52 protein-coding genes and 1 tRNA gene (2 of these 53 only partly in view) are annotated in these 57671 nt (G+C 65.3%); 18 read left to right on the top strand and 35 right to left on the bottom strand.

The features are described from left to right. A protein-coding gene (locus tag EEB18_RS15965) for an autotransporter domain-containing protein (RefSeq protein ID WP_187141790.1) crosses the window boundary here: on the bottom strand, positions 1 to 528 show its start. 4329 nt of this gene lie to the left of the window's left edge; the window shows 528 of its 4857 coding nt (coding positions 1-528); the start codon lies at positions 526 to 528; the stop codon falls past the left edge of the window. Positions 529 to 923: 395 nt separating this feature from the next. On the opposite strand from EEB18_RS15965, the gene EEB18_RS15960 reads away from it, so the two are divergent. Beyond that, on the top strand, positions 924 to 1067 hold the full coding sequence (locus EEB18_RS15960; RefSeq protein ID WP_187669015.1) for a hypothetical protein: 144 nt from the start codon (positions 924 to 926) through the stop codon (positions 1065 to 1067). Positions 1068 to 1126: 59 nt separating this feature from the next. Then, positions 1127 to 1303, top strand: coding sequence for a hypothetical protein (locus EEB18_RS15955; protein WP_187141789.1), 177 nt, complete (start codon positions 1127 to 1129; stop codon positions 1301 to 1303). Positions 1304 to 1359: 56 nt separating this feature from the next. Here the strand turns inward: EEB18_RS15955 and EEB18_RS15950 are convergent, their stop codons facing one another. Further along, on the bottom strand, positions 1360 to 2160 hold the full coding sequence (locus EEB18_RS15950) for a LytTR family DNA-binding domain-containing protein (RefSeq protein ID WP_187141788.1): 801 nt from the start codon (positions 2158 to 2160) through the stop codon (positions 1360 to 1362). 72 nt (positions 2161 to 2232) lie between these two features. Between EEB18_RS15950 and EEB18_RS15945 the strand changes: the two genes are divergently transcribed. Continuing rightward, on the top strand, positions 2233 to 2691 hold the full coding sequence (locus tag EEB18_RS15945) for a hypothetical protein (RefSeq protein WP_187141787.1): 459 nt from the start codon (positions 2233 to 2235) through the stop codon (positions 2689 to 2691). A 202-nt stretch (positions 2692 to 2893) separates the two neighbouring features. Here EEB18_RS15945 and EEB18_RS15940 read toward each other — a convergent pair whose 3' ends face one another. The 6 genes from EEB18_RS15940 to EEB18_RS15915 all read right to left on the bottom strand — a co-directional run bounded on the left by EEB18_RS15940 (position 2894) and on the right by EEB18_RS15915 (position 10217). Beyond that, positions 2894 to 3628, bottom strand: coding sequence for a phosphatase PAP2 family protein (locus EEB18_RS15940; protein WP_235535624.1), 735 nt, complete (start codon positions 3626 to 3628; stop codon positions 2894 to 2896). Between the two features lie 65 nt (positions 3629 to 3693). Further along, positions 3694 to 6075, bottom strand: a complete 2382-nt coding sequence (locus tag EEB18_RS15935) for a TonB-dependent receptor domain-containing protein (protein ID WP_187141786.1) — start codon at positions 6073 to 6075, stop codon at positions 3694 to 3696. Between the two features lie 4 nt (positions 6076 to 6079). After that, positions 6080 to 7030, bottom strand: coding sequence for a FecR family protein (locus EEB18_RS15930; RefSeq protein ID WP_187141785.1), 951 nt, complete (start codon positions 7028 to 7030; stop codon positions 6080 to 6082). Beyond that, entirely contained in the window at positions 7017 to 7595 is a 579-nt protein-coding gene (locus tag EEB18_RS15925) for an RNA polymerase sigma factor (RefSeq protein ID WP_187141820.1), read from the bottom strand. The genes EEB18_RS15930 and EEB18_RS15925 overlap by 14 nt, the downstream gene beginning before the upstream one ends. A gap of 113 nt (positions 7596 to 7708) precedes the next feature. After that, positions 7709 to 9034 carry a lipopolysaccharide biosynthesis protein gene (locus EEB18_RS15920; RefSeq protein WP_187141784.1) on the bottom strand — a complete coding sequence of 442 codons (1326 nt, stop codon included), beginning with the start codon at positions 9032 to 9034 and terminating at the stop codon, positions 7709 to 7711. Next, on the bottom strand, positions 9015 to 10217 hold the full coding sequence (locus EEB18_RS15915) for a hypothetical protein (RefSeq protein WP_187141783.1): 1203 nt from the start codon (positions 10215 to 10217) through the stop codon (positions 9015 to 9017). The genes EEB18_RS15920 and EEB18_RS15915 overlap by 20 nt, the downstream gene beginning before the upstream one ends. 88 nt (positions 10218 to 10305) lie before the next feature. On the opposite strand from EEB18_RS15915, the gene EEB18_RS15910 reads away from it, so the two are divergent. After that, a complete protein-coding gene (locus tag EEB18_RS15910) occupies positions 10306 to 11037 on the top strand; it encodes an HAD family hydrolase (protein WP_187141782.1) in 732 nt (243 codons plus the stop codon). 159 nt (positions 11038 to 11196) lie between these two features. Here the strand turns inward: EEB18_RS15910 and EEB18_RS15905 are convergent, their stop codons facing one another. The 7 genes from EEB18_RS15905 to EEB18_RS15875 form a co-directional block, all read right to left on the bottom strand. After that, complete coding sequence (locus EEB18_RS15905) at positions 11197 to 12396, bottom strand: LptF/LptG family permease (protein WP_187141781.1); 1200 nt, start codon at positions 12394 to 12396, stop codon at positions 11197 to 11199. Further along, the gene (locus EEB18_RS15900; protein WP_187141780.1) at positions 12396 to 13568 is read right to left on the bottom strand and encodes a glycosyltransferase; all 1173 of its coding nucleotides are present in this window, start codon (positions 13566 to 13568) and stop codon (positions 12396 to 12398) included. Before EEB18_RS15900 ends, EEB18_RS15905 begins: the two co-directional genes overlap by 1 nt. Beyond that, complete coding sequence (locus EEB18_RS15895; RefSeq protein WP_262407957.1) at positions 13565 to 14086, bottom strand: DUF2141 domain-containing protein; 522 nt, start codon at positions 14084 to 14086, stop codon at positions 13565 to 13567. Before EEB18_RS15895 ends, EEB18_RS15900 begins: the two co-directional genes overlap by 4 nt. Next, positions 14083 to 15003, bottom strand: a complete 921-nt coding sequence (locus EEB18_RS15890) for a hypothetical protein (protein ID WP_056346432.1) — start codon at positions 15001 to 15003, stop codon at positions 14083 to 14085. The genes EEB18_RS15895 and EEB18_RS15890 overlap by 4 nt, the downstream gene beginning before the upstream one ends. Before the next feature lie 67 nt (positions 15004 to 15070). Beyond that, on the bottom strand, positions 15071 to 15823 hold the full coding sequence (locus EEB18_RS15885) for a DUF2334 domain-containing protein (RefSeq protein ID WP_187141779.1): 753 nt from the start codon (positions 15821 to 15823) through the stop codon (positions 15071 to 15073). Beyond that, positions 15820 to 16926: a glycosyltransferase gene (locus EEB18_RS15880; protein ID WP_187141778.1), complete on the bottom strand. Its 1107-nt coding sequence runs from the start codon at positions 16924 to 16926 to the stop codon at positions 15820 to 15822. The genes EEB18_RS15885 and EEB18_RS15880 overlap by 4 nt, the downstream gene beginning before the upstream one ends. 2 nt (positions 16927 to 16928) lie before the next feature. Next, positions 16929 to 17765: a hypothetical protein gene (locus tag EEB18_RS15875; RefSeq protein WP_187669014.1), complete on the bottom strand. Its 837-nt coding sequence runs from the start codon at positions 17763 to 17765 to the stop codon at positions 16929 to 16931. 77 nt (positions 17766 to 17842) lie between these two features. Between EEB18_RS15875 and EEB18_RS15870 the strand changes: the two genes are divergently transcribed. Beyond that, a complete protein-coding gene (locus EEB18_RS15870) occupies positions 17843 to 18925 on the top strand; it encodes an endonuclease/exonuclease/phosphatase family protein (RefSeq protein ID WP_187141776.1) in 1083 nt (360 codons plus the stop codon). Positions 18926 to 18938: 13 nt separating this feature from the next. Here EEB18_RS15870 and EEB18_RS15865 read toward each other — a convergent pair whose 3' ends face one another. The 6 genes from EEB18_RS15865 to EEB18_RS15840 all read right to left on the bottom strand — a co-directional run bounded on the left by EEB18_RS15865 (position 18939) and on the right by EEB18_RS15840 (position 27882). Continuing rightward, complete coding sequence (locus EEB18_RS15865; RefSeq protein ID WP_187141775.1) at positions 18939 to 21980, bottom strand: efflux RND transporter permease subunit; 3042 nt, start codon at positions 21978 to 21980, stop codon at positions 18939 to 18941. Further along, positions 21977 to 23020: an efflux RND transporter periplasmic adaptor subunit gene (locus EEB18_RS15860; RefSeq protein ID WP_187141774.1), complete on the bottom strand. Its 1044-nt coding sequence runs from the start codon at positions 23018 to 23020 to the stop codon at positions 21977 to 21979. The genes EEB18_RS15865 and EEB18_RS15860 overlap by 4 nt, the downstream gene beginning before the upstream one ends. Continuing rightward, the gene (locus EEB18_RS15855; protein WP_187141773.1) at positions 23017 to 24378 is read right to left on the bottom strand and encodes a TolC family protein; all 1362 of its coding nucleotides are present in this window, start codon (positions 24376 to 24378) and stop codon (positions 23017 to 23019) included. Before EEB18_RS15855 ends, EEB18_RS15860 begins: the two co-directional genes overlap by 4 nt. A gap of 164 nt (positions 24379 to 24542) precedes the next feature. After that, positions 24543 to 24755, bottom strand: a complete 213-nt coding sequence (locus EEB18_RS15850) for an EamA family transporter (RefSeq protein ID WP_056346422.1) — start codon at positions 24753 to 24755, stop codon at positions 24543 to 24545. Positions 24756 to 25058: 303 nt separating this feature from the next. Continuing rightward, positions 25059 to 26849 (bottom strand): adenylate/guanylate cyclase domain-containing protein, encoded by a 1791-nt coding sequence (locus EEB18_RS15845; RefSeq protein ID WP_187141772.1) that lies wholly within the window; start codon positions 26847 to 26849, stop codon positions 25059 to 25061. A gap of 730 nt (positions 26850 to 27579) precedes the next feature. Next, on the bottom strand, positions 27580 to 27882 hold the full coding sequence (locus tag EEB18_RS15840) for a hypothetical protein (protein WP_187141771.1): 303 nt from the start codon (positions 27880 to 27882) through the stop codon (positions 27580 to 27582). 268 nt (positions 27883 to 28150) lie between these two features. Between EEB18_RS15840 and EEB18_RS15835 the strand changes: the two genes are divergently transcribed. Genes EEB18_RS15835 through EEB18_RS15815 form a run of 5 tightly spaced genes read left to right on the top strand, consistent with a single transcriptional unit; the run spans position 28151 to position 34019 of the window. Continuing rightward, positions 28151 to 28864, top strand: coding sequence for an AcvB/VirJ family lysyl-phosphatidylglycerol hydrolase (locus EEB18_RS15835; protein ID WP_187140859.1), 714 nt, complete (start codon positions 28151 to 28153; stop codon positions 28862 to 28864). A gap of 1 nt (position 28865) precedes the next feature. Then, entirely contained in the window at positions 28866 to 29261 is a 396-nt protein-coding gene (locus EEB18_RS15830) for a DUF2147 domain-containing protein (protein WP_187140860.1), read from the top strand. Positions 29262 to 29278: 17 nt separating this feature from the next. Continuing rightward, entirely contained in the window at positions 29279 to 31888 is a 2610-nt protein-coding gene (gene mprF / locus EEB18_RS15825) for a bifunctional lysylphosphatidylglycerol flippase/synthetase MprF (RefSeq protein WP_187140953.1), read from the top strand. Between the two features lie 59 nt (positions 31889 to 31947). Then, positions 31948 to 32634, top strand: coding sequence for a response regulator transcription factor (locus tag EEB18_RS15820; RefSeq protein WP_187140861.1), 687 nt, complete (start codon positions 31948 to 31950; stop codon positions 32632 to 32634). 5 nt (positions 32635 to 32639) lie between these two features. Beyond that, entirely contained in the window at positions 32640 to 34019 is a 1380-nt protein-coding gene (locus EEB18_RS15815) for a sensor histidine kinase (protein ID WP_187140862.1), read from the top strand. Here the strand turns inward: EEB18_RS15815 and EEB18_RS15810 are convergent. From EEB18_RS15810 to EEB18_RS15785, 6 genes are all read right to left on the bottom strand, one after another. Then, positions 34016 to 34348, bottom strand: coding sequence for a hypothetical protein (locus EEB18_RS15810; protein WP_262407955.1), 333 nt, complete (start codon positions 34346 to 34348; stop codon positions 34016 to 34018). The two genes, EEB18_RS15815 and EEB18_RS15810, sit on opposite strands and share 4 nt — an antisense overlap. Before the next feature lie 171 nt (positions 34349 to 34519). Next, the gene (locus tag EEB18_RS15805) at positions 34520 to 35740 is read right to left on the bottom strand and encodes a serine hydrolase domain-containing protein (protein WP_187140863.1); all 1221 of its coding nucleotides are present in this window, start codon (positions 35738 to 35740) and stop codon (positions 34520 to 34522) included. 37 nt (positions 35741 to 35777) lie between these two features. Next, complete coding sequence (locus tag EEB18_RS15800) at positions 35778 to 37580, bottom strand: flavin-containing monooxygenase (RefSeq protein ID WP_187140864.1); 1803 nt, start codon at positions 37578 to 37580, stop codon at positions 35778 to 35780. Between the two features lie 45 nt (positions 37581 to 37625). Further along, positions 37626 to 38513 carry an alpha/beta hydrolase gene (locus EEB18_RS15795; RefSeq protein ID WP_187140865.1) on the bottom strand — a complete coding sequence of 296 codons (888 nt, stop codon included), beginning with the start codon at positions 38511 to 38513 and terminating at the stop codon, positions 37626 to 37628. Between the two features lie 21 nt (positions 38514 to 38534). Next, entirely contained in the window at positions 38535 to 40154 is a 1620-nt protein-coding gene (locus tag EEB18_RS15790; RefSeq protein WP_187140866.1) for a flavin-containing monooxygenase, read from the bottom strand. A gap of 58 nt (positions 40155 to 40212) precedes the next feature. Next, on the bottom strand, positions 40213 to 42615 hold the full coding sequence (locus tag EEB18_RS15785; protein ID WP_187140867.1) for a TonB-dependent receptor: 2403 nt from the start codon (positions 42613 to 42615) through the stop codon (positions 40213 to 40215). Positions 42616 to 42870: 255 nt separating this feature from the next. On the opposite strand from EEB18_RS15785, the gene EEB18_RS15780 reads away from it, so the two are divergent. Together EEB18_RS15780 and EEB18_RS15775 are read left to right on the top strand one after the other, a co-directional pair. Further along, entirely contained in the window at positions 42871 to 43332 is a 462-nt protein-coding gene (locus tag EEB18_RS15780) for an Lrp/AsnC family transcriptional regulator (protein WP_187140868.1), read from the top strand. After that, entirely contained in the window at positions 43329 to 43847 is a 519-nt protein-coding gene (locus EEB18_RS15775; RefSeq protein WP_187140869.1) for an Lrp/AsnC family transcriptional regulator, read from the top strand. Before EEB18_RS15780 ends, EEB18_RS15775 begins: the two co-directional genes overlap by 4 nt. Before the next feature lie 147 nt (positions 43848 to 43994). Here EEB18_RS15775 and EEB18_RS15770 read toward each other — a convergent pair. Then, positions 43995 to 44069 (bottom strand) — tRNA-Gln (locus EEB18_RS15770). 55 nt (positions 44070 to 44124) lie between these two features. After that, on the bottom strand, positions 44125 to 45210 hold the full coding sequence (locus EEB18_RS15765; RefSeq protein WP_187140870.1) for a branched-chain amino acid aminotransferase: 1086 nt from the start codon (positions 45208 to 45210) through the stop codon (positions 44125 to 44127). 77 nt (positions 45211 to 45287) lie between these two features. Here EEB18_RS15765 and EEB18_RS15760 point away from each other — a divergent pair, with 77 nt between their 5' ends. Then, the gene (locus EEB18_RS15760) at positions 45288 to 45797 is read left to right on the top strand and encodes a MarR family winged helix-turn-helix transcriptional regulator (RefSeq protein ID WP_187140871.1); all 510 of its coding nucleotides are present in this window, start codon (positions 45288 to 45290) and stop codon (positions 45795 to 45797) included. Positions 45798 to 45889: 92 nt separating this feature from the next. Here the strand turns inward: EEB18_RS15760 and proC are convergent, their stop codons facing one another. After that, positions 45890 to 46720 carry a pyrroline-5-carboxylate reductase gene (proC, locus tag EEB18_RS15755; protein ID WP_187140872.1) on the bottom strand — a complete coding sequence of 277 codons (831 nt, stop codon included), beginning with the start codon at positions 46718 to 46720 and terminating at the stop codon, positions 45890 to 45892. Positions 46721 to 46738: 18 nt separating this feature from the next. Further along, a complete protein-coding gene (locus EEB18_RS15750; RefSeq protein WP_187140955.1) occupies positions 46739 to 48406 on the bottom strand; it encodes an alkaline phosphatase family protein in 1668 nt (555 codons plus the stop codon). A 148-nt stretch (positions 48407 to 48554) separates the two neighbouring features. Here EEB18_RS15750 and EEB18_RS15745 point away from each other — a divergent pair, with 148 nt between their 5' ends. The 5 genes from EEB18_RS15745 to EEB18_RS15725 all read left to right on the top strand — a co-directional run bounded on the left by EEB18_RS15745 (position 48555) and on the right by EEB18_RS15725 (position 52927). Further along, entirely contained in the window at positions 48555 to 50582 is a 2028-nt protein-coding gene (locus EEB18_RS15745; protein ID WP_262407954.1) for a protein-disulfide reductase DsbD family protein, read from the top strand. Beyond that, positions 50582 to 51322, top strand: coding sequence for a TlyA family RNA methyltransferase (locus tag EEB18_RS15740; RefSeq protein ID WP_187140874.1), 741 nt, complete (start codon positions 50582 to 50584; stop codon positions 51320 to 51322). The genes EEB18_RS15745 and EEB18_RS15740 overlap by 1 nt, the downstream gene beginning before the upstream one ends. A gap of 61 nt (positions 51323 to 51383) precedes the next feature. Continuing rightward, positions 51384 to 51932 (top strand): TspO/MBR family protein, encoded by a 549-nt coding sequence (locus EEB18_RS15735; RefSeq protein ID WP_187140875.1) that lies wholly within the window; start codon positions 51384 to 51386, stop codon positions 51930 to 51932. A gap of 39 nt (positions 51933 to 51971) precedes the next feature. Further along, on the top strand, positions 51972 to 52286 hold the full coding sequence (locus EEB18_RS15730) for an accessory factor UbiK family protein (RefSeq protein WP_187140876.1): 315 nt from the start codon (positions 51972 to 51974) through the stop codon (positions 52284 to 52286). A gap of 134 nt (positions 52287 to 52420) precedes the next feature. Next, positions 52421 to 52927 carry a YbjN domain-containing protein gene (locus EEB18_RS15725; protein WP_056346382.1) on the top strand — a complete coding sequence of 169 codons (507 nt, stop codon included), beginning with the start codon at positions 52421 to 52423 and terminating at the stop codon, positions 52925 to 52927. Between the two features lie 107 nt (positions 52928 to 53034). Here the strand turns inward: EEB18_RS15725 and EEB18_RS15720 are convergent, their stop codons facing one another. The 4 genes from EEB18_RS15720 to metH all read right to left on the bottom strand — a co-directional run. Next, positions 53035 to 53985 (bottom strand): right-handed parallel beta-helix repeat-containing protein, encoded by a 951-nt coding sequence (locus EEB18_RS15720; protein WP_187140877.1) that lies wholly within the window; start codon positions 53983 to 53985, stop codon positions 53035 to 53037. A 114-nt stretch (positions 53986 to 54099) separates the two neighbouring features. Further along, a complete protein-coding gene (locus EEB18_RS15715) occupies positions 54100 to 54543 on the bottom strand; it encodes a hypothetical protein (protein ID WP_187140878.1) in 444 nt (147 codons plus the stop codon). Positions 54544 to 54597: 54 nt separating this feature from the next. After that, positions 54598 to 55566: a phytanoyl-CoA dioxygenase family protein gene (locus EEB18_RS15710; protein WP_187140879.1), complete on the bottom strand. Its 969-nt coding sequence runs from the start codon at positions 55564 to 55566 to the stop codon at positions 54598 to 54600. A gap of 12 nt (positions 55567 to 55578) precedes the next feature. Further along, positions 55579 to 57671: the 3' portion of a methionine synthase gene (gene metH, locus EEB18_RS15705; protein WP_187140956.1), read on the bottom strand. The gene runs 535 nt beyond the window's last position; only the last 2093 of its 2628 coding nucleotides appear in the window; its start codon lies beyond the right edge, outside the window; its stop codon occupies positions 55579 to 55581.

Raw genomic sequence — 57671 nt, 5'->3', positions numbered from 1 at the left:
CCTGGTCCGGTCGGACGTGCGGATTCCGGCGAAGCCGCCGCGGATTTCGCCGCCCGCGAGGTTCGCGATATCGCCGCCTCCTTCGATCGCCAGTCCGATGGAATTGCCGCTTCCGGGCAAGGTAACGATCGAGCCGCTGTTGCGGACGGTCGCGATGCCGCCGATCGCGATCGCCGCCGCGCCATTGCTTCCGGTCGAAATGGTTCCGCTGTTGGAAAGAACGGCCCCCTCCCGAAATCCGTCGATCCTGACCGAAAATATCTGATTGGAGGTCGACGTGATGGTGCCGCTATTCGTGAAATCGCCGGTGTTCGTACCGGCTGTAACCGCGAGGCCAAGCGATACCGCAATATTGCCGTCATTGGTGAAGCGGTCGACATCGGCGCCGATCGTTACCGTCGATGCCGTATCGCCGGTACAGGCGACGGTTTTCTGCCCGTCGGTGGATGTCGTGCAGGCCGCCTGGGCTGGCTGCACGAGAATAAGGCTTCCGCAAAGCGCCGAGGCGCACAAAAGGGTACGTTTCATGAGTCAAAATCTCCCTGCCCGGCAAAAGCCGGTTCATTGAACCTGGTGGTGAGGATGGTTGTGCGCCCGCCGCTTTCAGCGCGGGCGAATAGGGCTGTATGAGCCGTGGTTATTGATCAGGTGAGGTCAGCGGTTTCGGCCTCCCTGAACTGTTCCGGCATCTCGTCGGCAGCCGCGATCGCGTGCGCCAGTCTTGCCGCTCGCCTGCGCTGCCAGATCCAAAGCGCGGCCGCGGTCGCGGTACAGACGGCAGCCCTCGGCGCGTCGAGCGTTCATGCCGGCGCACTCCTTCCGCAAGGTCGGTCGCCGGAGAATCGAGCGATTGCCAGCCGGCGGGCGGTTCGTCGAGGTCGAAGCTTTTCATGGGCCAATTCTGTTCTCTGCATAGACTTTGCGTGGTTGAGGCGAACACCGACATTGGCGACGCTAATTTCGTGTCGGCCCGTTGGCGGACGGTGATGCCGGTCGGCAACGGGGAAAGTCGTGAACGGCTTCCGCAATTTCGTGATCGGCAGACCGATGCAGTTGGCGATGCGTGAATGGCAGATAGAGACGAAGCGACGCGACCTTGCGCCGGGTCGACAGCAAGGACGATGCCATGATCGCCTTTGGAGTGACGGGGTGGATCGCGATGATCGTCAATCGCGTCGCGCATATGATACTGCCCATCGCGGCAACGATTTTCGTCGTGTGCGGGCTTTGTTGTCTGATCGCGTGGGCGATTGCGCCGCTTTGCGCAAAACTGCTGCGACGCGCGGAACAGCTTTCAACATAAAGCGCTCTGGAGCAGCCGGACCGTTCGCCCCGGCAAATCCCGCCGGATCGCTCGGGCTAGTCCTTCAAAACCGTTCGCGCCGCCGGCAAATATGTCCTGCTGATGGGGACTGCTGTGTCATCCAGAAGCCGGGCGGTCGCTCGTCCGGGCGTTCGTTCCAGTTGGCGAACACCGTCTTTGGCCACCCACCAGCTGCGGTGCACGCGAAGGCCTAGCCGCGGATCAATGATCGCCGCCGCATCCGCCAGCCGCATCAGGACCAACGCCGAGCCGTTGAGTGTGTGCACGCGCACATAATGATCTTCGGCTTCCAGTGCGAGTATGTCGCTGCGCAGGGCGGCCGGAAGCTTCGACAGGAATTCGGGCGGATATTCTGGAGCCGCGGCGGGCTGTCCCGCGGGTGCGACCACCGTAACCGGGTCGTCCGGAGCCATGATGCGGGCGATCAGCAGCTGGACCAGCGCCACATAGGGAAACAAGCCGAGCAGTTGGACGGGACCGAATGTCCTTCCTGGTCTGACCACCCCCATAGCCCATGCCACAAAGAAGGTCATGGGTACCGCCGATACTGCGGCCACCGCGAAGTACCGTGCGAACGTCCGCTTGCGCGGCGAAATGGACGGAAGGATCCGCTCCGCGGCCGCAGCGGTCCCAAAGCCGGCGACGGCGATGACCATCCAGAAAGGATATCGAACCGCTGGCCCGAGCACAGATTGCGATCCGAATGGCCCCGTTACGCCAAGCATCGCGCCGAACGCGACAGCACTCAGCGGCACCCGCCACTTCCTCAACATCCGCCATTCACGCATCGCCAACCGCATCCGCCCACCCGTCACGAAACGGCGGACGCTATTCACGATTTTGCCCCTTGTCGACAGGGATCATGACCCGCCAACCGGTCGGCACGAAATGTCGAAATGGAGAAAGCAATGAAGCGATTTATCACTGGCGCAGCATTGGCATTTGCAGTCGTTCCAGCAGCGGCAAGCGAGCCCGTAAACATGCGCTTTGAGTGCGACGCCGGAGCCGCTACGGCGGGCGGCGAGGCCCCGAACCTCCACGGCAACTGGGATTTCCTGATGGATGCCGGGGGAGAGCCCAGTTTCGGGCTGATGTCGATCGGCTTCGTCGGCGACACCTATGGCGGATCGCTAACCCCGGTCAGGACCGCGCCCGTCGTTGTGCGCACAATCACCTTGACCGGCTACAGCATCCACATGGTTGTCGCGTCCCGCGAAGGCGATGTCCTGTTCGACGGCACGCTCTCGGCCAACGGCAACAGGATGTGCGGAACCGTTACCTATCATGGCGGCCGCACCCTCGCGATGGTAGCTCAGAAGCGGCCTTCAACCTATCAGTCGCAGTCTCAGGCCCAGCGGGCGCGGTAATCGGCCGAACGGGCGAGTGGCAGCAAGCGAGGCCGATCGACAGATTTACGGCTTCGGTCAAGCGCTAGATCACTGAAACTGGCCCGCAACACCCAACCCTCTGCACGCTGCTCGATGGTTCGATGCAAAGTTGTGCAGACGTCCCAAAATTCCGTGGCGTCCACAATCGCTACCGCCGCTCGACCATCGAGATCCTTCTTCTTCACTGATTTCGGCGTCCAGGGAAAGTCGCCAAGTTGATGGCCGCGCGAGCCGTGAGCGGCGCCATCCTCCACATGATGCTCCAGCACATCAGGGCCCATCCGCCACCGAAGGCCCAACCGGCGAGGACGTCGCTCGGCCAATGAACGCCGAGATACAGGCGCGAGATGCCGATCGACACGACGAGCAATCCCGCGGCTCCCGCGACATAGATGCGGCTCGACCGGCTCGGCGCCAATCCGGCGACGAGAATGGCGATGGACAAATAGACGATAGCGGAATTCGCTGCGTGGCCGCTCGGGAAGCTCGCACTGCCATAAGAGGCCCAATGCTCGACGACCGTCGGCCGTGCCCTTCCAAACCACACCTTCAGCAAGCTCATCACAAGCGCTCCCGATACGCATTGGGCGACGAGGAACAATGCGAATTGTCCCCGCTTGAGCGTCATAAGCAAGCCCGCGGAAAAAACGACGACCAGCGTCAAGGTGGTGACGTCGCCCAATGCGGTCAGATCGAGCATCGCCGCGCGCATGCCACTGCTCTCGCCGAATATGGCCCGCACCCAATGCAGCCCGGGGGTATCATAGGCATTGAGTTCACCCTCGGCGATTTCCGACGCCAGCTTGAAGATACCGAGCGCGACGAGCGCCGCGAGCGCCATCGCCGCCGTAAGGAGAATATCCGGCCGACGCGCCAGCAATCGCTCCGAGTTCAGCAGTTTCAGGATCTTCTTCAATTTCGTATCTCTCGCGGCATGGGTCGTTCAAACATCGGCCTGTCCTTTGACATGGGGTGCGCACGTCAGAAGCCGGCTCGAATGCCCAATCGGATCGTGAGCGGTCGCAGCGGCGTGATCTGCTTGCCGTCGGCGACAGTAAAAGGGTTGCCGTAGGAGAAGGTGTTACCGCTGGCGTTGAGCAGGTTCGTGGCGTCGAGCGAGATGGCCCAGCCTTGCGATGCGACGAGCGATGCGGACAGGTCGACCTGGGTCGTTTCGCCATGCTCAAGGATGAGCGGTGCCGTCGTGCCCAGGCTCGACGCGCCGATCAGGCGGACCGTACCGTCGAGCTTGAACGTCAGGCTGGAGGACAATGGCCTCTCCCAGGCCGCCGTAAAACGCGCGCCGGTCCGCGCAATATTCGGCAGCGGCCGTTCGTCGGCTTCTTCGAGTCCTTCGGCGGGGTTGGTCAGCGCGCTGCGATTGACGAACAGCGCTCCGTCGAAGAACAGGTGATCGCTAGCGCGCCAGCGCGCATTGATCTCAGCGCCATAAATCCTCCCGCGTCCGATATTTTCGGTGAAGGGCAGTCCGTCGGATCCGATGAGGTCTGCCTGAATGTCGGTCCAGATCGAATAGAAGGTTGTGACGCCCCCAGAGAAGCGGGGGCTGGCGGTATCGCTTTCGCAGCCAAGCCTGATCCCGAGTTCGGCGGTGTGGATTGAATCCGAATCGAAGCGCTGCGCGGCATTGGTTTGGCCAGCGGTGATGGCGATCCCCCCACTCCGGAATCCGCTCTGATAGCGAAGGAAGGTCAGAAGATCCGAATTGGGTTTCCAGGACAGCGCTGCGGTTGGCAGGAAACGGACCTGCCGCCGCTTCGGTTCGAAATCCTCGCCCGATCCGCCCATCAGTTCGCCGATCGTCTCGGCAAAGACGACACGTGCGCCGAGCGTTCCCGACAGGCGCGGGGCGATGCGCTGTGTCGCCTCACCGAAGACCGCTATTTCGGTCTTCTGGTTGCGCAGCCGAGCCAGCGTTGCGGGCGCGTCGAGCGGGCCGAGGCGGCGATCGATGCGATCGATGTTGCGGACGAGACCGAAACCCGCGACCCAGCTGTTTCCCGACGGTCCGCGGTGCGAGAGGCGCGTCTCGTGCGTCAGCAGGCGAATGGCCTCATGCCCCTCGAAGATCTGGATCTCGGAATTGCCGCCATAGCCTGTCGCATCGAAGACTTCCGACAGATCATGGTCGACGATGCCCGTCGACGAGATGAGCTTGAGGTCGCCCCAGTCCTTCGCGACTTCTACGCCCGCCGCCTTGAAGTCATTGTCGTGCGGCTGGGCGATGTTGGCGGCATGCGTGCGGCGCGGCTGATCGGTTTCGGCATATTGGCCGTCACGCGTGTCGATATTCTGGAGCAGCGCGTTGACGTCGATCGTCCAGTTGTCGCCCGGCTCGATCCGCAGGTTCGCGCGTGCGCCGTCGAGACGCGTCCGGTTGGTGTTCTCGGTACCAAGGGTGCTGTTGTCGATATAGCCCCCTTCGACCTGCTTGTAGCCGACGACCCGGAGCGCCACTCGATCGGTCAGGATCGGGATATTGACCATCCCTCCAAGATCATAGCCCGGTGCAGCACCGCGCGTTACGGATCGACCTGCGGCCGCCGAAGCGTGAAAGACGCCCGCGTCGGCCATTTTCGGGACGATCCGGATAATCCCGCCGAGCGCCCCGGCGCCATAGAGCGTCCCCTGCGGCCCCTCGATCACTTCGATGCGGTCGATGTCATAGAGGCGTAGATCAGGCTCGGGCGCATTATAGGTGAGCCGAAGGTCGCCGAGATAGATGCCGACGGTCGACTGGGTCGGTCCGGAGAAGCTGCTGTCGGCGATCCCGCGCACGAACAATTTGTTGCGGCCCGGCCCCAGATTGGTCGAGGTCAAGGTCGGGATGCGCGCGACGAACGCGGCGGTGCCTTGGCTCTCTCCGAGACCGGGGCTCCCTATCGATTCGATATGCGCGGTGCCTGGATAGCTGTCGAGCGGCTGGCCTTGCTTCGTCGCGGTGACGACGATTTCGACGGGAGGCGGTATCGGCGCTTCGATACGCGGCGCGGCTGGCGGCGGCCTGGGCGTCGGGGCGGGCTTCGGCCGTGCGCGGGGTTTCGGCACCGGAACGATGCGAACCGTCTCGGCATCGACGATCTGATAGGTGAAGCCGGTACCCCGGAGCATCGTCGTGAGCGCCTGTGCGATCGTCATGCGGCCGCGAACCGGCTTGCTGCGCGCGCCCGCCAGACGCTGATCGATGCCGCCGATCGAAATTTGTGTCTCGTTCCCGAGTGCGATGAGCGCATTGTCGAGGCGCTGGGCAGGAATATTGAAGTTGCGGCTTTCCGCTGCCGCCGCCGGGCTAGCGGCAACGATGGCGATGGCCGCAACGGGGAGGATATGGTTCCAGGTCACCGGACTAGCGCGTCAATTGCCATCCTTTGGCACTATGGCGCGCATGGACGCCAAGCAAGGACTCCAGTTGCCGGAAGAGCTTCGCTTCGTCGCGATCGATGCGGATGACGCCTGAAAAGCGCCGGCTTGCGAGGTCCGGCGAGACGGTTACCGGCGTGCCAAGCGAACGCGTGAGATCGAGCGCGATCGTGGCGAGCGACGCATCATGATAGCTCAGCCTCCCCTGCCGCCATCCGCCGACCGAGGCCGGGTCGATGGCCGTCACGACCGCCCTGGACTTGCCGCGCTGGACGCGGAGCTGCCTGCCTGCCGTCACCGTGACCGCCTGAACGCCCGGATCATATTGGACGCTGCCTTCGGACACGCCGACCTCGAGGCCGCTTGCAGACTGGCGCACGTTGAAGATCGTGCCGAGGTCGCGGAGCGTTCCGTCCCCCGTCTCGACGACGAACGGCCGCGCGCTGTCATGCTTGATCGTGAAGATCGCCTCGCCGCTGTCGAGGCGCGCGAAGCGTTCGGCCTTGCGATCGAGGTGAATGGTGGTGCCGCCGTTGAGGGCGATCGTCGATCCGTCGCCAAGGGCGATTTCGCGCGTTTCGCCCGGCTGGGTCGTGATCGCCTCCATCCCCGGCGACCGCAGCAGCATCGGCGACAGGCAGAGCGCAAGGATGAGACTGGCTGCGATCGAGAGAAATGCGGTGCGGCGATACCAGGGGCGGACACCGGGCTCATTATCATTGGTCGCGAGCGGCGCATTCTTCTCGGGAGCCTTGGTCTCGGCCAGTTCGTCCGAAAGACGGTCATCGGCGAGAGCGACGGCATCATAAGCATCGGCGTGCGCCGGATCGGCTTCCATCCATGCCGTGAACTCGGCCCACAGAACGCCGTCGGCTGCCGGGCCCTGCAACCGCACATGCCATGCGATGGCCTCGTCCATGATGCTACCGGTCCCCATCATCAATTCCTTCGGCCACCTGACGTTGCGGCGCGTCGATATCCACATCCAGCTGTTGCTTGAGCTCCAGAACCGCGCGGTATCCCCGTTGCAAATGCTTCTCGACCGCGCTCACGCTGATCCCCATTTGGGCGGCGATCTGCTTTTGCGGCATGCCGTCGATCCGCACCGCCCGGAAGGCGAAGGCGGTCCGCTCGGGCAAGGCGTCGAGCACCGCATCGACCCGCCTGAGCTGGTCGCGCGCCACGAGCATGCGTTCTGCCGATGGCTGGGCATCGCGCGGCGCGGCCATGCTGCCGTCGATATGCCCCTTCGTCCATTCCTGCTCGCGCGCGGTACGACGCTGCGCCGAACGGCGCCGGTCGAGGACCAGATTTTCGGCGGTTCGATAGAGATAGGCCAGCGGCTCGGCGATCAGGCTCGCGTCGATATCGGCGAGCTTCAGCCACAGTTCCTGCAGGATATCCTCGCCGTCGCCATCGCCGCGGAGACGAACGCGCAGATAGCGCGACAAAGCCAGCCGATTGGCCATGAAAATCGCTTCGAGCCCGCCGACTTTGGTCATCAAACGCTGCGCTCTTCCGTCTTCGCCCTTGCGGCAAGGCATAGTGTCTGCCTCATATGGCCCGAATATGAAAGGCGTGAGGCGGCGCGAAGCGGCCAGGGCGAGCGGTGGGCTCATTGCGGACGATCCGTCACCCGCCACAGAGCGAAGCCGAGCAGGCCGGCGGCGACCACCGCCTGCAGCAGGGCGTGATAGCCGGCGCCCACGAGCCCGGCGAAGCGGGTAAACAGAGGCAGCAGCGGCATGAGGCCAAGCCCGGCGATCATATTGGCCGTCACCGACAGGCCGGGTCGCCCGATGGCGATCAGCGCTGCACTTGTCGGTGGTCCCGTCATCGCGACCACGCGGGCAAGCGTCAGCCAGAGCATGACCGAGGCAGCGCCGGCGAAGGCTTGCCCGCCGATCAGCACCGCTATCTCGCGCGAGAAGAAAGCCAGGATGACGAGAAGGGGCAGCGCCGTGGCGAGTGCGATGCCGAGACAGCGACCAAGCGCTTGCCGGATGGCCCGCCCGGCTCCGCCACCGGCGGCGAGCCGCGCCAGTTCGGCATAGGCGGCTTGCCCCAGCATTTGCGCCGGCTGCGAAATGACGATCGTTGCGCGGTGGGCAATCGAATAAAGGCCCGCCGCCGCCGGACCGAGCATCGCCCCGACAATGAGCGGCGTCAGCCGGCCGGTGAGATCGCCGAGCATGATATCGGCGTTGGCGGTGAGCATGAAGCGGCCGAGGCCCTCATGCTCGCGCCGCGCGTCCGCGACAGCGCCCAGCAACGGCTCATCGAGCATATGCCGGCGGGCAAGATAGGCGGCAGCGATCCACAGCGACGCCCCCTCGACGAGCGCGGCAACGAGCCAGGCGACGAGAAAGGCGGTGAGCCCCAGATCGAAGAATATGATGATCAGGGTGCCGAGCAGCCGCATCACCGGGGTGACCAGATTGTGAAGCGCGAGGAGGTCGAAGCGCCGCAATATCTGGAGATAGCCGCCCGGCGTCGCGCGCACTGTCGCGAGAACGGCAAAGCAATAGGGGACCGCGAGCGCCTGCGCGTCCGCCGACCATCCGAGCAGCGGACCGACGAGCGGCACAGCCAGTGCCGCGACAACGACGGCAGCGACGCCCGCCGCCAGCTCGATAGCGCCGGCAAAGCGTAGCAGACGGATGAGCTTGGCATGATCGGTCTCGGCGGGCTGGACCCCGTAGCGAACGATCGCATGCCAGCCCGGAAAGGCGATGAGGCCGCCGATCAGCATCGCGAAATAATTGACGAGCACCAGCACGCCATATTGTTCGGGGCCAAGGATACGCGCGGCGGCGACGACATAGACGAGACTGATCAGGCCGGCGGCGGCCTTGCCGCCAAGCAGGAGCCCGAGATTTTCGTAGATGCGGCGAACGGGCCCCGACGGCGCCTTTGCAGCCTCAGTGAGCAAGGCGGCCATCGGCGGACCTGCCGTCGGGTAAATCGCCGCGGGCAAGGCAAGCGATCGCGCGAGCGGCGCGCGCCGACGATGGCTCGGCGGTGAGGTCGAATGTATGATCGAAGAGCCGGCGCTGCACCGATCGATAGCGGCCCGGATGATCCGCCACGGCCTCCTCCAGACCGCGATCAAGATCGTCGGCTTCCGCGATCACCGGCCCCGACTGCCAGTGCGCAAAATTGGGATCCCGGTCGGGATCGATGCCTTGGCTGTTGAGGAAAAGGCAGGGCCGCGGCGATTTCAGAAACTCATAAATCTGGCTGCTCACGTCGCCGAGGTAGATGTCCGCGCCATTGGTGTAGCTCATGTCGGTAAGCGCCGCGCTGCCGAGATCGATATGGATATTCGGCGCCGACGCGTAGCGGGCGTGCAGCTTTCCCGGCAGCCCGAAACGGAGCTTGTCGATCGTCACCGCCATCCGCCGTTCGAACATCATGATGTGCGGTGCGAAGATCAGATTGTAGCGGTCGGACCCGAGAAAATAGTCGAGCACCGCCCGGCCTTGTGTGTACCAGGATGAGAGATGGGGCGAGACGTGGGGATTGTAGAGCACGATCGGCCGATTGCTGCCACGAAACTTGATCGGTCGCCCCTGCCCCGCCGCGATATCGAACTTGGGATAGCCGGTGATCGTCAGGCGATCCGGACACACCCCCGCTTCCCGGGTCAACCGGTCGCGGATCTTCGGACCCGCCGCCAATATATGGTCGAACAGCGCCGCGGACTTGCCGAAACCGATGGCCCGGTCACCGGCGCCATGATCGGTCAGCACCATGCGGAGCGATGAGAGGCCATAGCGCGTCTTGAGGATGAGCGACGTCCGCTCGGTCACGACAAGCAAATCGAGCGACCGGAAGAAATCGAGATTGTCGCGGTAGACCAGCAATTTGGCAGCCGGGAGAATCGATCCGAGCACCGCGTTGAGGCCCCGCGACGCGGGCGAGCGCAACCCGAGCGCAACAAGGCGGATGCCAACCGGCACGGCACCACCCATCAACCGGATCGCCTCGTGCGCCAGCAGGTCGTTGGTGGTTGCGACAATGATCTCGGCGCCCGTGTCCGCACCCGCGAGCGCCATCGCAACCGGCAAGCTGTGCGCCATCTGATGAATCTGGTCGTGATTGAAGAGAAAGCCGATCCGCATGGGGGGAACGACGCCGCGGCGGCGCGATATCCGCAGCAAGTGCGGAAAATAATTCCGGCGGCGTCCTACCTTGCGGAGGAAATCGCCCATGACATCATCGCGTCCGCTCTCGATCTTCGATCTCGACCGCACTTTGACCATCTACGGCACCTGGTCACCGTTCCTGCTTTTCGCGGCGCGGCGGCGTGCGCCATGGAGACTCGTCTTCGCGCCGCTCGTGGTCGCCTTGATGGCAGCGTACAAGGCACGCTTGCTTTCGCGCAAACAGCTCAAACAGGCGATGCAGCGCCTGATGCTCGGAAGCGCCGTCGATCGCGACGCCGTGACCGACCTTGCGCGGGCTTATGCCGAGCAGAGCCTCGCGCACAATATCCATCCGGATGCCATCGCGAGCATCGCCGCCGAGCGCGCTGCCGGACGGCGCGTCGTCATCGCCTCGGCCGCCCATCTTTTCTATCTCGAGGCCATCGCCGAACGGCTCGGCGTCACCGATGTGGTGGGTACCGCATCGATATGGCGCGGGCGCGACCTCACCCCGCGGATCGCCGGCGCGAATTGCTATGGCGCGGACAAACGGCGCATGCTCGAACATTGGCTTGCGGGACAGGATATCGATCGCGCGGACGTTCATATCCGCTTCTTTTCGGACGACCTCTCGGACTTTCCCACCTTCGAATGGGCCGATGAAGCGGTGGCGGTCAATCCGTCGCGGCGGTTGCTCCATCTGGCACTGCGGCGTGGATGGACGGTCTATGATTGGCGCCAGCCAAAGACAGCGCCCGCAAGACGCCTACGCGAGCGGCGTGCGATAAGCGGCTGACGAACGGCCGTCAGTTCCGGCAGTTGCGTGTCGCGAAGCGCAGCAGGTTCCACCAGGCGGGCGCACATGGCAGCCAATGGAAGGCGTTCACATCGCGCGAGCCGTCATCGGGCCGAGCCGACGAACATGGCAGAGGACGGTCCTGCGGGTCCGCCTCCGTCATCGGCCTGTCGTCAATAGCGGCCTCCGGTCGCTAGGGAGCCGCATCATCAAGCGGTCGAGCCGGAACCAGTGCGACAGATGGCGCGCGGGTTGGCTCGCCGACACCAGCATCGCCTCGATGGCCCCGGGCCCGCGATTGGTCTGGGCGCGGAGCATCGCGAGGGCAAGACAGGCAAAGCCGAGCAGGACCGCGACTTGATAAAGGGGCGCGAGCGCGTGAGCGCCATCCTCGATCGCGACGATCGTCTGGACGAAGCCGACGATCAGCAGGATGCCGAGGCCCAGCCCAAGCGCCGACGTCGATCGCTTGGGCGGAACGCCGAGGGCAAAACCGAAGAGCGGGACAAGAGCGATAAAGGCGGCGGTCACAAAGCGATTGCCGAGCGCCGCGCGTGCCGCCGCGCGTTCGGAGCCCGTCCGGGCGTCAAATGCGGCGCGCCACAGATCACCGGACATGAGCCGGTCGTTCCGATGGCGCGGCGTCACATGGACGGGCTTGGCGGCCATCAACGCTATGGGCATCGCCATCGCTTGAAAAGACGTGGCTTCGAGACGGCCGCTAGGACGCGTCGCGACCACATGGCCATCGAACAGGCGCAGCAAGACGCCCTCGTGTCCGCCGTTGATCACCCGCCCTTCGCGCGCGGCAACCGTCAGGCTGCGGCTCTGCACAAGAAGCCCGCGAAAAACGCCCGTGGCCCGGTCGACGGCATCGACATGAAACATCGTCCCAGGCCTAGGACCCAGAAACTCGCCCGGGGCGATGGAAAGGCCGAGATTGCCGAGCGCGATCGACGTGCCAAGCGCATCGAGCCGCTGCTCGCCGGCCGGTTCTATATAAGCGCGAAGGCCGGCATGAAGCAGCGCTACCGCCAGCCCGAACATCAATGGCACGCGCAGCAAGCGGCCGGGAGAGAGACCGATCGACGCAAATATGTCGAGCTCGCCCTGAAGAGCGAAGCCGCGAAAAACGACCGCGACCGATACGAACACGGCAATCAGCAGGCCGATCCCGAGATATTCGGGGATGAGATAGAGCATCAACTTGATCAGCACGGCCACGGGTTGCTCGACATTGCCGAGCAGGGTCATCAGCCGGCGGCTGTTCTCGAGTGTCAGCAGCAGGACGATGATCACGCTGACCGCGAGAAAGGGTCGTGCGAGCCGCCGCGCGATATAGCGATCGATTGCGGACATCAGGCGGCCCGGCGGAGCGACGCCAACGAACGGTAACGGCCGAACAGCGCGCCGAAATGATCGTCGATGAGGGGGATGTCCGCGGCGCGCCGGGCGGCGGCCGCCGCAAGCGCCGCCGGATCGCGCGCAAGGAGCCGGCCAATCGCACGCGCCGCCGCGCCCGCATCGCCCGCTTCGTAGAGTTCGCCATTGTCGCCGCGGACAAAGTCCGAAGCGCCGCCTTCGTCGGGGACGATCAACGGCAGACCCGATGCCGCGGCCTCCGCCGCGACAAGGCCGAAGGTTTCGGCTTCGCAGCCGTGGATCATCGCGTCGGCGCTGGCCATTACGCGCGCCAGCAACGCACGATCGGCGACCGGCGCCAGGAGATGGACGTGCGGATTGTCCCCGATCTGGCGGACAAGCCGCGCACGATCGCGACCGTCGCCGACGAGAACCAGTCCGATCGGACGATGCTGCGACGCCGCGAGGCAGGCATCGATCACCAGCGGCCAGCGCTTTTCGCCGCTGTGGCGGCCGACCCCGATCAACAGGGTCGCGCTTTCGGGCAGCGCGCAGCGCGCGAGCAGATCGCGCCTGAGGCCGGGATCGCGGTGTATCGGCGAGAAGATATCCGGATCGACCCCCATCGGAATCGTCTCCACGCCGGCCACGCCCCCAGCCTGCAATCGCGCCGAAAGATGACGGTTGGCACTGACGACGCAGTCGAACCGTGCGCCGAGCCGCCGCAAATGGCGCCAGAAGAGGTCGAAGCCCTTGTCGATCGTCTCGCGGCTGCCGAAACGACCGAACCAGCGATAGGCATAGGCCGCCAGCGGATCGGCATGCATGATCAGGGCTCTGGGCGCGTCGCCCTGCCAGTCGGCGACGATATTGGCGGTCCGCCAGGGCGATGACGCCTCGACCATATCGGGGCGCTCGGCATCGAGCCGGGCATGGACGGCGCCCGCGTCTTCGAAATAGCGATAGCGCCGGTCGACGAGCAGCTGCGGGCTCGCAACATAGACGATTGTACCGCCTCCTGCCCGCCGCTCGACATGGTCGTGCGAGCCGGGCGCGATGACCACGATCTCATGCCCCATCGCCGCGCCGATCGCGAGCTTGCGGTCGATATAGGTTTTTACCCCGCCGCCGTGCAGCGTGTAAAAGGCGCAGACGTCGACGATCTTCATTTGCGCTCCAGTGGCTTATATTTCAGCCCGCTCAGATAATTCATGACGACCTCGGTACGTGTCGGCCCCGCGCCCACCGCGACCGACGCGGCCAATGCCTTGGGTTTCGACCAGCCGAGCTTCGGATTGCCGCCGAACCCGAGCCCGTCGGACAATTTGTCCCATTTGAGATTGCGGTTGCGGTCGTGGAGGACCGACAGGCTGTAGCGCCCCGGCCCCGGGACGCGGAGGCAGAGCGTGACCGGACCCGATGCCGGCAGGTTCTGATCGACCCGGCGAAAGGTCTTTTGCGCGTTGATCAGGACCGCGTCGTCGGCGAGGAAATCGCTGTCGTTAGCCGGATAGAGTTCGGCGCGTATGAGGCCCTTGCGATCCTTGAGCCCGGTCACCGAAACGAGCACCGCGGGCGCTGTTTCATGTGTCCGGCAAGCGGCCTCGGCCTTGCCGAGCGATGGGTCGGGTTTGACGGGCGCCGCAGCGACGAGCAGCAGCGCCACGGGTGCAATCGCCGCCTTCACGACCGATGCGCCGTCGCAAGCTCGGCCAAGGTCAGAATCGCACCGAGAACAATATGCACGAGCAGGATCAACCCGGCGATCATCGCTATCAGCGGCCCGATCGCACCATCATGGCCGATCAGGAAGAGCGCAACGCTGGCGAAGACAAGATCCTTGTTCGGCACGAATGGCAGGCGCGTCACGAGCAGTTGCAGTGTGGCGAGGATGAGCAGCCAGCCCATGGACACGGCCGGCAGTGCGCTGTGCCACATCACACCCGACAGCAAGGTGGTCAGCATCAGCCGTCCTATGTGCACGCCGAAGATCATGCGCAGTTCCGGGCGCGACAGCGAGAAGATGCGGTGCCTGAAAGCGAGCAGCGCCAGTGAGAGACCGATGATGACCGCTGCGGACAGCGCCACGGTTCTGCCGTGGAACTCGGGAGCGACCTGTCCAACAACCGGCCAGGCAAGCGCAAGCATCACGAGCGTCACGAGATTGCCGGCGACCGCCGACAGGATGCTGACATCCTTGATCGCACCGAAAGGCGCCGCCGCCATCTTTGCATGGCGCCGCGCCCAGCCGTAGAAATAGGCCTCGCCGCTATAGCCGAACAATATCTCGTTGCTGACAAGCTTGCGCAGCAGCGCCGCGAAACCGGCGCGCGGAATGTTCCACAGGCGCCGGAATATCAGCCATTCGGAGGCCGGAAGCGCGAGATAATAAGCGGCAAAGGCTATCCAGAAGACCGGCGACGCGGGGACACCCCGCACGAGTCCGGCCAAGCCGATACTCGAAAGCTTCGAACCGAGCGCGGCAAGGAGCGCGAGCGACAGGCCGAGAGAAAGATATTTTTGCCAGGGATGTTGCTCTTGGAGGAGAGGGCGAAGGCGCTCTGCCCATCTATTTGGCGTTGCACCCAATGCTTGAGAAGCCATCGATCACCTTTTGGCAGCGGTAACTGAGGGACTGACGCCGAGCCCCCGGCAAATCCGCACCAGCGATTCAGGAAAATCGGCCGGACGCCAGATCGGCGTAGGTGGCCGGCTGGTGCGAACGCGCAAAAGTACCGAGCGCGCGCGCAATTTCGCGCATCAGCCGAGGCGAATCGACGTCGTGCGGATGGACGGCAAGGCGCACCGTCGATGCGCGCGCAAGCAGCACGGTCGCGAGGCGCGACCACAGGATCGAGCTCGCGATGCGCATGCGCGACCGGCTGGCGTAAGTCACGACCGGCCCCCGCGCGAATACTTCCGAATTCTGGGGATTCCAGACGCGAAAATGATCCTCGATCGTGCGGATATTCTGCGCCGCGAGCGCAGCAAGACTATCCTCTCCGTAGAGCCACGCAGGCGCGACGAAGCCGGCGATCGGCCGGCCGATCGACTGCTCGATCATGTCGCGGCCTTCCACTATTCGCGTCTCGGCCTCGTGCGTCGAGAGGCCGAGAAATTCACCCTCCCCCGCCGTCATGCGCGAAGCTTTCCACCGCGCCGCGACACCTGCGTGGCGACTCTCGTCGACATGGGTGAAGCCATGCAGGAATATTTCGCAGCCCGCGTCGGCCCAGCCGCGCAGGCGGCGGGCGAACTGCGGATGTCCCGTCAGCAGCCCCTGCCGATGAAAATCGGGAACGACGAGGAGAGCGTAGCGTCCCGGACCCACGATCGCTTCGACGATGGGAACGAGTCGATCGAGCCGCTCGGCGTGAACCGGAGTGACATCATGGATCGAAGCAAGAAGGCGGCGCGCGGTCACAGGACCAACCGGTCGAAGAGCGCGAGATAGTCGGCCGCCGAAGCACCGAGCTTGTGGCGATCGGTGACCTTGCGCGCGGCATTTGGTGAGGGCGGCGATCGGCGAAGCTGCGCGACGATAGCTGCCGCGATGGCTTCGGGCTGACGCTGGCGGACGATGGCGCCCAGTTCGGGTGACGGGAAGATTTCGGGCAAAGCGAGCGAACAATCGGTCGTCACGATCGGGACCCCCGCTGCGATCGCTTCGACGAGGACTGCGGGATAGCCTTCATAATGCGAGCTCATCAGATAGAGGTCGGCGCGCGCAAGATAGGGCGCGATATCGGGAACATGGCCCGGCATCTCGACCCGCGCCGCGACGCCCAGTCTTTCGGCTTCGCGTTCGAGCCGGCCGCGCAGCGGCCCTTCGCCAAGGATCAGCAACCGTGCCTTCAGCGCCGGAGGGAGTTCGGCGAAGGCACGGATGGCGGTGATCAGGTCCTTCTGCGGGGCGAGGCGCGCCGCGCAGAGAATGAGCGGTGCCGGCTCGAGGCCGGCGCGGCTATGCGCCGCGGCGATATCATCCTCGAGGATGGGTTCGGCGATTTCGGTAACGGCGTGGCCCGGGAACACCGACCGGGCTTCCGCGAACAGCGACGGCGACATCGCGACCAGCATATCGGTCGGCGCGGCGGCGAGCCGGATCGCCGCATCGGCGAGTCCGCGCATGAGGCGTCGAAGCCCGCCACGGCGGATCGGGTTGCTGAGCTTGCTCACGAAGATCGGCCGTTTGGCGAAGCGTTGGCGCGCCAGGAAGGCGAGAATGATGAGGTGGAAATTACCCGGCGAAAAGACGATATCGGGTGCCTCGGCCCGCACGATCCGCGCCATGCGCCACCCGAGCTGTACGCGCGACCAGGGGCTGCGCCATGTTTCGGGCGAGCAGGTCTTGACCGCGACGCCGGGGCCGACGAGCGCGCGTGCCGCGCCCATCTGCGTTCCGCAAATGATCGTCACCCGCCGGCCCCGTTCCGCCCAGCGATTGGCGAGGCGAATGGCGATCCGTTCGCTGCCTCCGGTCGAGAAATCATGGAGGATGATCGCGATATGCCCGGCATGGGTCATGGTCAGAATTTCTTCCTCAGGAATATCTGGACGCGTGCGTCCCGGTGCCCGATGTCGCGGTCCTGCTGGTCGCGAAAATCGATGCCGACCGACAAGCGGTCGGGTTCACCCGTGGGGTAAAGGCTGGCCGTCAGTCCCCAGCCGCGAACCGCGCGCGGCGCGCCGCCGGCAAGATCGGCGAAGCGCTCGGCTGCCGTCCGCGGTTTCGCCGGGCCGGTGTCGAACAGGGTACCAGCCAGATCGAGGCGATCATCGCGGGTCCAGTGAAGGACGGCGGCGCGCTCGTCGGTCCGATAATAGCGGTGCGGGCCGACGATGAACGCCGGGCGGCGGCGTTCGGCGGCATAGGTGCCGGCAAGCGTCAGCGTGTCGCGATCCGAGATATCCCGGGACACGTCGGCACCGATCGCCATCATCGCGAAGCGCTGATATTCGAAACTTTGCGCCGCCGTTCTCGCGGATTCCGACCGTCCGCGCATGGCGGCCAGGTGGAAGGATCCGCCTTCCCATTCGCGGCCGACCGCGTGACTTTTGACGATCCCGAGGACGGCCACGCCGCCGCTCGTCGTCATCGCCTCGGACGTGCTTGTTGCCAAATCTTCGGCCGGCAGGATCGCAAGCGGCGCCCGCGCCCCCGAGCGCGCGGGATTGGGAAGCGCCACATGGGTGACGGCAATATTTGGCGCTGCCTCCCACGCCATCAAGGAGCCGGGAAACAGCAGGGCGCTCATCGCAGCGGCACCAGTCGCCAAAACCCTCATGACATATCCCCCGGGTTCGCAGGGCGCCTGCCAGCCAGGCGCTCGAGGGATCAGACGCCATCGACCTCGCTTTTCCACACCTCCCCCGACGAAGTGCGGATCGGGGAGCCCCGCGGCGTCAATCAGCCGATCTCGAACCGACAGGAGCAGTGCGAGTGAGCAAGAAGATGGCCGGTACGGGCGTGCTGATGGCGATGATGCCGATGCTATTGGGCAGCGTCGCGCTGCCGGCCGTTTCCAAGCCGGAACCGCAGGCGCCGATGAAGGCGCCGCCGGCCGGCCTCTCGATTATGGCCTATAATGTCAAAGGCCTGCCCTGGCCGCTGGCCGCCGACCGAAGCGCCGACTTCGCGCGTATCGAAGCCCGGCTTCTCGCCATGCGAGCGCAGGACGCGCAGCCGCACGTCATCATCCTGCAGGAAGCGTTCACCGAGCCCGCCAAAGCGATCGCGCGGCATAGCGGCTATCGCTTTGTTGTCGAGGGACCTTCTCGCGATCTCACAAGCCCGGTCAAGCCGCAGGAGAGCGACAGAGATTTCATCGAAGGCGCGAGCTTTTTCAAGGGCGAGCGGTCGGGCAAGCAGGTCTCGTCAGGACTGATCCTCGCGTCGGACTATCCGATCCTCTCGGTGCGCCGCGAGGCCTTTCCCGCCTTTGCCTGTGCAGGTTATGACTGCCTCGCCAACAAGGGCATATTGATGGTGACGATCGCCGTCCCCGGAAGCACGACCCCGGTGACCGTGGTCACCACCCATATGAACAGCAAGAAGGCGTCCGGCGTCAGTCCGGCACGCTCGCTTTATGCCTATCGGCGGCAGGTCGAGGTGATCGACCATTTTCTGGCGCGATACCGCGACCCCGATCTGCCGGTCATCCTGGCGGGTGATTTCAACGCCAGTTCGGCCGAACGACGAACTTACCTCGCCGCCCACAGCGCGGCGAACTGGACCACGAAACGCCGGCTTCCGATCGACAACGCGCTCCAGCATTGCCTCAAATCGGATGCACCTTGCGGGCGAACGATCCCAACCATCGCGGCGACGGTGTTTCAGAAGGGTCGTGACTGGCAGTTCTTTTCGCCGGGCTATGACGCCTCGATCCAGGCGATCGCGATGGCGGTGCCGTTCGGCCGCGAGCGCGACGGCACGATGCTCTCCGATCATGTCGGCTATGGCGTGACCTATCGCCTTACCCGCGCGCTCGCGCTCCACTCGCCGAGGCGCCGCTCGATCGTCTGACCGGACGCCGGCCTCAGGCGGCGGGCCTCGGCTCGCGCCGCGTGAGCGCGAGCAGCATCGCGGGAAGAAAGAACAGGACCAGCGGCACCGCGGCAATCAAGCCGAAGATGATCGCGGTCGCCAGCGGCTGCTGAAGGCCGGCGCCCCGGCTGAGGCCGAGCGCGAGCGGCGCGAGGGTCAGCACCGCGATCAGCGCGGACATCAGAATGGGGCGCAGCCTCTTCCGGCCGGCCTCGAGCAGCACCGCCGACGTCATCGGCTTGTCGCGGTCGATCTCGGCGAGAAAGAAGATGACGAGTTCGGCGACCATGCCGACGACCATGGTGAGCCCCATCAGCGCCGAGATATTGAGCTCGATCCCCATGATCCACAGCCCGATCATCACCGCCGCCGCGGTCAGCAGCACCGTCGCGATCGCCGCGACCGTCCAGCCGGCGCGCTCGAACAACAGGGTGATGAGCAAGGCGCTGAGCAGCAACGCGGCGCCGAAAACCAGCGAGAGATCGGCGAAGCTCTTCTGCTGCTCGGCATAGAGTCCGCCATAGTCGACGCGGACCGAGGCGGGCAGCTTGAGCTGGCCGACCGCGCTCTTGATCTCCGCCATCGCCGAACCGAGATCGCGTCCCTCGAGCCGCGCGGTCACGGCGATATAGGGCGCCAGATTTTCGCGCGTCAGCTGCTTTTGTCCGCTCTGCACCGACACGGTCGCGACCGCGGCAAGCCGGACGCCGCTCCCGTCGGGCGCAACGAGCGGCAGGTTTTCGATCCGCGCGACATCGCTGCGCAAATCCTGCGGCGCGCGCACGCGCACGTCGATGAGCTGGGCGCCGATGCGGACCTGTGTCGCCGGGGTGCCGCCGACCGCGGTCTCGAGCTGCGAGGCGATGCTGTCGGGGTCGAGGCCATATTGGGCCGCGGCGCCGGGATCGACCGATATGCTGATCGCATCGCCAGCGACGCGCAGGCCATCGACGACCTCGACGACGCCCGATATCTTGCCGATGCGCTCGCCGATCGCCTTCGCCGCCGCTTCGAGCGCCGCTGTGTCGTCGCCGAACAATTTGACCTCGATCGGTTGCGGGACGGCGGTCAGGTCGCCGATCAGATCCTCCATGAGCTGGATCAGCTCGACCTCGAGCCCCGGCACGTCGGCGGCGATCTTCTCGCGCATGTCGGTCATCACCGCTTCGATATCGCGCCGCGAGCCGCCCTTGAGGCGAATGAAATAATCGCCCTCGTCGGCCTCGGTGAGACCGCCGCCAAGCTGGACGCCGGTGCGCCGCGAGTAGCTCGCGACCTCGGGCGTCGCGCTGATGATCGTCTCGACGCGTTGCAGCAGCGCGTCGGTATCTTCGAGCGACGCGCCCGACTGCGCCTTATAATCGAGGACGAACCCGCCCTCGTCCATCTTGGGCATGAACCCCGACGGCACGCTCCGCCAGGCCATATAGCCGCTGACCGCAAGCAGCGCCGCGACGAGCGCCGCGAACAGGACCGGCCGTCCAAAGGCACGCGTGCTCGCGCGCCCATAACGGTCGAGCAGCGGATCGAGGACCTTGTTGGCACGATCGGCGGACTCGGCATCCTTCTCGCGGAGCCAATGGGCCGCGACGAGCGGGATGACGAAGCGGGCGAAGAGCAGGGAGATGACTAGCGCTGCCACCATTGTGATCGCCAGCGCCTTGAAAAATCCGCCGGTCACGCCGCTGATAAAGGCAAGTGGCAGGAAGACGACGATCGTCGCCGTCGTCGAGCCGAGCAGCGGCATGCCCATTTCGGCCGCGGCGGCCAGCAGCGGTCCCGGGTCGCTCAGCCGCTGCTCCTGCATGCGCCGCATCATATGCTCGAGCATGACGACCGCATCGTCGACCACGAGCCCGACCGCCGCCGCCATACCGCCGAGCGTCATCATGTTGAAGCTCATGCCGAAGGCGAAAAGCAGCAGGCAGGTGGCGGCGAGCACCGCGGGCAGCATCAGCCCGGTGATGACCATCAATCGCCCCGACCGCAGGAAGACGAAGAGCACGATCCCCGCCAGCAACGCGCCCATCAGGATCGCATCACGCACGGCGTTCGCCGCGCCGACGACGAGCTCGGACTGGTCGTAGAAGGTGGTGACCTTGACCGACGGCGGCAGATGCAGCTCGGCGAGCCGCGCGTCGACCGCTTTTACGATCGCCACGGTGTCGCCCTTCAGCGCCTGGCGAACGTTGACGAGAACCGCCTGCTTGCCGTCGGACGTCACGCGACTGAACGCCGGAGCGGTCGAAGGCGAGATCGCCGCGATCTGGCCGAGCGTTACCACCCCTGCCCCGCCCGCCGCCGCCTTGATCGGGACCGCGCCCAGATCGTCCGCATTGGCGACGCGGTTCTCGATCAGCACCAGATAGAGACGGTGCCGGTCCTCGATCTTGCCGAGACCGCGGACCATATTGGCCTTGCCGAGCGCAGTGACGACATCGGTGAGGCTGATGCCGAGCGATTGCAGCCGCGCCGGATCGACATCGACCGCGAACTCACGGGGGCTGCTCCCCAATATGTCGACGCCGGCGACACCCTCGACCGAGGTCAATGCGGGCAATATCTTGAGATCTGCGATCGTACGAAGCGCCTCGGGGCTGAGGCTGTCCGAGGTCAAGGCAAAGCCGGTGACGGGAAAGATCGTCGGATCGGAGCGCCGCACGTTGAAGCTCGTGCCGGCCGGCAAGGTCGGAAGCAAGGTCGCGAGCGCGCCCTGCGTCGACTGGGCGGCGGCGACCATATCGTCGCCCCACTGGAAATTGAGCGCGACCTCGGCGCTGCCGCGGCTCGTGACCGAACGGACATTGGTCACCCCCGGCACCGCGCGCAGCCCGATCTCGATCGGCCGCGTGATTTCGGCTTCCATCTGCGCGGCGTCGCGGTCGCCGGCATCGACCGACACGACGACCCGTGGATAATCGATGTTGGGAAACAGTCCGACCGGCACGCGCGTCGCCGATACCACGCCCGCGAGCGCAAGCAGGATCACCGCGAGCCAGATCGACCGCGCATGTTTGCTGATGATGTCGGTCACTTTTTCGCGCCCTGAATGCGGGTCTTCATCCCGTCCTCAAGCGCGGTTACGCCAACCGTGGCGACGCGTTCGCCGGCCTTCAGCCCCGACGTGACGCTGATCCGGTCGCCGGTGCGCGGCCCGACGGCAATATCGCGCCGCTTGGCGATCGTGTTCGCGATGACGAAGACGAAAGGCTGGCCGCCGTCGTCGAGCAGCGCGGCATAGGGAATGGTGATGCCGCCGGCGATATTGGCAAGCAGCACCCGCCCAGTCAGGCTTTCGCCCGCGCCGACCCCGCGCTCATTCGGTATCTGGACATAGACCGACGCCAGCTTCGTCACCGGATCGACGACGCTGTCGACCGACAGTACGGGGACGTTGAAGGCCAGCTTGCTGCCGGCCGCGGTAACCTCGACATAGCTCCCCTTGGGAATGCGCCGCGCGATCGCCGGATCGACCCCGAAGCGCGCGCGCAAATCCCCTTCCTTGACCAGCGATACGATCGTCGCCCCGGCCGCGACAAGCTCGCCCGCGCTGGCCCCGATGACTTCCACGGTGCCGCTGGCGGGCGCGCGAAGTACGAGCGCTCCGTTACGGGTGGCGAGGCTGGCGCGCGCGGCATCAGCGGCCTGTTTCGCGGCGCGCGCCGTTTCGACCTCGGCATCGCTCACCAGCCCGTCGGCGCGAAGTCGCCGCGCCCGCGCGTGCGCGAGATCGGCGGCGTTGGCATTCGCCGACGCGGTGGCGAGATCGAGGCGCGCCGTTGGACTGGGCCTCAGCCGCACCAATATCTGGCCGCGCGCCACGCGGCTACCGACCGGCGTGTCGACCGCCTGCACGATCGCTTCCATCGGGGCGGACAGCGTATATTTGCCCGCACCATTGGCCTCTGCCGCGCCGTAGAGCGTGATCTTCTCATCGATATCGCCGGTGGTGACGGCCGCGACGTCGATCGTCGCGACCGGAACGGCGGTCGCGGCAGAGTCGGTCGAGGATTGGCAACCGCCCAGCAGACAGGCGAAGGCGAGCGGCAGAACGAGGGATGTCCGGCTGATCATAGGGTCCAGGATTCCTGCGGGGCGCCGACGAGCAGTTCGAGCGCAATGGTTTGTTCGGCGATCGCCTGTTCGGACTGGAGAAGCAGCAATTGCCGGTCACGAAGGCTCTGCTCGGCAACTTCCGCGGTCGCCAGCGCGAGGTCGCCGCGCTGCGCGGCGCGGCGGCTCGCTTTCGCAAAGTTTTCGATAGCGGGCATGCCAGCGCGCAGGATCTCATATTGCTGGCGCGCGATCGCGAGGCCCGACACCGCGGCGGCGATATCGGCGCGGGTCTGGAACAGGCGTGCATCATATTCCTGATGGAGCGCTTCGCGCGTGGCCTCGGCGACCGCGATACCGCCGCGATTGCGGTTCCATAGCGGAAGCGTGAAGCCGATCGACGGGCCAAGCAATTTGTTGCCGCCGGTATCGCGCGCGCCGCTGATCGTGAGATCCAGATTCGGGAACTGGTCGAGGATCGCGCGGCGGACAGCGGCTTCCTGCGCATCATAGCCGGCACGCAGCGCGTCGAGATCGCTACGCCCCGCAAGCGCCATCGCGAAGAGGCGATTCGCGTCGGGCACCGTCGCGGGCATAGGCGTCGGAGCCAGCCGCAGCGCATAGTCCGGCGGCAAGCCAAGCAGACGGTGAAGCTCGGAGCGTGCGGTTGCGAGATTGGTCTGGGCACTGCGAAAATTGCTCTGGGCGTCAAGCGCGGCGATGCGCGACGACTGGACCTGGTCGGGCGAAATGTCGCCGCGGCCCGCCGCCTTCAGATAGCGGCCGAGAAGCGCTTCGCTCGCGTCGGCGCTGGTCGCAGTATTGGCGAGCGCCTGTTCGAGCGCGAGGACGCGCACCGCCTGCAGCCGCGCGTTGCAGGCGGTCTGCCATTCGGCCCAAGCGAGATCGAGCCGCACCTGCCGCGCCTCGGCGACGGCCTGCGCGCGCTGCACCTTTTGCGTGCGGAGTGCATTAAGGCTGAACCCCAGCGTGCCCGCGATATTGTCGAGCGGGTCCGGCCCCGAAAGAATATGGTCGACGCCGAAGCTGAAGGTCGGGTCGGGCAGCAGTCCCGCGGCGAAAACCTGCGCGTCACCAACTCCGGCACGCGCGCGCTGCGCCTTGAGATCGGGATTGGCGATCACCGCGAGGATCGCGATGCCATTGGGGTCGAGCGGCGCCGAAAGGTCGAGCGCGACTGGCTTCAGATAGGGCCGGTCGATCGTCGCAGCGTCGCGCGACAGGATATCGGTTAGCGGGGCCTGAAGCGACGGCGCAGCAACGGGATCGACGAGAAGCGGCTTTGGCTCGTAGTGAGCGCACGCTGCCAGCGGGAAGAGCAGCAACGCTGTAGAGAAGGTGCAGAACCGCGTGGTCATTCTCGAACGATAGCCCTTTCGCGTCCGGACGCACGCCATTAACACCTCGACATTATTCACAATATTGGAATCGCGCGGAATCGACATTGGGCTGTTGACGCCGCTGCGGAACAGAATCCACACCTCAGGACGAAAAATCGGTCGACGCGCCGGCGCGGCCACGCTCAAGCCGGCCGGAATGCGAGCGGCAAGGTGGCGGGCGACTGAAAGCCGCCGGTCACAAGCAATGGCGCGGCGATGAAGATCGCGATCACGAGCGTGCGGATGAACGTGGCATAATTGGGGTCGATCTTCTCGACCCCGAGTTTGGCAAAAACGGCCGTGAGCGCGGCGAAGCAAGCCGAAAGCAGGGCCCAGGGAAGCCAGTTGTTCAGCATGGCACCGCCATTGCGCGACAATGAGCGCGGTGAACCCGCCGTGCAAGCTTTCAGGCAGTCGCAAATTTCGTCATGCGTCACCCGCAGCGACTTTGGCCGTTTTCAGCCTGTCCGTTTTTCGACGGCAAGCGGGGGAATGGCTGCCGCTGGGTCCGCGCAGGGAACGGCTTGGGCTTGGGCCAGCGCGCTCACTCGGCTATGACCGAACAGGTTCGGCGATGGGCACGGGGCAGCGGTGATGGGGGAGTGAGACGCGGGCGCTTACCGGCCTTCGTCGGCCATCCTCGGCAGGTTGTCGGCACGTTACTTCCCGACACTCTGCCACACGCCGCCCCAATCGGCGGCCGGTGGAGCCGTGCGAAAGGCTCTGACCCGATCCGCGAAAACCTGCGCCGGCCCGTCGCCGGGTGCGATTTCCAGACACCGGGCAAAGGCGCTCCCGGCTCGGTCCCAGTCACCCGCCCGGTAGTCGGCGAGACCATTTTCGAACGTCTCGCGCAAATCGAGCATCGCGTCGCCGACCTCGCCGACCTCGCCCAGCAACTCATAGACCCGCACCGCTTCGCTTTTGCCCACTGCCGCCAACAGGTCGATCTCGCGCGTTTCGATCCGGTGCGAAACCTGCCGCACCGTCGCTTCGTCGGCGAGGATCATCGTGCCATAGGCCTTGTTCGCTCCTTCCAACCGCGACGCGATGTTCACCGTGTCGCCCATGATGGTGAAGTTGCGCGATGCGGTCGATCCGATCGATCCGACGACGACGTCGCCCGACGCGAGCCCGATCCGGACCGCGATCCGCGGAGCGCCGCGGCGCAGCCCCATCAACTCGGGCAGTTCCAGCTCGAGCCGATCGATTTGCGCACGCTGTTCCAGCGCGGCCCGAACGGCCGAGAGCGCTGGGTCGTCGGGGGTGAACGGAGGCCCCCAATAGGCCATGATCGCATCGCCGATATATTTGTCGATCACCCCGCGATGAAGCTGGATCGGCTCGGCCGCCAGCGAGAGATACCGGTTGATCAGCTTGACCAAGGCCGTCGGGGTCAGGGTTTCGGAAATCGCGCTAAAGCCCTGAAGGTCCGAGAAGAACACCGTCATCTCGCGCTTCTCGCCCGCTTCCAGTTCGGCGCGGCGCTCACCCAGCAGGCGGTCGACGACGCGAGGATCGAGGTAGCTGGAAAATGTATCCTTCATCGCGGCCTTGGTCCTCAGCTCGCCGACCATCGACGAAAAGGCATGGGCCAACTGGCCGATCTCGTCGCGCGACTGGGATTTCAGCGAGACGTCGAGATTGCCGCGACCGACTTCTTCGGCGCCGTCGATCAAGCTTTGCACCGGGACCATCATCCGGCGGGTGATCATCAGCGACAGGATGATGCCGATCAGGAACGCGAGGACCGCCAGCAACAGGCTTTCGACCGATATGATGAAGCTGCGATGTTCCATCGCCGCCAGACGTTGCTCATGCGCCCGGGCCAGCGCGTCGGATTCGGTTCCCATGCGTTCGAGCGACGCAAGCACGCGCTTTTCATCGCCGGTCGCGGCGGCCTCGCGTTCGATATTGCCGTTCAGCATCGCGGGCGCGGCGGGGTCGATATAGGCGCCGACGCTGCGCCGATAGGCGGCATGGTCGCGCTGTACCGACTCGCTTTCCAACTGCAGCCGGCCGAGGATGATTGCCACCTCGACGGGAATTTCGGTGCCCTGATATCGCCGGATCGCCTTTTGCAGCATGGTCAGTCGGCGATCGACATCGTCATTGAGTTCTTCGAACCGCGCCAGTTCCGCGGCGTGGCGCGCCGGATCGCGAAGCTGCGGGCCGCCGTAACGGAGCGCCCTTTCGGTCGCGAGTTCCTCGTTCGCGGTTTCCTGTTCGATCGCCGCGATTTCCCGGCGGAGCGGTTCAAGGACCTGTTCGAGCAATATCGTCTCGCGGTTGACGCGCGCCGCCTGCATGAACGACCACAGCGCCGCCACCAGCATGATCGACAACAATACCACGGACAAGCCGACGAACTTGCGCCCGATCGTCCAGCGACCAAGCCTCATGGGCGCATCGTCGGCCGGACCGACTCGTTCCTCGGCTGTCATGTCCATCGCGTTCCCCTCGCGCGGCGGGACTATCGCAGGCGGGTTAATCTTTTGAGGCTAAATGTCCGCGTCGGTGCCGATCGTCGGCGTTTGGATGGTCCTGTTTCGGGTGCTAACGCCCCCTCATCGGGTCGCTTATGCTTGAACGTCCTTCGTCTTATCAAAGCCGATCAAGATGCGATTTGGACTATTGCGCCTGTCCATCGCTTACTGGGTGCGCCGATTGTGGTCGCCGGGCGTTCGGACGATCTACGCGCCACGGGAATCCACCTTCGTCTTGGTAACGAAGATGCTGGCTCCATCGGGCAATGCGGCGCTCGGCTGAAGAATGCTCACGATGACTTCGAAAGTCCCACCATTCCAATATTTGCGTATATTCGAGGCTGCACGGCTCCTCGGCCGGCCACCGAGGACGATGGAGAAGCACCGTCTCGATGAAACCGGCCCGCAGTACGAAAACTCAAGACCAGCCTGTATCTCAAGCGCACAGCTAAGGGAGATAACGGCCCGGCATGCCGATCGCTGCAAACTCCTTCATTCGGACTGCCAATTTTGATGCGGCACGTTCGGGATCGCGGCTGACGGGTCCGCGTTGCTGCGACGTCATCGACCAAATCGTCTTTGACCAAGATACCGCGATCCGCGGTTCGTTCCGGACATGCCGAACCGACCAGTTCCGGGGGATTTCGGGAACTGGTCGGACAGCGGGCCGGCTCAAGCTGGCGAGTGCCGGGGTTCAGCCCTTGCAGGCCTGCTTGTTCTTGTTGCCCGCGAGGCGGCAGTCATAGGTGACCTTCTTGCCGTTGCTCAGCGTCGCCTTGGCGAGATGGGTATTCTGCCGGGTCGACGCGGTCCGCTTGGGCGCCGCAACCTTGGTGACCTTGGCGGCTTTGGGCGCCACGGTCTGTTTCGCCAGGGTGTGCGTCGCTGCCGGTTTGGCGGTGGTCGTCGAAGCGGACGGTGCCGATGCGAAGACCGGAGCGGCGATCATCATCGTCGACGCAAGGCCGAAGCCGATGAGGGTACGAAAGCGTGCCATATTCTTCTCTCCATAGAAATCCGCATGAGTGCGGACGGAACGATCCGGGGTGTCCAGGCGGGACCGGGGCCAGAGGGAGTCAGGGGGGGGGGATGGTCCCGCCTTGGACACCCTCTTTCTAGGCCGGCCGATCCAACCGGGGCATGGCCGCGACATGACAATATCGTAATCCTCGCGCCAGCTTCCGGACGAACCCGCGCGCCTATTGTCGCCCCATCAACCGACGGGAGCCAAGCGCGATGACCATTCCGATTGCGAAGGACCTCCCATGAAAAAATGGCTTTTTGCTTTGTTCCTCACCTTCGCCATCGCGTCGGCGGCCTATCTCCATGCCGGCTATTATAACGGTCCGCTGTTCCACGACATGCCGGCCGCCGATACCGGCCCCGCCAAACCCGCGATCGTCATGCTCTCGGGCGACATGGGCAACCGGGTCGGGATGACGCCCAGGATTGCGGTGCGGCTGGGCGCGCGCGGCTATGCGATCGTCACCGTCAACTCGCTGACCTATTTCTCGCCGCGCCGGACGCCCGAGGAAACCGCCGAACTGATCAAGACGGCGATGGTCCGGGCGATGAAGCTGGGAAAGACCGATCATGTCGTGCTGATCGGCCAGTCCTTTGGCGCCGATATGCTCCACGCCGGCCTCGCGCGATTCTCCGCGGCCGCGCGCCAACCGATCCGGTCGGTGGTGCTGATCGTGCCCGGCGAGGACATCATCTTCCGCGCCTCGCCGATCGAACTCGCCGGCCTCGAAACCCCCGATCAGCGCGCCTATCCGACCGCATCGCGGCTCCGCTGGGTGCCCGTGACCTGCATTCACGGCGCCGACGAAGCGGGCAGCCTGTGCCCCGAACTTCAGTTGCCGAACGTCCGTCGCATCACCCTGCCCGGCGGGCACAAGCTTAATTCGGACGCCCGCGCGCTCGAAGCGGCGATCCTGCCCGCGATCCGGGGTGCACAGTCAGCAAGGAGCATATGACATGAGAGTTTTGGCCATGGCGCTGCTTCTGGCGCTATCTGGCGGCGCCCACGCCGCAACCACCGCGACACCGTTCGGCCTGTGGCAGAATCCCAAGGGGACGCTGCTGGTGCGGACGCACAGCTGCGGCCCGCTGCTCTGCGGCAATATCGTCTGGGCCGGTCCAAAGGCGATCGCCGACGCGCGCGAGGCCGGGGTGACGTCGCTGGTCGGCACCGAATTGCTCAGCGACTATCGCGCAAACGGTCGCGGCCGCTGGACCGGACAGGTCTACGTCCCCGATCAGGGACGTCGCTTTTATTCGACGATCGAATTAGAAAGCGCAAACAGCTTGCGGATATCCGGCTGTATTCTCGGCGGACTGATCTGCAAGCATCAGGAGTGGACGCGGCGGTGACCGCATTCGAGAATGGCATGGTGTGGGTCCGGCACAACAAGCGGATCCTGTCGATCGGTGCCGCGCTGCTCGTCGCGGCGCTCGGCCTCGCCGCGCTGTTCCGGCTGCTCCATTCGGTCCGGCCGCACGAGGTCCGCCATGCCTTCGATGCCTTGTCGGCGGGTCAGATCGGTGCAGCATTGCTGCTGACGGTCGCGAGCTATCTGATGCTGACGCTCTACGACCGGTTCGCGCTGCGGGTCATCGATCGGACATTGCCCTGGCGAACCTATGCGCTCGCGTCGTTCACCAGCTATACGCTCAGCCACAATCTGGGGCTGGCGCTCCTCACCGGAGGGTCGGCGCGCTACCGCGTCTATCGCGCGGCGGGGCTGAGCGGGGGCGAGATCGGCAGCGTGATCGCGCTGGCCAGCCTCAGCTTCTGGAACGGTGTGATCCTGCTGGCCGGGCTCGCCGCCGTGACAAGCACGCATATCCTGCCCTTCTTCGATTGGGGGCTGTCGCTCCACTGGCTGCATCTCGCCGGGCTGGTCGTGCTGACCCTCTGCCTCATCCCGTTGCTGCTGCGCCATTTCGGGTTGAAGGTCGTCGACATCGGCGGCTGGCGCACCCCGCTGCCGAACCTAACGCGCAGCGCGGGGATGACCGCGGTCGCCGCGCTCGACCTCGCCGCCGCCAGTGCGGCGCTCTACATCCTGCTCCCTGCCCCTGACCCCGCCGCCTATCCCGCCTTTTTCCTGGGCTATGCGCTCGCGATCATCGCCGCGCTGATCAGCCATGTGCCCGGCGGGCTGGGGGTGTTCGAGGCGGTGGTGATCGCGACAGTACCCGGCGACAAGGCCCAGTTGCTCGCCGCCCTGCTCGCCTACCGCATTCTCTATTATCTGCTGCCCTTGCTGGTCGCGGCGCTGCTGCTCGCCTGGCACGAAAGCAAGGCCTGGCGGCCGCCGGCAAGGGAGATTGCGCAGGCGGGCCAGTCGCTGCTCCGCGAACTCGCGCCGCCGCTGCTGGCCGCGCTGGTGTTCGCGGGCGGGCTGATCCTGCTGCTGTCGGGTGCAACCCCTGCCGAGGTCAGCCGCATGCACGACCTCAAGCCTATCCTGCCGCTGCCCTTTGTCGAGGCGTCGCATATCGCCGCCAGCCTCTCCGGGACCCTGCTGCTCTTTCTCGCACCGGGGCTGCTCCGCCGTCTCGACGGCGCCTTTGTCGCGACCCGCGCGCTGCTGCTCGCCGCCATCGTCTTTTCGCTCGCCAAGGGCTTCGATTATGAAGAAGCACTGATCCTGTCGGCGATCTGCGCCGCGCTCCAATGGAGCCGGCCCGCCTTCTACCGCACGACATCGTTGCTCGATGCACCGCTGTCGAGCGGCTGGATCGTTGCCGCGATGACCGCCGTCATGGCCTCCGCTTTCGCCGGCTTTTTTGCCTATAAGCATGTCGCCTACACCAGCAGCCTGTGGTGGCAGTTCAGCCTGAACGGCGATGCGCCGCGCTTTTTGCGCACGCTGTTCGGTGTCGCGGTGCTGGTCTCCGGTCTCGCGCTGTGGAGGCTGCTCGCGCCATCGTCGCGGGCGATGGGCGACACGACGATCGGCTTCGACCGGCTCCAACCCGCGCTGGCCGTCGCCGATCATAGCGACGCCTTCCTCGCCTTCACCGGCGACAAAAATTTCCTGCTCGCCGAAGAGGGCGACGCCTTCCTGATGTACCGGGTGCAGGACGCGAACTGGATCGTGATGGGCGACCCCGTCGGGCGCGAGGAGCGCTGGGCCGACCTGCTGTGGAAACTGCGCGAACGCGCCGACGCCGCGCAGGGCCGCATCCTGCTCTATCAGATCAGCGCCGCGTGCCTGCCGCCCGCGATCGATCTGGGTCTGTCGATCGTCAAATATGGCGAGGAGGCGCGGGTCGACCTCGCCGCCTTTTCGCTGGCCGGTCCGCAGGCCAAATCGCTGCGCCATTCGGAGCGTCGCGCGATCCAGGAAGGCGCCACCTTCGCCATCATCCCGGCGGCCGAAGTTCCACAACATCTGACCGAACTCAAAGCCGTGTCGGACGATTGGCTCGATGCGAAAAAACAGCGCGAAAAGGCGTTCAGCCTCGGCAGCTTCGACCCCGCCTATCTGACGCACTTCCCCTGCGCCGTGGTGCGTGTCGGCGGGCGCATCGTCGCTTTTGCCAACATCCTCGCGACCCCGAACCGAGCGGAAATGTCGGTCGATCTGATGCGCCATGCGCGCGACGTTCCTTATGGCGCGATGGATTATCTTTTCGTTCGCCTGATCCAATATGCGCAGGCGGAGGGCTATCGATGGTTCACGCTGGGAATCGCGCCATTGTCGGGAATCGACGGGCGCAAGCTGGCGCCGGCGTGGGCGCGCGGCGCCGCTTTCCTGTTCCGGCACGGCGAGATGCTTTATGGCTTCGAGGGGCTGCGAAGCTACAAGGCCAAGTTCGCGACACATTGGGAACCACGCTATATCGCCGGATCGCGCGGCATGGCGTTCGCCCGCGGTATGACCGCGGTGCATCACATCGTCTCGCGCCCCGCCCGCACGAAGGAGGAACGCGCGGCCGCCAGGCCAGCAGCGCGCGACCCCGCCCCTGTGGCTTCATCTTCGCCATGACGATGCAAGCGCGTATAGACGCCTGTCGGACACACCGCTCCGGGTTGGAAAGTTTCGCGATGTCGCAAAAGATATTGGTGATCGAGGACGATAGGACGACGGCGGATTTCATCTGCAAAAGCCTGATCGAACAAGGCTTTCTGGTCGACCATGCCAGCGACGGGCGCGACGGCCTGTTCCATGCGACCGACGGCAGCTACGACGCGATCGTCCTCGACCGCATGTTGCCCGGCATGGACGGCATGGCGGTGCTGGCCGCGATGCGCGCCGCGCACATCGCCACCCCCGTCATCATTCTCTCGTCGCTCGGCGCGGTCGATGCGCGGGTCGAAGGGCTGACGTCGGGTGCAAGTGATTATCTCACCAAGCCGTTCGCCTTTTCGGAACTGCTCGCCCGGTTGCAGTTGCTGATGGCCAGACCATCGGGCGCGACGACCGCCGAAACGATTCTCGCGTGCCAGGACCTGGAGATGAACCTGCTCAATCGCCGCGTCACCCGTGCCGGCAAGCGCGTCGACCTGCAACCGCGCGAGTTCCGGCTGCTCGAATATCTGCTGCGTCACAAGGATCAGGTCGTGACCCGGACGATGATGCTCGAGGGCGTCTGGGAATATCATTTCGACCCCGGCACCAATGTCGTCGACGTGCATGTCAGCCGCCTGCGCCGCAAGGTCGACGATGGGTTCGACAAGCCGCTCGTCCACACCATTCGCGGCGCCGGCTATATGCTCGGCGATCCGGACTAGACCCTATGCGTTGGGGCAACAGCACGATCGTCCGCCTGACGCTGATGCTCGTGCTCGCGCAGGTCGCGGCGCTGGCGCTGGGGCTGACCGTCATCCACCGATTCACCTCGGCGACGATCCTGTCCGACGCGCGCACCGCCGCCGAAGTCGCGCGCGACGACCTGATCGACGATTATCGCCAGCTCGGCCTGCCCGGCCTGATCGAGGCGATCGATTACCGGTTGAAGGCGCGCGACGATCGCAATTTCATTGTCCTGCTGAAAGCGCCGGACGGCAAGCGCCTGGCGGGCAATCTGCGCGAATGGCCGGCGACCGTCGCCGACACCGCGCACTGGCGACAAAGGTCGCTCACCCGCGAAGGCGCCACCGCGGCCGAACCGATGGGCGTGGTCACCGCGCGCCTGCCCGGCGGTTATGCCCTGCTGACCGGCGAGACATTGGAAGCGCAGCGCCAACTGGCCGAGGCCAGCGAGACGGCCTTTTTCTATGCGCTCGCCGTCGGGCTCTTGATCGCTGCGCTGATGGCCGCGCTCGTGGCGTGGATATTGGCGCGCCGGATCGATGTCTTCTCACGCGCGGCCAACGCGTTTGTCGGCGGCAAGCTCGACACCCGCGTCGAACGCGACGAAACCGGCGACGCCTTCGACCGGCTGGCGCTGTCGATCAACGCGATGTTCGGCCGCATCGCGGGGCTGGTGCGCGAACTGCGCATGGTGACCGATTCGATGGCGCATGATTTGCGCTCGCCGGTGTCGCGGATGAAGGCGCGCCTCGAACAGGCGCTCGGGCGGACAAAAGACACCGAGGCGCAAGCCGCGATTGCCGGCGCGATCGAGGAAGCCGACAGCCTCCACCGCCTGCTCGACACCGCGCTCGAGATCAGCCGCGCCGAGGCCGGTATCGGCCGCGACCAGTTCACGCGCTTTGCCCTGCGTCCGATGCTCGAGGACATGGCGGAGGTCTATGGCCCGCTGGCCGAGGATCGCGGCTTTGCGATGGTCGTCGATGCGCCCACCGAACTCGACATATTCGCCCACCGCGAATTGCTGGTGCGCGCGCTGTCGAACCTTGTCGACAATGCGCTCAAATATGCGGCCGGTGGATCGGCGATCCGGATCGGCGCGCACCCGATGGACGGCAACGCCGTCGACCTGACGGTGGGCGACGATGGTCCGGGCCTGACCGAAGACCAGATGACCGAAGCCGCGCAGCGCTTTGTCCGCCTCGACCCGGCGCGCGGCGGCACTGGCGCGGGGCTTGGCTTGTCGCTCGTCGAAACCATCGCGCACCTGCACGGCGGCACGATGCGACTCGAATCCCATTCTCCGCACGGGCTGCTGGTGCGGCTGGCCTTGCCGATCGCCGCCGACCGTCACCCCTCCTAGATATGGACGGCATAGGTGATGACGAAGCAGGCGACCGTCATCAACAGCATGGCGGCGATGAAGCTGGCATCGGCGAGTTGCTCGAGCCGGTGCAGCCGCCGCGACGAATTCAGCCGCAGGGCGAAATAGGATGACAGCATCGCGGTGAGGAACAGCAGCGCGTCGATCGCCAGCAGGTCGTCGGCAGCCGTCGTGCGCCGGGCGACGCTGATGCTGACCTGCAAGATCCCGATCCCGGTCAGGCACACCCCGACCATCGCCGCCGCGATCGGGCAGATCAGCCGACAGGTGCGCTCGTCGAGCTCGGCGCTGGAAACGGGCAAGGCCATGTCATCCTCCGCAGGACACGCAACCGAGGGAGCCGCGGTTATCCTTCCCGCGCAGGCCCGCCATAGCGGCGTCGCCGCTGCCGGTGCATGGCCAATAAATTACGCGGCGGTAATGTCGTTGCTCGGTGCGCTCGCCCGGCCCGTCGCCCTGTTTCGGATTTGTCGGCGCCCTCACACCCAGGCGCCGCTCGCTTTCGATCGGTAACCAAGCGCGCGATAGGCGGCGTCGATGAGCAGTTGCGCGCGATCGCCGACCATCACGCCCGCGCCCATCCGGTTCATCGTGTAGCCGAACCCCATGCGCGCCGCGGGATCCGCGAAGCCGACCGAACCGCCAAAACCGACATGGCCGAACGCGTCCTCGGAGAGGAGGAGCGTACAATCGACCAGATGCGAAGCCGACCGATTGTCGGTCGTCTTCATGAAACCCAGCCCGAACCGCATCGGCATCAGCAACGTCGCATCGAGGTGGCTCGCGCTGGCCGTCCGCCCCATGCGGGCGATCGTATCGGCGGTCAGCAGATCGCCATTGGCCAGCGCCGAATAGAGGGTGGCCAGCCCCCGCGCATTGGTCATGCCGTTGAGCGAGCCGATCTCGACCGGCCAATAGGCCGGATCGTTGCAGTCATAGGCGCCGTCGTTGGTCATCATCAGCGTGAAGGGCGCACCGGGTTCATTCTCGATCGCGTGGTTGGCGCGCGACTGGCCGCCGAACAGCGGATCGGTCGGATAGACCATCGGCGCCACCCGCCGATGCTCGCTGGTCGGCAGGCCGAGCCAGAAATCGGCACCCAGGGGCACCGCCAGCTCGCTGCGGATATAATCGCCGAGCGGCACGCCGACGGCGCGGCGAAAAAGTCCGCCGAGCGTCCAGGCGTATGTATGGCCGTGATAGCCGTGGCGCGTTCCCGGCACCCAGAACGGGCGCTCGGCGGCGACGCGGTCGCACATATAGTCGAAATCCGCGAAGCCCCCCGGTTTCACCGGATCGCGCAGCGCGGGAACCCCGACCGAATGATCGAGGATCATCGCGACGGTGGCATCTTCCTTTCCCTCACGGGCGAATTCGGGCCAATAGCGCGCGATCGGCGCGTCGAGGTCGAGATGGCCCTTCTCGACCGCGTGATGCGCGGCGATCGCGGTGATGCCCTTGGTGCTCGACCACACGATCGAGATCGTGTCTTCGTCCCACGCGTCGCCGCCCACGGCCTTGCGACCGCCCCAGAGATCGACCGCACGCCGCCCTTCGTGAAAGAGCGAGAGGCTCGCGCCGACCTCGCCCCGCACCTCGAAGTTCGCGGTGAAGATATCCGCCAGTTCGGCGAAAGCCGAATCCACATGCCCGTATACGGTGCCGGCAATCGTCGAACGCTCGATCCGGTCGAATGTCATCAGCCTCTCCTGTCGATTTCCAGATAGCGCCGCGCGATCACCGGAGCGTCGCGCCGGCAAAGCCCTGATGCTCGCGCCAGTCGGTGACCATCTCGACCCAGGCGAAGAGACCGCCGGGGTAAACGGCGTCGGTGAGCCCCTTGCCGCGCTTCAAGGGCATGCCCTCGTTGTTGAAATAACCCGGCGTGCAAGCGGCGTGAAAGGCTACATCGGCCTCGCGCGCATCCACGATCGCCTCGACATAATCATCCTCGGCCTGTGCGCTCGCTTCGATTTCGCCGAAGCCGCGTTCGCGCACCAGCTCGATCGTCCGGGCAAGATGGCGCCCCTGGCGCAGCATCATCTCGGTATAATTGATCGTCAGCCCGACATGCACCGTTCCCATCAGGAACAGGTTCGGAAAGCCGTGGATCAGGGACCCGTGGAGCGACCGCGCGCCGTCGCGCCAATGCTCGCGCAAGGTCACCCCGCCGCGCCCGGCGATCTCATAGCCCTTGCGGGAGGACAGGTCGCTGGCAAAGCCCGAGGCGAAGATGATCGCATCGACGGGATATTCGGTCCCGTCGACGACGAACCCTGTTTCGGTGAGCCGTTCCAGGCCGGCGGCTCCGCTCACGTCGACGAGTTCGACATTGTCCCGGTTGAAGGCCGGCAGATAAAGGTCGTTGAAAGTGGGTCGCTTACAGAAATAGCGGTACCATGGTTTCAGCAACTCAGCGGCCGCTTCCTTGTGGACCACGCGGTCGATGCGGCCCCGAAGTTTCGCCATATAGCGAAGGTCGGCGCGCTCGGCGGCTTCCGCGGCCGCCTCGGCCGAAACATCGCTTTCCTTCCGGTCGCCGCCATAGATGCTCGCAAGCTCCGCGGTCGCGTGCGTCCAGCCATCGTCGACCAGATCCTCGTCCTGCTGGCCGCCGAGCACGAGCGTCGAATAGTTGAACATCCGGCGGTCCTGCCAGCCGGGTTCGAGTGTCGCGGCCCAGGCGGGGTCGGTCGGTTTGTTCAGCCGCTCGCCCACGACGACCGGCGTGCGCTGAAGCACGTAAAGATGCGCAGCCGACGGCGCGATATAGGGGACGACCTGCACCGCCGAAGCACCGGTCCCGACGACCGCCACCCGCTTGCCTTCAAGCCCGGTGCAATTGCCCGACGCGTCGCCGCCGGTATACTCATAGTCCCAACGGCAACTGTGAAAGATGCGACCGTGAAAGTCGTCGAGGCCCGGAAGATCGGGGAGCCGCGGCTGGTCCTGACCACCGCCGGCCATGACGACGAAATTGGACCGGATCGTGTCGCCGCGGTCGGTGCGTACCGTCCAGCGCTCGGCGTCGGACCAGCGCACCTCGGTCACGCCGGTGTGAAACAGCGCATCCTTGTAGAGGTCGAAATGCCGCCCCAGCCGCTGGGCATGCGCGAGGATTTCGGGCTGATGCGAATATTTCTCCTTGGGAATATAGTCGGTTTCCTCAAGGTACGGCAGATAGATATAGGATTCGACGTCGCACTGGGCGCCGGGGTAGCGGTTCCAGTACCACACCCCGCCAAAATCCCCCGCCGTGTCGAGAATGCGGATCGGCCCGACGCCGCATCGGCGCATCTCGATCGCCGCGATCACCCCGGCAAAGCCCGCGCCGATGACAAGCGCCCCGACCTGTTCGTCGCGTGCCGCGCGCTCGATGCGCGGGATATAGGTGTCGGCAAGGTCGATCGCGATCCCGGTATCCGGCGTGCGGTACGCGGTCCGGCCGCGGCGTCCCGCACGTTTGTCGCGTTCGGCACCATATTTGGCGCGCGCCCATTCGAGATCGTCCTCGGCGGCGGGCATCACATCGTCAAGCATCGGGGAGGCCTTTCTGCGGGGGACAGCGGACAGCGGGCGCCATGATCAGGCGCCCCCGCCAAAGTGGCGCGAGAGGAAGCGGCAAGCGCGCGCGAGCGCTTCGGCGCCCTCGGGGATCGCGGGAAAGAACCAGGGCCAGACATGGACCATGTCCGCGCGCAGTTCGACATCGACATCGACGTCGGCATCCCCCAGCGACTTCGCGAGGTTGAGCGCGTCGTCCATCAGGACCTCGGCGGTTCCCGCCTGGATGAAGACCGGGGGGCAGCCGCGAAAGTCCGCGAAGGCGGGAGAGACGCGCGGATCGCTGACCGCGATGTCGCCGGCGTAAAAGCCGGCCATCCGCGCGAGCAGGTCCGGGTTGGCGAGCGGATCGACGTCGCGCTTCAAGGTCCGCGATGTCGCGGTGTCCGAAAGGTCGGCCCAGGGCGACATGCAATAGATGCTTGCCGGCAGCGGGCGCTGCTCGCGCAGCAGTTCGGCCACCAGTGCCATCACAAGCCCCGCGCCGGCGCTGTCGCCGACGAGGGCGATCTTCTCGCCGCCCGCTCCGGCGAGCAGGTCGGAATAGGCGCGCTTCAGATCCTCGAGCCCGGCGGGATAAGGGTGTTCGGGCGCAAGGCGATAGTCGATCACCGCCACCCGGCTGCCCGTCTGCCGCGCGATCTCGCCGCCGAGGTGACGGTGCGAGTCCAGCCCACCGATGCAATAGCCGCCGCCGTGGACGAGCAGGACCGCGTGGCTGGGCGCGGTCGACACGCTAAGCCATTCTGCAGGCCGGCCACCGAGCGTCGCCTTTTCAACCTGCACATCGGGCGGGAGCGGGAAGGCGTCGCCCATGGCGCGGTACGCCTCGCGCATTTCCATAATGTCGGTCGGCATGGGCGAGGCGAACAATTGTTCGACGAGGGATTGGAAGGCGTCGCTGGGCATGGTCATCTCCTTTGCGGCGGTTCAGGCGGCCGAACGCGCGGGCGCCATGTCGAAGCCGCGATAATCTTGCTCGACCGTCTCGCGGCAGACCTGCAGGAAAAATTGCTGTCCCAGCGTGTAGAGGAGCATCTTCCGTTCGTTTCGCCCGGCGATGTTGTGATTGATCCCGGTGAACCAGCTGTTGGTCTTGCCCGCGAGCAGGAGTTCGGCCTGGTCGAGGACCTGTTTCGTCCAGTCCTGCTCGGCCGCTATCGTCGCCTCGCATCGCGCCAGGCCGCGGCGCTCCATATGTCCGACAAGGTCGGCGATAAATTCGACATTCTGCTCGGCGCAGCGCGGCACGTTGCAGAAGGTCGCGCCGCTGTGCGGGCCGACGATCATGAAGAAGTTCGGAAAGCCGTGGCTCTGCAGCCCGAGGAAGGTGACGGGACCATCGTCCCACTTCTCCCGCAACGTGAGCCCGCCCTGCCCCACGATCTCGATGCGGTCGAACGCCCCGCGTACCGCGTCGAAGCCGGTTGCATAGATGATGACATCGAGCGGCACGAACCCGCTGTCGAATGTCATGCCGCCCGGCGTGATCGCGCGCAGCGGGTCGGCGTTGACGTCGACGAGGTCGACATTGGGCTGGTTGAACACCTCATAATAGCCGGTCTCCATCGGCACCCGCCGGGTGCCGAAGAGATGGTCGGTGGGAATGAGTTTCTCGGCCGTTTTGGGATCCGTCACGCGCTCGCGGATCTTGCGCGCCAGAAAGTCGCTCGCGAGCCGCGCGGCCTTTTCATCGACCGAGAGATCGGCGAAATTGCTCAGCCAGAAGGCGAAGCCGCGCTCGCCATATTTTTGTTCGTAGAACGCCTCGCGTTCCGCATCGCTGACGTCCGACGTCGAACGCGGGTCCCAATTGTGGAGGAAGCCCGCGTCGCTGCTTCGGCAGGACTCGAAAATATCGGCATAGCGCGCCTTGATGTCCGCCATTTCATCGGGCGTGATCGGCGCGTTGCAGAGCGGCTTGCTCCAATTGGGTTCCTTTTGCACCACGGTAAGGTGGCCCGCGATCTTGGCCACCTCCTGAATGACCTGGATTCCGGTCGCGCCGGTACCGACCACCGCCACCCGTTTTCCGGCCAGATCGATGCCGCCGCGCGGCCAGTCGGACGTGTGGAAGGACGCCCCCGCGAAACTGCCGCGTCCCGGAAAATCGGGAATGACCGGGATCGACAATATTCCGATGGCGGTCACCAGATATTTGGCGCGCACCGCATAGCCGTCTTCGCATCGCACCACCCAGCGACCGTCCGCCTCGTCCCAGTGTGCCGACACCACTCGCGTCGCGAAGCGGATATCCTTTCGCAGGTCGAGCTTGTCGGCGACGCGCCGAAGATAGGCGAACGTTTCGGGCTGCGGCGCGAAATGCTCGCTCCAGTTCCACTCCTGCAGCATCTCCTCGTCGAACGAAAAGCAATAGCTGTAGCTTTCGGAATCGAAGCGGCAGCCGGGATAGCGGTTCCAGTACCAGGTACCGCCCACTTCGCTGCCCGCCTCCAGCGCCTGGACGGTGAGTCCCAGGCCGCGCAGAAGATGAAGCTGGTACATGCCCGACATGCCGGCACCGATGACGATCGCATCGAGTTCGATCATGGATTTCACTCCGGGGAAAAGACGTCCCGGCCAGGCGCTGGCCGGGACAGGGGAGGAGTCAGAAGCGGAAGCTGACGTCGACGCCGTAGGTGCGCGGTTCGCCTGGCACGGCGAGATTGTATCCGCCCGCGGTGCCGAGCCCGATGCCGCCCACGAAATATTCCTTGTCGAAGATGTTCTTGGCAAAAAAGGCTGCCGAGACCCCCGACCCGCCGATATTGTCGAGCCCGATCCGCGCGTTCACCAACTCATAGGAGGGAAGCAGCGTCCCCGGCGCGCCGCTCTTGCCATAGTTGGAGAAATAGAGGCTCGACTGGGCGTAGACATCGAGGCGCGCGCGCAGTTCGCCCGTGTTCCCTCCGAGCGGCGTGGTCACGTCGATGTAGCCGCTGCCCGAATATTTGGTCACATCGGCAAAGGTCGTGAAATCGATGAAGGTGCCGAACAGCGTCTGCTGCGTGTCGCCGCGATATTTGGGATCGGTGTGGTTGAACGAACCGCCGATCACCACGCCGGGCGCCAGCGTGACCTCGGCATCGAACTCGACCCCCTGGAATATGGCTCCGTCGGCGTTGACGGTCGCACCGCCCGGTCCGACATCGGGGAAGGTCAGATAGGCGATGCGCTGGATGCCATCGACCCAGCTTTTGTAGACGGCGAGATTGGCGCGCGTGCGCACCGTGCCGAGATGGCCGTTGAATTTCGCGCCGAATTCGACGTCCTCGATCTTCTCGGGGTTGAAGGTATTGCCGCCGAGTTCGGCGATCGCATTCACCGGCGGCGCGTTGTAGTTGAAGCCGCCGCCGCGCCAGCTGCCACGATAGGTGCCATAGAAGAAGAGCGAGGGCGTCGCCTGATATTCGAGGCCAAGCGTCCAGCTCGGTTCGCTGTCCTTGCGTTTTTCGACGATCCCCGCCGGATAGAAGGGCGCGAAACCCGATACCTCGGTGAACTTGTTCCGCTCCTGCGTGTAGCGGATGCCGCCCGTCGCGCTCAACTCGTCGGTAAGCTTGAACGACAGCTGCGCGAATGCGCCGATGCTCGAGATATCAAAATCGCCCTCGAGACGATTGCCGAGCGGCAGGCTGCCGCCGAACACCGGGCCGAGGATCGGATTGGCGACGGGGCCGAGGTCGAAATAGTTGAAGTCTTGCCCGCTCGTCCGTTTCTCGTTCGAATAATAAATGCCCACGATATAGTTCAGCCGGTTGTCGATCGCCTCGCCCGACAGCTGCAATTCCTCGGACAGCGATTCGACGCGGTTGAGCGTCTGCACGCGCCCGTAAAAGGGAAGCGGGCTGCCGTCCTGGTCGAACAGCGAGACGTTGCGGTTGTACGAATAGCCGGCGATATTCTTGATCTCGGCGCTGTCCGAGATCGCGATCGTGGTCGTGTTGATGATGAAGGCGCTTTTGGCGTCGAGCCCCGTCTCGGCGTCGAGATAGGTCGCGCGATTGCCCAGCGCGCGCTGGATCGAGACATATTCGCCGTAACCGCCCGCCGGGCTCCCCGGATAGGCGGCGCGCAGCGCCGCATAGGCGCCGGGTCCGGCCAGCGTGTCGAGTATCGGACTGTAGAAAGTGGTCAGCGTCGCGGGAAGCACCTGCCCATTCGGCCCGACCGACCCGGGTTCGTTCGCGGAGAAGGCCAGCAGCGGATCGCCATTGCCCTTCGTGCGCCCATATTGCGCAACGAACTTCGACTCGATCTTATCGCCGATCTCGAAACTGAGCGAGGCGCGCACCGACCAGCGATCGATATCGTTGAGGCGTTCGCCATTGACGAGATTGCGCACGAAGCCGTCGCGCTGGTCGATCATGCCCGCGACGCGGAGGCCGGCGCTGTCGCCGAGCGGGACGTTCAGCATCCCCTCGGCCTGCCAGGCTCCCAGATTGCCGACGCGGCCGCGCGCAAAGCCGCGAACCGCATCGAATTCGGGGTCCGCCGTCGAAAAGAGCACCGCACCGCCGGTCGTGTTGCGTCCGAACAGGGTCCCCTGCGGCCCCTTGAGCACCTGCACCGAGGCGAGGTCGTACAGCGATCCGGCGCTCAGCGCGTTGGTCTGGAACTCGTTCACATAGGTCAGTACGCCGGGCTGCGACACGCTGAACGCATCGATCGACTGGCCGCGGATCGCATAGCTGAACTGGCTGCTGCCCTGCGTCGAACGAACGATCAGGCCGGGAGTCGCGGTCTGCAGGTCGGCTTCCGAATTGATGCTTCGCGACTGCAACGCATCGCTGGTCAGCACCGACACCGCGACCGGCGTGCGGCTCAACCCTTCCTCGCGCCGGCGCGCGGTGACGACGATGTCGCCGTCGGTGGCGTCGGTCGACGTGTCGGCCGCGTCCGCGGGTGTCGCAGCATCCTGCGCCTCGGCGGCCAGCGGATATGCCAGGGCCAGCGGCAGCAGGCTGCTCGCCAGCAAAAAGCGGACTTGGTGCACGGATTTCGGATTCATGGCTTTCCCTCTCCCATCGACCGCCGCGCTACGGCGGCTGTGTCAGCCGCTCCCATCGCGGCCACTGCTCATTGTCGAGCTTTTGTCGAGGCTCATGTTCTCCGATGTATGCGAACCTGTCAAATGGTTTTTGGAACGCATTATTCGTACATTTGGCACCATATGCGATAATCGCAGAATTTTCTTGAGTTACGGGCAGCTTGGTATCATGCCCGCCTCAGGCGATCCGGCTCGCGGTGACGTCGAGGGAGGCATATGGGTTCGAACAAACGTCTGGATTCGGTCGACCGGCAAATCATCGCGATTCTCGCGCACGCGCCCCAGACGTCCAACCGTGACCTGGCGGTAAAACTCGGCGTGGCCGAGAGTACCATATCGGTCCGCGTCGACACGTTGATCCGCGAGAAGGTGATCAAGCTTTCGGTTCAGCAGAATATCGTCAAGACCGGCTATGGCGTATTGGGCTGGATCGATGTGAGCTGTGCATTCGGGGAAGCCGAAAGGATTGCGGCGGACGTCGGCAAGATCGAAAATGTCTTTTCGATCTCGCTCTTTTTCGAGAATCCCTTCCTTCAGGTGATGGTGTTCGTGCAGAGCGCCGCCGACCTTCGTGACCTCATCGAGAACAGGATCGGCACCATAGCCGGGGTCAGTGGAATCGCCGCGGACGTTTCGATCGGCGAAGCGTGCATCAAGCAGGGCATCGCATCACTGTGAGCGGGTCTTTCATCCCCGACGCGATCGACCGGCGCATCATGGCCTTGCTGCATGACGATGGCCGGACGAGCAATCGGGCGATCGGGCGGCAGCTCGAACTGTCGGAAGCCGCCATTCGCAAGCGGCTGAAACGCCTCACCGACTCCGGGCTGATTACATATGGGCTGCTGATCGACGTCGCCGCCACGAACATGCGGATATTCGGCTGGATGTATATCGAGGTGCATCCCCTGCATCTGAGCGCGGCGTACAAGGCAATCGCCGGCATGGATCGCTGCTCGGGCTGCGCGATGAAGACCGGAGCATATAACCTGCTCGCGCATATGTATGCCAAGGATCAGCGCGCGATGACCGCCACGATCGAAAACATCTATCGTATCGAAGGCGTGACACGCGTCACTTTTCGGCAGGTCAACAAATATCCGACGCACCGACACGAGTTCATCGTCGACACACGCGAGCATGAGTTCCGCAGTTGGCACGGCAACGTGGTTCATGCCGACCCGCCCCAATAGACTATCGAGCGAGACAATGCCGAAGCGCCGATATTCGATTGTTGGTCGAAAATAGCCACTCTCGGGAGCGCGCCTAACACGGGCGCGAACAGCGCAGATGGAGCGAAAGGCGTCCTGTGCAACGCCGCGGGGCCTGGTCACACCGGCTGGCTGGGGCGGCAGGATTCGAACCTGCGAATGGCGGCATCAAAAGCCGCTGCCTTACCACTTGGCGACGCCCCAACGGGCCGGTGCGAGGGCGCTCTATAGCGCCGGGCGCATGAATGGCAAGGCGGGCTTAGAGCCGCGTGACCCAGCCATGCGGGTCGGCCGAACGGCCGCGCTGGATGTCGACGAGCTTGTCCTTGAGCATCGCGGTCACCTGTCCGGGGCCGCCGGCGCCGATCGTGAAGGCGGTGTCGCCGCGCGTGACCTTGCCGACCGGGGTGACCACCGCGGCGGTGCCGCAGGCAAAGCTTTCGGTCAGCTTGCCGCTTTCCGCATCGGCCTGCCACTGATCGATCGCATAGGGCTCCTCGCGTACCGTCAGCCCGGCGTCGCGGGCAAGCGTGATGATCGCGTCGCGGGTGATGCCCGGCAGGATCGTCCCGGTCAGCGGCGGCGTGACGATGCTGCCGTCGTCGAACACGAAGAACATGTTCATGCCGCCCAGCTCCTCGATCCAGCGATGCTCGGCGGCGTCGAGGAAGACAACCTGGTCGTGACCCTTGGCGATCGCCTCGCGCTGCGCGACAAGGCTCGATGCATAATTGCCGCCGCATTTGGCGGCACCGGTGCCCCCGGGCGCGGCGCGGGTGTAATCCTCCGACACCCAGAGCGAGATCGCGGGAGCGCCCGAGCGGAAATAATTGCCGACCGGCGAGATGATGACGAGGAACTGATATTCGGCGGCCGGCTTGACGCCGAGGAACACCTCGCTCGCGAACATGAAGGGGCGCAGGTACAGCGCGCCGCCGTCGACCGGCGGGAACCACTGGGCATCGGCGGCCACGGCTTCCTTGACCGCGGCGATGAACAATTCCTCGGGCAGTTCGGCCATCGCCATGCGCCGCGCGCTGGCGTTGAAACGCGCCGCATTGGCATCGACGCGGAACAGCGCCATCGACCCGTCGTCGAGCCGATACGCTTTCAGCCCCTCGAAGATTTCCTGCGCATAATGGAGCACCGCGGTCGCGGGGTCGAGCGTCAGCGGGCCGCGCGGCATCACCTGCGCGTCGTGCCAGCCCTGCCCCTCGGTATAACGAATCGACACCATATGATCGGTGAAGACACGCCCGAACACCGGATCGGCGATCGCCGCCGCGCGGTCGTCGTCCGCGACAGGATTGGGGTGCGGCAGACGGGCGAAGGCGGGAGCGGACATGGATCAACCTTGAAGCTAGGGGGTCAATGGAGCGCGCCTCTTGCCAAAGCGCGGCCCTTCGCGCAACGCTAGTGACTATGCCCGACGACAATTTTCTTTCACAAGTACCCAGCGCTTCGGCTCTTTTCTTGCGCGAGGAAGAGGTTCGCCGCGGTATCGAATTTCTGTTTTTCGCCCATGCGTCGTTGTGGCGCACGATCGACGCGCGACTGGCCGAGCAGGAATTGGGCCGCGCCCATTACCGCGCGCTCTATTTTATCGCGCGCCAGCCCGGTCTCGCGATTTCCGACCTGCTCGCGCTGCTCGGCATCACCAAACAGTCGCTGGGGCGTGTCGTGAAGGACCTCGAGGCCCGCGAACTGCTGACGACGCGCCCCGGCGGGCGCGACCGGCGGCAAAAGGAATTGCGGCTGACCGACGAAGGTCGCGCGATCGAGGCGGCGATCTTCGCGCTGCTGCGCGACGCGATGAGCCGCGCCTATACCCATGCGGGGCAACAGGCGGTGACGGGCTTCTGGCAGGTCAGCGAAGCACTGTTGCCGGCCCGCGAGCGCGAACGGGTCGGCAAATTGGGGAGCGAAAACTGAGCGTCGTCCCCGCGTAGGCGGGGGCCGCTAGAAGTTCGACACGGCGAGGCTGAGATATGCCGACAACGGCCCCCGCCTTCGCGGGGGCGAGGTCAGCCTTCCCCGCGCGCGATATCGGCGAGTTCGCGGCCGCGATCGCGCGCGGCGCGCAGCACATTGGTCATCAGCGCGACGAGCTGGCCGCCCTCGTCGAGGATGTCGAGCCCCGCCTGCGTCGTGCCGCCCTTGCTCGCGACCTGTGCGACAAGCACCCCGGGCTTTTCGCCGCTGTCGGCGAGCAGCGCGGTCGAACCCCCGAAGGTCGCCAGCGCCAGCGCCAGCGCGTCCTCGCTCGACAGGCCAAGCCGTTCGCCCGCCGCGGCATAGGCTTCGATCAGGCGAAAGACGAAAGCCGGGCCGCTGCCGGTGAAGGCGGTGACCAGATCCATCGTCGAATCGTCGGCGAGCGGCACGACCTGGCCGAGGGGTTTCAGAAGCGCGGTGACTGCCTTGTCGTCGGTCCGGCCAAGGCTGGCGACCGCCGACACCCCGGCGCCGATCCGCGCGGCGAGGTTCGGCAGGATACGCACCTGTGCGCGGGCATTTGGAAAACGCGCGACAAGATCGGTCAACGAAACCCCGGCGAGGATCGAGAGCAGATGGACGTCGTCGGTCACCTGCGGCGCGAGTTCGCCCGCGACTTCGCCGAGTTGCTGCGGCTTCATGCCGAGCATGATCCAGTCGGCATCGCCGCCCGCCGCCTGCCATTCGGCGAGCGCGGCATATTGGACGATGCCTTCGCGCGGGGCCGCCGCCGGATCGACGATCGCGACCTGCGCGGGATCGAGCCCCGCAGCCAGCCAGCGGTCGAGCATCGCACCAGCCATGTTGCCGCAGCCGACCAGCAACAGCTGGCCGGAAAAAGTCCGCAATGTCTTGGTCATGGTCTTTTCTTTTCGTTGTTACCGACAGCTGCTGTCCGGACCCGAAAGCAGGTCGAGGCAGCGGCCGTCGATCTTGGTGGCGTCCACCGGCAGTCCGATCAGCCCCGCCAGCGTGGGGAGGATATCGACCGTCATCACCGCATTGGGCTGTTCGAAACCGGCCAGCCCCTTGCGCCAGAACAGCATCGGTACGCGCCGGTCATAATCCCACACCGACCCGTGCGTCGCGACATAACCGAGGCCCGATTCGGGGATCGGGGTCACGCGCGGCTTAAGCACGACGATGAAATCGCCCGAACGCTGCGGATTGTAGGACGCCCGCAGCTTGTCCATCATCGACCAGACGTCGGGCGAACGCTTCGAAATCGGATATTTCGCCAGTTCCTCGCCGGTCACCACCGCCTCGACCTGCGGATGAGCGCGCCAGCGGGCGAGCAGTTCGGCCGACGCCGCCTTGCGCTGCGCCGGGGTCAGCGCCTTCGACAGATACATGTCGCCGAACGGGCCGTCGCTGTAGAGCAAAGGTTGCGGCAGGCCGAGCTTTTCGGCGACCGCCTTGCCCAGTTGGTCGGCGTCGAGACCGCGGTCGACGCGCTCGGCGGCGGGCCAGGCATTCTGGCGGTTGCGCTCGGGCAGGTCGTGGCCGCCATGGTCGGCGGTCAGCGCGACTGCATAATCGATGCCGCTTGCATCGAGCCGCGCGAAGAAATCGCCGAGTTCGCGGTCGAGACCCGCCATCTGCAAGCACATTTCGCTGCCCTCGGTGCCATAGGTGTGGCCGACATAGTCGGTCGCCGACAGCCCGACGATGAGGAGGTCGGTGGTGTCGCCCTCGCCCATCTTGCGCGTCTGGCGCAGCGCCGCAGCGGTCGCGAGGACCGCGCCATCGGCTTCGGGCGAGGCCATGAAGCCGCGGAAATTGCCGGCATCGCGCGCGAGGCGGCCGGTGCCGACAGTGCCCCCCTTGTCGATCGGGATCGCGATGTCCTTCGCGGCGCAATCGGCGGGCAGCGTGAGGCCGGGGCGCGGCTGCGCCATCGCAGCGGCGATCGCCGCGCTCGCCTGCGTCGCGACCGGCGACAGCGCCGTGCCGCGATAGCTGGTGAGCCCGGTGGGGACGAGCCACATCAGTTCGTCGGCCTGGTGCCCGCCCATCATGATCGCGGCGCGGTCCTTGCCCGCGACCGACACGACCTGGGTCCGGGGATCGCGCGCCTTCATCAGGTCGCCGAGCGTCGGGACGAGCAGATGCTTGACCGAGGCGGCATATTTGCCGCTGCCCGACGTCGTCCCCGCGACGCCCTCATCCTCGGCGCAATAGACGCGCTTGTCGTCGCGCGGCGTCGACAGATCGAAATAATTGTTCGCGATGATCCCGGTGTGCGCGGGGTGGTTGCCGGTCAGGATCGTCGAATGGCCGGGGCAGGTCTCGGTCGCGCCATGCGACTGATAGCCCGCGGGGAAGACGACGCCCGAGGCGAGCCGCGCGAGACCGCCAGTGAATTTACCGCGATATTCGGCGAAAATGTCGGCCGAAAACTGGTCGACCGCGACCATGACGATCAGCTTGGGCGGCGGCGTCTGCGCGGTGACCTTCTGTACAGGCGCGGCCGCATCCTGCGCGAAGCTGGCACCGGTTCCGGCGACACAAAGCGCGGCGGCGAGGGCGGTGTTGAGATATTTCATCTTCACGGGCGGCTTCTCCGATACAGGGGGTGTCAGCGCGGGCTGTCCTCTCGACGAAAGCCGCCTATATGGCAAGCCTCGAACGATGGATGGACATAGGACGGGCATGGATCGCAGCAGGGACGCTTTTGTGACAGGGGCTTGGCGCATGCTGCTCGCCATGCTGGCGCTGGCGATGCTCGCCCTCGCCCCCGCCCGCGCGCAGCCGGTGAACATCACGCCCGAACTGATCGCCGAGTCGCCGACGCCCGCGCCGGGCACGACATCGACGCTGGCGCTGAGCATGACGCCCGGCAAGGGCTGGCACGGCTATTGGCTCAACGGCGGCGATGCCGGGTTCGGCATGTCGGTCGACTGGAACCAGCCCGACGGCGTGACCATCGAACCCTTCCGCTACCCGGTGCCCGAGGCGCTGATGCTCTTTGGCATGATGAACCATGTCTATGAGCATCCCTATGCGCTGCTCGCCGACGTCCGCATCGACAAAAGCGTCGCGCCGGGGACCGACCTGACGCTGTCGGGTATCGCCAACTGGCTCGCGTGCACCGACAAGGTCTGCGTGCCCGAAAAAGCAGTGGTGTCGGTCAAGCTGACCGCGGGCGACGGGGCGATCGCAGCGGCCTCGCGCACGCGCTTCGACGCCTGGCGCGCGCGGCTGCCGCAACCGCTCGACCGCCCGGGGACGTGGGAGCGCCGCGGCCAGACCTTGCGCTTCGGCATCCCGCTGCCCGAAGGCACGGCGATCGAGACACCGCACCTGTTCCTCGAAACGCAGAATCTGATCGATTATCCCGCCCCGCAAAGCTTCACCCGCAATGGCGACTGGATCATCGTCGAAACCCGCGCCAATGGCGACGCCACTGGCCCGGTGCAGGGGCTGGTCAAGCTCGCCGACGGGCGCGGATTGACGGTGGCGTTCGAACCGGCCGCGGTGCGGGCGGTCGGCGAACCGATCGCGGTCGCCAAGCCGGGTATCGATATGGGGCTGTTTTGGGCCGCGCTCGGCGGAGCGATTCTCGGCGGGCTGATCCTCAACCTGATGCCGTGCGTCTTTCCAATCCTCAGCCTCAAGGCGCTCAGCCTCGCGCGCTCGGCCGGCCATGCGCGCGAAGCGAAGGTCGAGGCGCTCGCCTACACCGCGGGGGCAGTGCTGGTCAGCCTCGCGCTCGGCGGCCTACTGCTCGCACTGCGCGCGGCGGGCGAACAGGTCGGCTGGGCGTTCCAATTGCAGCACCCGGTGAGCGTGTTCATCCTGCTGCTGCTCGCGATCGCGATCACGCTCAACCTGCTCGGCACTTACGAACTGCCCTCCTTCGGCGGCGGGCAGAAGCTCGCGGACCAGGGCGGCGCGGCCGGCGGCTTCTGGACCGGCGCGCTCGCGGCCTTTGTCGCGACACCGTGCAGCGGGCCGTTGCTCGGGACGGCGCTCGGCGCGACCTTGGTGCTCCCCGCCTGGGCGGCACTGCCGATCTTCGGCGGGCTTGGGCTGGGCCTCGCCCTGCCCTTCCTCGCGATCGGTTTCCTTCCCGCGCTGCGCCGCCGCCTGCCCAAGCCCGGGCCATGGATGGCAACCTTCCGCAAATGGATGGCGCTCCCGATGGGGATCACAGCCGTCGCCCTTGGCTGGCTGTTGACGCAACAGGTCGATGGATTGGGTTGGGGCGATATTTATAGCCCCATCGTCGCCAGCATCGGCGCCATCGCTCTCTATCGCCACTGGATGAAAGGTCCCGATCGGGGCCATGCCGGAAAGCTGTTGCTGCTGTTCCCCCCCCTTTTCATGGGACTCCTGACCTATGAAGTCGTAACGGCCACGCCCCCGACCATCGTCGGCGAAGCGCGCGGCGACCGCTTCACCCCCGAAGCCCTTGCCAAGGCGCGCGCCACCGGCAAGCCCGTCTTCGTCTATTTCACCGCCGACTGGTGCCTGTCGTGCAAGGCGAACGAGGCGGGCGCGATCAACCGCGCGGCGGTGCAAGAGGTCTTCAAGGCGAAGGGCGTCGTCACCCTCGTCGGCGACTGGACCAATGGCGATCCCGTCATCACCCGCACCCTCGCTGAACATGGCCGCAACAGCGTGCCGCTCTACCTCTGGTACGCGCCGGGTGCCGGCAAGCCCGAAATCCTGCCGCAGATCCTGACCCCCGGCACGCTCACCGATCTGGCCAGTCGCTGATGGCGAAGATCCGCGCTGACCAGTTGCTTGTCGACTTAGGCCTCGCCGAAAGCCGCACGCGGGCGCAGGCGCTGATCCTCGCCGGGCTCGCCTTTATCGGCGATCGCAAGGTCGACAAGGCGGGGCAACAGGTCGCCGCAGATGCCGCGATCAGCGTCAAGGGACGCGACCATCCGTGGGTGTCGCGCGGCGGGATCAAGCTCGACCATGCGCTGACCCACCTCGGCTGGGATGTGGCCGGCGCGGTCGCGATCGACGTCGGGTCGTCGACCGGCGGCTTCACCGACGTGCTGCTCAGCCGCGGCGCCGCCCGCGTCTATGCGGTCGATTCGGGCACCAACCAGCTCGCCTGGAAGCTGCGGCGGGACGACCGCGTCATCGTCCACGAACAGACGAGCGCGCGCATCCTGACGGCGGCGCATATCCCCGAACCCATCGACATGATCGTCTGCGACGCGAGCTTCATCGCGCTGTCGAAGGTCCTGCCGGTGCCGATGTCCTTCGCCCGCGACGCCGCACGCATGGTCGCGCTCATCAAGCCGCAGTTCGAGGCCGAACGCGGCGAGGTCGGCAAGAAGGGCGTCGTGCGTGATGCGGCGGTGCACGCGCGTATATGCACCGAGGTGCGGACCTGGCTGGAGGGCGAAGGCTGGACGGTCGTCGATCTGGTCGAAAGCCCGATCACCGGACCCGAGGGCAATGTCGAATTCCTGATCGCCGCCGTCAAAGGTCCCGCTTGACGCTGCGCCGCGCAATCGCGACACCGCTGCAACGGAATCGCAAGCGAGGGGTATTGCGGGGATGACGGAAATCGCCACGCCGGGTCAGCTACGCATGTCTTATCTTCGCTGGGCGCTGGTGACGGTTCCGGCGGTCGTCCTGCTCGGCAGCCTATCCGGCCTGCTGTCGAACAGCGGCTATACCAATCGCTGGTTCGCGGCGCTCGACCTGCCCACGATCACCCCGCCGGGCTGGGTGTTCGCCACCGTCTGGCCCGCGCTCTACATCTGTCTTGGCCTCTCGCTCGCGATGGTTCTGCATGCGCGCGGGGCGAAGGGACGCGGCATGGCGCTGCTGCTTTTCTTCGTTCAGCTGATCGCCAACTTCGCCTGGTCGCCGCTGTTTTTCGGCGCGCACGAGGTGACCAAGGCCTTTTACCTGATCGTCTTCATCCTGCTGATGACGATCGCCACCGCCTTCGCCTTCGCCCCGATCCGCAAGGCGGCGGCGTGGCTGCTCGTCCCCTATATGATCTGGCTGAGCTTTGCCGCGATCCTCAATTTCCAGATCGATCAGCGCAATCCCGACGCCGAAGCCCTTGTCCCGCACGCGGCAAGCACCCAGATATAGCCCGGCAAGGGGTCTCTCCCCCGACGAAGGAAGTAAGACATGCAGAGCGAAAACCGCTTTTTCGACGATCTGGCCAAGATGGTGAATGGCGTTGCCGGAACCGTCGCCGGCGCCGGCCGCGAGGCCGAATCCGCGATGCGCGAGCGCGCCAAGGAATGGATCGGCCGCATGGATTTCGTCAGCCGCGAGGAATTCGAGGCGGTGAAACAAATGGCCGCCACCGCGCGCGCCGAGGCCGAAGCGCTGAAGGCGCGGCTCGACAAGCTGGAAGGCGTGAGCAAGGCCGATACCGTCAGGACGCCCCCGGGCAAACCGGCGGCCAAGCCCGCCGCGGCGCGCAAGCCGAAAGCCTGATTTTATTCGTCGCCCCCGCGGAGGCGGGGGCCGCCGCCGGCGTAGCGCAAGGTTGCCAGCGGCCCCCGCCTTCGCGGGGGCGACGGTCTATGGCTGACTCGCAACTTTGAGAAATAGCCGCTAAAGGCGCGCGCATGAGTGACGATATCTACGACGAAGACGACGGCCATGACGCGGCGCCGATGGAAATGCTGGCGTCCTATTTCGCCGCGCACGACTGGCCGCACGAAATGGTCGGCGAGGACGAGATCGTCGCGACCGCGCAGGGCAGCTGGACGACCTATGAACTGCGCGCCGTGTGGCGCGCCGACGACGGCGTCATCCAGTTGCTCGCCTTTCCCGACATCCGCGTCGTCGAGGACAAGCGTGCCGTCGCGCACGAAGCGCTGGCGCTGATCAACGAACAGCTCTGGCTCGGCCATTTCGAGCTGTGGTCGAACAGCGGCACGATATTGTTCCGCCACGGCCTGCTGCTCGGCAGCGAGGCCTCGCTGCCGCTCGACCTCACCGAAACGCTGATCGAAAGCGCGATCGACGAATGCGAGCGCTTTTACCCGGTGTTCCAGTTCGTGCTGTGGGGCGGCAAAAGCCCGGCGGAAGCGCTGGCGGCATCGCTGATCGAAACGCGCGGCGAGGCCTGACGCCCACCCCTATTCCGTTTGTGTCGCGCGAAGTCGAGACAGGTGAAAGCGCGCACGATATCGGCGTGTCTCGACTTCGCTCGACACAAAAGGGTTGAGAGATTCGTTTAGCGCTTCTCGAACCGCGTCAGCCCCGCACCCAGCTCATTCTGCCCGATCGCCAGCGCCTCGCCGCTCCAGTCGGCGACGAACACCGATTTGCGGTCCATACCCGCAGGCAGGGTCGCACGATTGCCTTCGATCACCAGCCCGCGCGACGGGTTCTTGCGCTCCTCGGCGGCAATCGCGATCAGAGCGGAGTAATTTTCCTTGTCGCGGCCCTGGATCAGCATGTTGTTCGCGATCCGGCCGACCGATCCCGACGGCAGGTCGATCATATAATTGGTCGCGGTGCCCTGCGTATCGTCGAAACTATTGTCGCGCACATCGACCTGAATACCGCGCGACTTGAAATAATGGCCGCCGCTGCCCTTTTCGAAACGCGTGCGGGTGACGACGACACGGCCGTAAATGCCGGTGTAGACGCTGTGCGCGCAGCTCAGCCCGCGGTCGCAGCGGCCGAGGCGCGAGAAGGTCGACCGGTCGATGGTCAGCGTCGCCTCGGGATCGTCAGCGGTAAGGATGCCTTCCTCGCTGTTGCGGAACAGGCTATTGGCGATTTCGAGGTCGCTTTTCTCCAGCCGGATGCCCGCGCCATTGCCGTCGGGCACGCGCATGTTCTGGAACACGATCCCGTCGACCTTCGCGCCCGCGCCGCGCAGTACCAGCGCCGCCTTGCCCTCGCAGGTCACACCGTCGAAGATCGCACGGCCCGGTTCGGCGGCGACGAAGGCGATGCGCCCTGCGGTCTGGATCGCGCAGTCGCGATGATAGCCCGGCGCGATGGTGATCGTGCCCTGCCCCTCGCCGATCGCGTCGACCGCATCCTGCAGGCGCGAGAAGCCCCGGCCGTCGATGCTGTAGGGGGCACCGCCACCGGTTTGCGCGGGCGCGGGGGCGGCAATAACCGCGGCGGCGATGAGCAGCGCGGTGACGAGGCTGGGACGAATGCGGATCATCGCGCACCTATAGGCGACGGGGGCGAGACAGTCGTTTGCAAGGCTGGTTAATATCGGCGCCGTCCCGAAAGCGGACGGTTGACGTGCTATGGGTTAAGGGCAGGTTTAGGACAGTTAGCTGCCATTCGCTGCAACTCGGTTTGCTGCCATTCCACCGCATGGCGCAGACTCGTTTTTCATACCGTCCTCAACTGCGATGCGAATCCGTTTGCCAGCAACTGTAACCGATGCGGGGACGTCCATCTTCTTCGCACTATCAAATCGGAGAACCAGCGTGTTGGCGTCATTCCAGTGAAGGTCGATGCCATATGCACAATCACTTCGAACGGCGCCGTATAAACTGCCGGCATTGACGGGCTTTTCACCTTGATGGTCCGCCGGGTGAAGCTCAATCAGGTAACCGAAGGAGGTCGTGGCGCCGCCGTTTGTTTCCAGCAAGATCGCATGAACGCGCCCATCAGGCGATTTAGCCCAAGCCACTTCGTCCCGAGAAGAGCCGCCGAGCGCATCGGTGCAAGACACGAGCAAGAACAGCAAAATCGCGATTTGGGTGCGCATCTTTGATTAGTTGCCACCTTAGCAGCATGTCCGCAACCGTTCGAAACCCACCCCTCACCGCCAGGGTCGGATCGTCATATCGGGCGAATAATAGGTCAGATATTGCGCCAGCCGCGGCTTGTCCGAGCGGTTCGGGCTTGCTGCATGGGGCAGGTCCTGGCGCCATATGATCAGATCGCCCGCCTTGCCCGCGATGTGCTTCACGTCAGCCGAGAGGTCGGCCTCACGCGGGTTGGCGCCGCCCAGGCCCGCCAGCCAGCCATCGATGCGCTTGTGAAAACCGGGCACGCAGCGGAATGCGCCCTGATCCTCGGCAGTGTCGCTGAGATAGAGGACCGCCTGCGTTCCGAACGGGATCGGCTGGACCAGGCTGGCATCCCAATGCACGTCCGATCCCGCGAACGGCCGGTCGGCGCGCTCGGGCGGGTTGAAACCCATGCGATCGATCGTCACCCACAGATTTTCGCTGCCCCAGAGCTGCGAAAACGCCTTATGGACGCGCGGGCTGCGCCGCGCGGCTTCGAGCGCGGGATGCTGGAAATGCGGCACCATGATGCCGTTGGTCTTCGCCGTGAACCAGCTTTCGACATCGTCGGGCGACGCGTCGATCACTCCCCAGAGCAGCGCCTTGACCGCCGCAATCTCGTCTGCACCGATCGCGTCGGACAGGATCACATAGCCATGCGCGTCCCAATGGGCGAGCGCGGCGGCGTCGAGCACGTCGGGCATCGCCGCGATCGCATCGAGTTGCGCTTGCGCGTCCCCGCCCGGCGGCATTTCATAGAGCCAGGCGTGATAGCGATCGACGAGGCGCGGGTCGGGCGGACCGGCGGTTTCGAGGATCCACGCCTGGAAACCCGCATAGTCGGGTTTCACCTGATAAAGCTGTTCGAACACCTGCTGGTTGCCGAGGCCCAGCGTGTCGAGCAGCAGCTTGCCCACCATCTCGTCGAGCGGCGGTCCCTTGCCGCTGTGCGACGCCCAAAATTCCTCGAGACAGGCGATTTCAAGCACTTCGGACATGGAAAGCCTTCGTCAGTCGAGGTTGGGGCGCAGCCAGCGCGTCGCGGTCTCGATATCGACCCCGCGCCGCTCTGCATAGTCCGCAAGCTGATCGCTGCCGATCCGCGCCACCCCGAAATATTGGCTCTCGGGATGGCCGAAATAGAAACCGCTGACCGCAGCGGTGGGCAGCATCGCATAGCTTTCGGTGAGCACCAGCCCGGCCGTGTCACCCGCCTGCAACAGGTCGAACAGGATCGGTTTCAGGCTGTGGTCGGGGCACGCCGGATAGCCGGGCGCCGGACGGATGCCGCGATATTCCTCCTTGATCAGCGCCTCGTTGGTCAGTTGCTCACCGGGCGCATAACCCCACAAGGTCGTGCGAACATGCTGGTGCAGCCGCTCGGCAAAGGCCTCGGCGAAGCGGTCGGCGAGCGCCTTCAGCAAGATGTCCGAATAATCGTCCTTGTCGGCGCGAAAGCGCTCCGAATGCGGCTCGATGCCGTGGATGCCGACCGCGAAACCGCCCATCCAGTCGCCCGCCGGGTCGATGAAGTCGGCAAGGCACATATTGGCGCGGTCGCGGCTCTTCTTGATCTGCTGGCGCAGGAAGGGGAGCGTCACATGGCGCTCTTCTTCGGCGAGGTGGATAGTGACGCTGTCGCCGTCGCGGGCGCAGGGCCAGAAGGCGCAGACGCCGCGTGCGGTCAGCCATTTCTCCGCGATCAACTGGTCGAGCATCGCATCGGCGTCGGCCTTGAGCGCCCGCGCGGTTTCGCCGACGATCTCGTCGTTCATGATCGACGGCCAGGTGCCGTGCAATTCCCACGCCCGGAAGAAGGGCGTCCAGTCGATGCAATCGCGCAAATCCTCGAGCGACCAGTCGTCGAAGCGGTGCTGCCCGGGCTGGAGCGGCGGCGGCGGTTTGTCGCTGAGATAGGCGTCGTAATAATTGGCGCGCGCCTCTTCGAGCGTATGCAGCACGCTCTGTCCCTTGCCCGCGCGCACGTCGCGAACATGGGCGTAGTCGTCCTTGAAGCCCTGCACATAAGCGTCGCGCCCGGTGTCGCTGACCAGCGCGGTCGCAACGCCGACCGCGCGGCTCGCGTCGAGCACATGGAGCACCGGCCCCTTGTACGCGACGTCGATGCGCAGCGCGGTGTGGACCCTCGACGTCGTCGCGCCGCCGATCAGCAGCGGCATCGTCATGCCGGCGCGCTGCATCTCCTCGGCCACCGTCACCATTTCGTCGAGCGAGGGGGTGATCAGCCCCGACAGGCCGATGATGTCGGCGTCATTCTCGTTCGCCGCTTCGAGGATTTTCGACCAGGGCACCATGACGCCGAGATCGACGATCTCGAAGCCGTTGCACTGGAGCACGACGCCGACGATATTCTTGCCGATGTCGTGGACGTCGCCCTTGACGGTCGCCATCACGACCTTGCCCTTGCCCTTCGCGCCCGGTTCCTTCGACGCCTCGATGAAGGGCAACAGGTGCGCGACCGCCTTCTTCATCACGCGCGCCGATTTCACCACCTGCGGCAGGAACATCTTGCCCGATCCGAACAGGTCGCCGACGACGTTCATGCCGTCCATCAGCGGCCCCTCGATCACCTCGATCGGCCGCGGCAGCAGCAGGCGCATTTCCTCGGTGTCCTCGACGACATGGGCGTCGATGCCCTTGACCAGCGCATGTTCGAGCCGCTTGGCGACCGGCCAGCCGCGCCATTCCTCGGCCGCCTTTTCCTGCGCCGGATTGCTGCCCTTGTAACGTTCGGCGAGCGCGATCAGCCGCTCGGTCGGCGATTCCACCTCTCCTTCAACCTTGCGGTTGAGCACAACATCCTCGCACGCCTGCCGCAGCTCGGGATCGATCGTGTCATAGACGTCGAGCTGCCCCGCGTTGACGATCGCCATGTCGAGCCCGGCGGGGATCGCATAATAAAGAAAGACGCTGTGCATCGCGCGGCGTACCGTCTCGTTGCCGCGGAAGCCGAACGACAGGTTGGAAAGCCCGCCCGAAAAATGGACGTGCGGGCAACGGACGCGGATCACCTTGACCGCCTCGATGAAATCGACGGCATAATTGTCATGCTCTTCGAGCCCCGTCGCGACCGCGAAGACAT

Origin of the sequence: Sphingopyxis sp. OPL5 (assembly GCF_003797775.2) — a bacterium.
Lineage (GTDB): Bacteria > Pseudomonadota > Alphaproteobacteria > Sphingomonadales > Sphingomonadaceae > Sphingopyxis.
The sequence above is the reverse complement of the archived record's forward strand: the minus strand, read 5'-3'. Positions and strand labels throughout refer to the sequence as shown.

Coding starts and splice junctions, on each gene's coding strand:
- EEB18_RS15955 (WP_187141789.1), top strand. CDS start 1,127: ATGATCGCCTTTGGAGTGACGGGGTGGATCGCGATGATCGTCAATCGC.
- EEB18_RS15945 (WP_187141787.1), top strand. CDS start 2,233: ATGAAGCGATTTATCACTGGCGCAGCATTGGCATTTGCAGTCGTTCCA.
- EEB18_RS15930 (WP_187141785.1), bottom strand. CDS start 7,030: ATGGGGACCGGTAGCATCATGGACGAGGCCATCGCATGGCATGTGCGG.
- EEB18_RS15925 (WP_187141820.1), bottom strand. CDS start 7,595: ATGACCAAAGTCGGCGGGCTCGAAGCGATTTTCATGGCCAATCGGCTG.
- EEB18_RS15920 (WP_187141784.1), bottom strand. CDS start 9,034: ATGGCCGCCTTGCTCACTGAGGCTGCAAAGGCGCCGTCGGGGCCCGTT.
- EEB18_RS15915 (WP_187141783.1), bottom strand. CDS start 10,217: ATGCGGATCGGCTTTCTCTTCAATCACGACCAGATTCATCAGATGGCG.
- EEB18_RS15910 (WP_187141782.1), top strand. CDS start 10,306: ATGACATCATCGCGTCCGCTCTCGATCTTCGATCTCGACCGCACTTTG.
- EEB18_RS15905 (WP_187141781.1), bottom strand. CDS start 12,396: ATGTCCGCAATCGATCGCTATATCGCGCGGCGGCTCGCACGACCCTTT.
- EEB18_RS15900 (WP_187141780.1), bottom strand. CDS start 13,568: ATGAAGATCGTCGACGTCTGCGCCTTTTACACGCTGCACGGCGGCGGG.
- EEB18_RS15890 (WP_056346432.1), bottom strand. CDS start 15,003: ATGGCTTCTCAAGCATTGGGTGCAACGCCAAATAGATGGGCAGAGCGC.
- EEB18_RS15880 (WP_187141778.1), bottom strand. CDS start 16,926: ATGACCCATGCCGGGCATATCGCGATCATCCTCCATGATTTCTCGACC.
- EEB18_RS15860 (WP_187141774.1), bottom strand. CDS start 23,020: ATGATCAGCCGGACATCCCTCGTTCTGCCGCTCGCCTTCGCCTGTCTG.
- EEB18_RS15855 (WP_187141773.1), bottom strand. CDS start 24,378: ATGACCACGCGGTTCTGCACCTTCTCTACAGCGTTGCTGCTCTTCCCG.
- EEB18_RS15850 (WP_056346422.1), bottom strand. CDS start 24,755: ATGCTGAACAACTGGCTTCCCTGGGCCCTGCTTTCGGCTTGCTTCGCC.
- EEB18_RS15845 (WP_187141772.1), bottom strand. CDS start 26,849: ATGGACATGACAGCCGAGGAACGAGTCGGTCCGGCCGACGATGCGCCC.
- EEB18_RS15840 (WP_187141771.1), bottom strand. CDS start 27,882: ATGGCACGCTTTCGTACCCTCATCGGCTTCGGCCTTGCGTCGACGATG.
- EEB18_RS15835 (WP_187140859.1), top strand. CDS start 28,151: ATGAAAAAATGGCTTTTTGCTTTGTTCCTCACCTTCGCCATCGCGTCG.
- EEB18_RS15830 (WP_187140860.1), top strand. CDS start 28,866: ATGAGAGTTTTGGCCATGGCGCTGCTTCTGGCGCTATCTGGCGGCGCC.
- mprF (WP_187140953.1), top strand. CDS start 29,279: ATGGTGTGGGTCCGGCACAACAAGCGGATCCTGTCGATCGGTGCCGCG.
- EEB18_RS15820 (WP_187140861.1), top strand. CDS start 31,948: ATGTCGCAAAAGATATTGGTGATCGAGGACGATAGGACGACGGCGGAT.
- EEB18_RS15815 (WP_187140862.1), top strand. CDS start 32,640: ATGCGTTGGGGCAACAGCACGATCGTCCGCCTGACGCTGATGCTCGTG.
- EEB18_RS15810 (WP_262407955.1), bottom strand. CDS start 34,348: ATGGCCTTGCCCGTTTCCAGCGCCGAGCTCGACGAGCGCACCTGTCGG.
- EEB18_RS15805 (WP_187140863.1), bottom strand. CDS start 35,740: ATGACATTCGACCGGATCGAGCGTTCGACGATTGCCGGCACCGTATAC.
- EEB18_RS15800 (WP_187140864.1), bottom strand. CDS start 37,580: ATGCTTGACGATGTGATGCCCGCCGCCGAGGACGATCTCGAATGGGCG.
- EEB18_RS15795 (WP_187140865.1), bottom strand. CDS start 38,513: ATGCCCAGCGACGCCTTCCAATCCCTCGTCGAACAATTGTTCGCCTCG.
- EEB18_RS15790 (WP_187140866.1), bottom strand. CDS start 40,154: ATGATCGAACTCGATGCGATCGTCATCGGTGCCGGCATGTCGGGCATG.
- EEB18_RS15785 (WP_187140867.1), bottom strand. CDS start 42,615: ATGAATCCGAAATCCGTGCACCAAGTCCGCTTTTTGCTGGCGAGCAGC.
- EEB18_RS15780 (WP_187140868.1), top strand. CDS start 42,871: ATGGGTTCGAACAAACGTCTGGATTCGGTCGACCGGCAAATCATCGCG.
- EEB18_RS15765 (WP_187140870.1), bottom strand. CDS start 45,210: ATGTCCGCTCCCGCCTTCGCCCGTCTGCCGCACCCCAATCCTGTCGCG.
- EEB18_RS15760 (WP_187140871.1), top strand. CDS start 45,288: ATGCCCGACGACAATTTTCTTTCACAAGTACCCAGCGCTTCGGCTCTT.
- proC (WP_187140872.1), bottom strand. CDS start 46,720: ATGACCAAGACATTGCGGACTTTTTCCGGCCAGCTGTTGCTGGTCGGC.
- EEB18_RS15750 (WP_187140955.1), bottom strand. CDS start 48,406: ATGAAATATCTCAACACCGCCCTCGCCGCCGCGCTTTGTGTCGCCGGA.
- EEB18_RS15745 (WP_262407954.1), top strand. CDS start 48,555: ATGCTGCTCGCCATGCTGGCGCTGGCGATGCTCGCCCTCGCCCCCGCC.
- EEB18_RS15740 (WP_187140874.1), top strand. CDS start 50,582: ATGGCGAAGATCCGCGCTGACCAGTTGCTTGTCGACTTAGGCCTCGCC.
- EEB18_RS15735 (WP_187140875.1), top strand. CDS start 51,384: ATGACGGAAATCGCCACGCCGGGTCAGCTACGCATGTCTTATCTTCGC.
- EEB18_RS15730 (WP_187140876.1), top strand. CDS start 51,972: ATGCAGAGCGAAAACCGCTTTTTCGACGATCTGGCCAAGATGGTGAAT.
- EEB18_RS15725 (WP_056346382.1), top strand. CDS start 52,421: ATGAGTGACGATATCTACGACGAAGACGACGGCCATGACGCGGCGCCG.
- EEB18_RS15720 (WP_187140877.1), bottom strand. CDS start 53,985: ATGATCCGCATTCGTCCCAGCCTCGTCACCGCGCTGCTCATCGCCGCC.
- EEB18_RS15715 (WP_187140878.1), bottom strand. CDS start 54,543: ATGCGCACCCAAATCGCGATTTTGCTGTTCTTGCTCGTGTCTTGCACC.
- EEB18_RS15710 (WP_187140879.1), bottom strand. CDS start 55,566: ATGTCCGAAGTGCTTGAAATCGCCTGTCTCGAGGAATTTTGGGCGTCG.